46 protein-coding genes and 2 riboswitches (1 of these 48 running past the window's edge) are annotated in these 57,343 nt (G+C 49.0%); of the genes, 37 read left to right on the top strand and 9 right to left on the bottom strand.

The window, feature by feature from the left end; all coding sequences use genetic code 11:
• Nucleotides 1–153 precede the first annotated feature (153 nt).
• Entirely contained in the window at nucleotides 154–675 is a 522-nt protein-coding gene (locus tag ACIFQM_RS21435) for a PRC-barrel domain-containing protein (RefSeq protein ID WP_430037507.1), read from the top strand.
• A gap of 10 nt (nucleotides 676–685) precedes the next feature.
• Complete coding sequence (locus ACIFQM_RS21430; RefSeq protein WP_013311529.1) at nucleotides 686–898, top strand: hypothetical protein; 213 nt, start codon at nucleotides 686–688, stop codon at nucleotides 896–898.
• A 170-nt stretch (nucleotides 899–1,068) separates the two neighbouring features.
• Here the strand turns inward: ACIFQM_RS21430 and ACIFQM_RS21425 are convergent, their stop codons facing one another.
• Nucleotides 1,069–3,042, bottom strand: coding sequence for a methyl-accepting chemotaxis protein (locus tag ACIFQM_RS21425; RefSeq protein WP_430037509.1), 1,974 nt, complete (start codon nucleotides 3,040–3,042; stop codon nucleotides 1,069–1,071).
• 209 nt (nucleotides 3,043–3,251) lie between these two features.
• Here ACIFQM_RS21425 and ACIFQM_RS21420 point away from each other — a divergent pair, with 209 nt between their 5' ends.
• The 12 genes from ACIFQM_RS21420 to ACIFQM_RS21365 all read left to right on the top strand — a co-directional run bounded on the left by ACIFQM_RS21420 (nucleotide 3,252) and on the right by ACIFQM_RS21365 (nucleotide 17,073).
• Nucleotides 3,252–4,319, top strand: a complete 1,068-nt coding sequence (locus tag ACIFQM_RS21420) for an AI-2E family transporter (protein WP_430037511.1) — start codon at nucleotides 3,252–3,254, stop codon at nucleotides 4,317–4,319.
• Nucleotides 4,320–4,663: 344 nt separating this feature from the next.
• Complete coding sequence (gene alaS / locus ACIFQM_RS21415; RefSeq protein ID WP_430046599.1) at nucleotides 4,664–7,297, top strand: alanine--tRNA ligase; 2,634 nt, start codon at nucleotides 4,664–4,666, stop codon at nucleotides 7,295–7,297.
• A gap of 136 nt (nucleotides 7,298–7,433) precedes the next feature.
• Complete coding sequence (locus tag ACIFQM_RS21410) at nucleotides 7,434–7,694, top strand: IreB family regulatory phosphoprotein (protein WP_007431624.1); 261 nt, start codon at nucleotides 7,434–7,436, stop codon at nucleotides 7,692–7,694.
• 9 nt (nucleotides 7,695–7,703) lie between these two features.
• On the top strand, nucleotides 7,704–8,120 hold the full coding sequence (gene ruvX, locus ACIFQM_RS21405) for a Holliday junction resolvase RuvX (RefSeq protein ID WP_430037516.1): 417 nt from the start codon (nucleotides 7,704–7,706) through the stop codon (nucleotides 8,118–8,120).
• Between the two features lie 13 nt (nucleotides 8,121–8,133).
• Complete coding sequence (locus ACIFQM_RS21400) at nucleotides 8,134–8,436, top strand: DUF1292 domain-containing protein (RefSeq protein ID WP_430037519.1); 303 nt, start codon at nucleotides 8,134–8,136, stop codon at nucleotides 8,434–8,436.
• Complete coding sequence (locus ACIFQM_RS21395; protein WP_430037521.1) at nucleotides 8,433–8,738, top strand: DUF1292 domain-containing protein; 306 nt, start codon at nucleotides 8,433–8,435, stop codon at nucleotides 8,736–8,738. Before ACIFQM_RS21400 ends, ACIFQM_RS21395 begins: the two co-directional genes overlap by 4 nt.
• 95 nt (nucleotides 8,739–8,833) lie before the next feature.
• Complete coding sequence (mltG, locus tag ACIFQM_RS21390) at nucleotides 8,834–9,862, top strand: endolytic transglycosylase MltG (protein ID WP_430037609.1); 1,029 nt, start codon at nucleotides 8,834–8,836, stop codon at nucleotides 9,860–9,862.
• An 11-nt stretch (nucleotides 9,863–9,873) separates the two neighbouring features.
• Nucleotides 9,874–10,803, top strand: coding sequence for a peptidase U32 family protein (locus tag ACIFQM_RS21385; protein ID WP_430037524.1), 930 nt, complete (start codon nucleotides 9,874–9,876; stop codon nucleotides 10,801–10,803).
• A 33-nt stretch (nucleotides 10,804–10,836) separates the two neighbouring features.
• Nucleotides 10,837–12,168: a peptidase U32 family protein gene (locus tag ACIFQM_RS21380; protein ID WP_430037526.1), complete on the top strand. Its 1,332-nt coding sequence runs from the start codon at nucleotides 10,837–10,839 to the stop codon at nucleotides 12,166–12,168.
• Nucleotides 12,169–12,391: 223 nt separating this feature from the next.
• Nucleotides 12,392–14,641, top strand: a complete 2,250-nt coding sequence (locus ACIFQM_RS21375; RefSeq protein WP_430037528.1) for a methyl-accepting chemotaxis protein — start codon at nucleotides 12,392–12,394, stop codon at nucleotides 14,639–14,641.
• A 395-nt stretch (nucleotides 14,642–15,036) separates the two neighbouring features.
• A complete protein-coding gene (locus ACIFQM_RS21370) occupies nucleotides 15,037–15,111 on the top strand; it encodes a YjcZ family sporulation protein (RefSeq protein ID WP_430066099.1) in 75 nt (24 codons plus the stop codon).
• Between the two features lie 153 nt (nucleotides 15,112–15,264).
• A complete protein-coding gene (locus ACIFQM_RS21365; protein ID WP_430037531.1) occupies nucleotides 15,265–17,073 on the top strand; it encodes a peptidoglycan D,D-transpeptidase FtsI family protein in 1,809 nt (602 codons plus the stop codon).
• On the opposite strand, the gene ACIFQM_RS21360 is transcribed toward ACIFQM_RS21365, so the two are convergent.
• Entirely contained in the window at nucleotides 17,028–18,182 is a 1,155-nt protein-coding gene (locus tag ACIFQM_RS21360; protein ID WP_430037534.1) for an AI-2E family transporter, read from the bottom strand. The two genes, ACIFQM_RS21365 and ACIFQM_RS21360, sit on opposite strands and share 46 nt — an antisense overlap.
• Before the next feature lie 202 nt (nucleotides 18,183–18,384).
• Between ACIFQM_RS21360 and ACIFQM_RS21355 the strand changes: the two genes are divergently transcribed.
• On the top strand, nucleotides 18,385–19,782 hold the full coding sequence (locus ACIFQM_RS21355) for a polysaccharide deacetylase family protein (protein WP_430066097.1): 1,398 nt from the start codon (nucleotides 18,385–18,387) through the stop codon (nucleotides 19,780–19,782).
• A gap of 88 nt (nucleotides 19,783–19,870) precedes the next feature.
• On the opposite strand, the gene ilvD is transcribed toward ACIFQM_RS21355, so the two are convergent.
• The 3 genes from ilvD to ACIFQM_RS21340 all read right to left on the bottom strand — a co-directional run bounded on the left by ilvD (nucleotide 19,871) and on the right by ACIFQM_RS21340 (nucleotide 23,255).
• Nucleotides 19,871–21,559, bottom strand: coding sequence for a dihydroxy-acid dehydratase (ilvD, locus tag ACIFQM_RS21350; RefSeq protein WP_044648168.1), 1,689 nt, complete (start codon nucleotides 21,557–21,559; stop codon nucleotides 19,871–19,873).
• A gap of 237 nt (nucleotides 21,560–21,796) precedes the next feature.
• On the bottom strand, nucleotides 21,797–22,045 hold the full coding sequence (locus ACIFQM_RS21345; protein ID WP_014282920.1) for a KGG domain-containing protein: 249 nt from the start codon (nucleotides 22,043–22,045) through the stop codon (nucleotides 21,797–21,799).
• A gap of 175 nt (nucleotides 22,046–22,220) precedes the next feature.
• Nucleotides 22,221–23,255 (bottom strand): acyltransferase family protein, encoded by a 1,035-nt coding sequence (locus ACIFQM_RS21340; protein ID WP_430066095.1) that lies wholly within the window; start codon nucleotides 23,253–23,255, stop codon nucleotides 22,221–22,223.
• Between the two features lie 317 nt (nucleotides 23,256–23,572).
• On the opposite strand from ACIFQM_RS21340, the gene ACIFQM_RS21335 reads away from it, so the two are divergent.
• The 4 genes from ACIFQM_RS21335 (at nucleotide 23,573) to mgrA (ending at nucleotide 27,008) form a co-directional block, all read left to right on the top strand.
• Nucleotides 23,573–24,379, top strand: a complete 807-nt coding sequence (locus ACIFQM_RS21335; protein ID WP_430037542.1) for an alpha/beta fold hydrolase — start codon at nucleotides 23,573–23,575, stop codon at nucleotides 24,377–24,379.
• A 15-nt stretch (nucleotides 24,380–24,394) separates the two neighbouring features.
• Nucleotides 24,395–25,174, top strand: coding sequence for an HAD family hydrolase (locus ACIFQM_RS21330; protein ID WP_430037545.1), 780 nt, complete (start codon nucleotides 24,395–24,397; stop codon nucleotides 25,172–25,174).
• A complete protein-coding gene (locus ACIFQM_RS21325; protein ID WP_430037547.1) occupies nucleotides 25,162–25,905 on the top strand; it encodes an NAD-dependent protein deacylase in 744 nt (247 codons plus the stop codon). Before ACIFQM_RS21330 ends, ACIFQM_RS21325 begins: the two co-directional genes overlap by 13 nt.
• A gap of 83 nt (nucleotides 25,906–25,988) precedes the next feature.
• On the top strand, nucleotides 25,989–27,008 hold the full coding sequence (gene mgrA / locus ACIFQM_RS21320) for an L-glyceraldehyde 3-phosphate reductase (protein WP_430037549.1): 1,020 nt from the start codon (nucleotides 25,989–25,991) through the stop codon (nucleotides 27,006–27,008).
• Nucleotides 27,009–27,157: 149 nt separating this feature from the next.
• Here mgrA and ACIFQM_RS21315 read toward each other — a convergent pair whose 3' ends face one another.
• Complete coding sequence (locus tag ACIFQM_RS21315; protein WP_430037552.1) at nucleotides 27,158–28,039, bottom strand: helix-turn-helix domain-containing protein; 882 nt, start codon at nucleotides 28,037–28,039, stop codon at nucleotides 27,158–27,160.
• Nucleotides 28,040–28,257: 218 nt separating this feature from the next.
• On the opposite strand from ACIFQM_RS21315, the gene ACIFQM_RS21310 reads away from it, so the two are divergent.
• The 10 genes from ACIFQM_RS21310 (at nucleotide 28,258) to ptsP (ending at nucleotide 41,176) form a co-directional block, all read left to right on the top strand.
• Nucleotides 28,258–29,436: a galactokinase gene (locus ACIFQM_RS21310; protein WP_430037554.1), complete on the top strand. Its 1,179-nt coding sequence runs from the start codon at nucleotides 28,258–28,260 to the stop codon at nucleotides 29,434–29,436.
• A gap of 1 nt (nucleotide 29,437) precedes the next feature.
• Nucleotides 29,438–30,427 (top strand): UDP-glucose 4-epimerase GalE, encoded by a 990-nt coding sequence (gene galE / locus ACIFQM_RS21305; RefSeq protein ID WP_137063992.1) that lies wholly within the window; start codon nucleotides 29,438–29,440, stop codon nucleotides 30,425–30,427.
• A gap of 18 nt (nucleotides 30,428–30,445) precedes the next feature.
• A complete protein-coding gene (locus tag ACIFQM_RS21300) occupies nucleotides 30,446–32,089 on the top strand; it encodes a UDP-glucose--hexose-1-phosphate uridylyltransferase (protein WP_430037612.1) in 1,644 nt (547 codons plus the stop codon).
• A 187-nt stretch (nucleotides 32,090–32,276) separates the two neighbouring features.
• The gene (locus ACIFQM_RS21295) at nucleotides 32,277–33,440 is read left to right on the top strand and encodes an iron-containing alcohol dehydrogenase (protein ID WP_430037556.1); all 1,164 of its coding nucleotides are present in this window, start codon (nucleotides 32,277–32,279) and stop codon (nucleotides 33,438–33,440) included.
• A gap of 182 nt (nucleotides 33,441–33,622) precedes the next feature.
• Nucleotides 33,623–34,138, top strand: a complete 516-nt coding sequence (locus ACIFQM_RS21290) for a protease (protein WP_430037558.1) — start codon at nucleotides 33,623–33,625, stop codon at nucleotides 34,136–34,138.
• Between the two features lie 48 nt (nucleotides 34,139–34,186).
• A complete protein-coding gene (locus ACIFQM_RS21285; RefSeq protein ID WP_430037615.1) occupies nucleotides 34,187–35,722 on the top strand; it encodes an SPFH domain-containing protein in 1,536 nt (511 codons plus the stop codon).
• A gap of 193 nt (nucleotides 35,723–35,915) precedes the next feature.
• A complete protein-coding gene (gene glcT, locus ACIFQM_RS21280) occupies nucleotides 35,916–36,758 on the top strand; it encodes a glucose PTS transporter transcription antiterminator GlcT (RefSeq protein ID WP_430046580.1) in 843 nt (280 codons plus the stop codon).
• A gap of 271 nt (nucleotides 36,759–37,029) precedes the next feature.
• Nucleotides 37,030–39,075: a glucose-specific PTS transporter subunit IIBC gene (gene ptsG / locus ACIFQM_RS21275; RefSeq protein WP_430037563.1), complete on the top strand. Its 2,046-nt coding sequence runs from the start codon at nucleotides 37,030–37,032 to the stop codon at nucleotides 39,073–39,075.
• A 120-nt stretch (nucleotides 39,076–39,195) separates the two neighbouring features.
• Entirely contained in the window at nucleotides 39,196–39,471 is a 276-nt protein-coding gene (locus tag ACIFQM_RS21270; protein ID WP_430037565.1) for an HPr family phosphocarrier protein, read from the top strand.
• Entirely contained in the window at nucleotides 39,464–41,176 is a 1,713-nt protein-coding gene (gene ptsP, locus ACIFQM_RS21265) for a phosphoenolpyruvate--protein phosphotransferase (RefSeq protein ID WP_430066093.1), read from the top strand. Before ACIFQM_RS21270 ends, ptsP begins: the two co-directional genes overlap by 8 nt.
• A gap of 117 nt (nucleotides 41,177–41,293) precedes the next feature.
• Here the strand turns inward: ptsP and gcvPB are convergent, their stop codons facing one another.
• The 3 genes from gcvPB to gcvT all read right to left on the bottom strand — a co-directional run bounded on the left by gcvPB (nucleotide 41,294) and on the right by gcvT (nucleotide 45,335).
• Nucleotides 41,294–42,763 carry an aminomethyl-transferring glycine dehydrogenase subunit GcvPB gene (gcvPB, locus tag ACIFQM_RS21260; RefSeq protein WP_430066091.1) on the bottom strand — a complete coding sequence of 490 codons (1,470 nt, stop codon included), beginning with the start codon at nucleotides 42,761–42,763 and terminating at the stop codon, nucleotides 41,294–41,296.
• Nucleotides 42,760–44,115 (bottom strand): aminomethyl-transferring glycine dehydrogenase subunit GcvPA, encoded by a 1,356-nt coding sequence (gene gcvPA, locus ACIFQM_RS21255; RefSeq protein ID WP_430037571.1) that lies wholly within the window; start codon nucleotides 44,113–44,115, stop codon nucleotides 42,760–42,762. Before gcvPA ends, gcvPB begins: the two co-directional genes overlap by 4 nt.
• Nucleotides 44,116–44,234: 119 nt before the next feature.
• The gene (gcvT, locus tag ACIFQM_RS21250; RefSeq protein ID WP_430066089.1) at nucleotides 44,235–45,335 is read right to left on the bottom strand and encodes a glycine cleavage system aminomethyltransferase GcvT; all 1,101 of its coding nucleotides are present in this window, start codon (nucleotides 45,333–45,335) and stop codon (nucleotides 44,235–44,237) included.
• Between the two features lie 80 nt (nucleotides 45,336–45,415).
• Nucleotides 45,416–45,512, bottom strand: a riboswitch (glycine riboswitch).
• Nucleotides 45,513–45,700, bottom strand: a riboswitch (glycine riboswitch). It abuts the riboswitch before it with no gap.
• A 300-nt stretch (nucleotides 45,701–46,000) separates the two neighbouring features.
• Here gcvT and gcvH point away from each other — a divergent pair.
• The 8 genes from gcvH to pulA all read left to right on the top strand — a co-directional run.
• Complete coding sequence (gene gcvH / locus ACIFQM_RS21245) at nucleotides 46,001–46,396, top strand: glycine cleavage system protein GcvH (RefSeq protein WP_430037576.1); 396 nt, start codon at nucleotides 46,001–46,003, stop codon at nucleotides 46,394–46,396.
• Between the two features lie 394 nt (nucleotides 46,397–46,790).
• Complete coding sequence (locus tag ACIFQM_RS21240) at nucleotides 46,791–48,269, top strand: PTS mannitol transporter subunit IICB (RefSeq protein ID WP_430037579.1); 1,479 nt, start codon at nucleotides 46,791–46,793, stop codon at nucleotides 48,267–48,269.
• Between the two features lie 82 nt (nucleotides 48,270–48,351).
• Complete coding sequence (locus ACIFQM_RS21235) at nucleotides 48,352–50,436, top strand: BglG family transcription antiterminator (RefSeq protein WP_430037582.1); 2,085 nt, start codon at nucleotides 48,352–48,354, stop codon at nucleotides 50,434–50,436.
• Nucleotides 50,433–50,867 carry a PTS sugar transporter subunit IIA gene (locus tag ACIFQM_RS21230; protein WP_430037585.1) on the top strand — a complete coding sequence of 145 codons (435 nt, stop codon included), beginning with the start codon at nucleotides 50,433–50,435 and terminating at the stop codon, nucleotides 50,865–50,867. Before ACIFQM_RS21235 ends, ACIFQM_RS21230 begins: the two co-directional genes overlap by 4 nt.
• On the top strand, nucleotides 50,864–52,009 hold the full coding sequence (locus ACIFQM_RS21225) for a mannitol-1-phosphate 5-dehydrogenase (RefSeq protein ID WP_430037588.1): 1,146 nt from the start codon (nucleotides 50,864–50,866) through the stop codon (nucleotides 52,007–52,009). Before ACIFQM_RS21230 ends, ACIFQM_RS21225 begins: the two co-directional genes overlap by 4 nt.
• 217 nt (nucleotides 52,010–52,226) lie before the next feature.
• The gene (locus ACIFQM_RS21220; RefSeq protein WP_430037591.1) at nucleotides 52,227–54,392 is read left to right on the top strand and encodes a DUF454 family protein; all 2,166 of its coding nucleotides are present in this window, start codon (nucleotides 52,227–52,229) and stop codon (nucleotides 54,390–54,392) included.
• Entirely contained in the window at nucleotides 54,385–56,040 is a 1,656-nt protein-coding gene (locus tag ACIFQM_RS21215) for an amino acid ABC transporter ATP-binding/permease protein (RefSeq protein WP_430066087.1), read from the top strand. The genes ACIFQM_RS21220 and ACIFQM_RS21215 overlap by 8 nt, the downstream gene beginning before the upstream one ends.
• A 291-nt stretch (nucleotides 56,041–56,331) precedes the next feature.
• A protein-coding gene (pulA, locus tag ACIFQM_RS21210; RefSeq protein WP_430037597.1) for a type I pullulanase crosses the window boundary here: on the top strand, nucleotides 56,332–57,343 show its 5' end (the start). Its footprint extends 1,493 nt past the window's final position; the window shows 1,012 of its 2,505 coding nt (coding positions 1–1,012); its start codon is at nucleotides 56,332–56,334; its stop codon lies off the right edge, out of view.

The following is a 57,343-nucleotide window of genomic DNA, read 5'->3' as shown; positions in this document are numbered from 1 at the left end:
TAAAGACTGATGCTGTACTAGGGATTTCTCCGCACTTTAATAAGAAGGGAGGGCGGTTTTCCATTTCATGGCATGAACGGAACCAAGGTCTGACACGCATGAAGGAAAGGACCGCACCTCCGTTCGAATTGCAGAATGAGGAGGTACCCTATTATGAAGCTTCAGGATATGATCGGACTTGCCGTTTTCGATGTAGAGGACGGGAAGCAGATTGGTAAAATACACGATTTTATGGTGACGGCTGATTGGAAAATTACAGGGATCGAGTTGGAGGGCAAAGGCCTTTTTTCATCTCAAGTGAAAATGGTGGCTTGGGATGACATCGTTGCTTATGGCGAAGATGCGATTATGATTCGCAATCAGCAAGCTGTCCGTAAAACGGAGGCCAATGATATACAACATACGTATTTGCTTGGACCCGGTAAATTGAAGGATTTATCCGTGCTTACAGAGGAAGGACTTATGCTCGGACACATTTCGGATGTTTATTTTGACCAGGGAATGGGCAATAACATAATAGGCTTGGAAATCAGCGATGGTTTTGTATCGGATATTATTGAAGGGCGGAAATGGCTGCCCTGCACCGAAGAAATGTCCATCGGGGAGAATGCCGTTATGGTGCCCCCGTTAAGCGAGCAGCGTTTGGAAAAAGCCATATATTCTGTTAATGGATAGGGTGAGTTTATTGAGATGTCCGAATTGTAATTCCAAAGATATCGGCAAAATCGGCTCCCATCAATTTTATTGCTGGGGATGCTTCATCGAACTTCAGGTGAATGGTGAAAAAATGTCCGTCTACCAAGTGGAAGAGGACGGTACGCTCAGTTCGCTGGACGACCTGTTCTTTGGAGATGAAATGGCACAACAGGACCTGCCGCAGATCCACGCTTCTTCCTAAATTAAGCGGGGACAGGCTGTCCATCTATATGAGGTGTGACTATATCGTTCAACATAGGGACAGATCATAGATTGGACCATGCTTGATGAATAACGAAGAGGGTGATTCCCGTTGGCTGCAATAGCCTGGGAGTCACCCTCTTTTTCATGTAGATTCCTGTCTGGATGGATTTACAGCTTAAAGCGTTTAACCTCTTCCAGTAGCAGGTCTGCGTGCGAGTCAAGCTTGGCGGAAAGCTGGGCAATATTGCTCATGGAATGCCCTTGCTCCTGCACGGAGGAAGCCACTTCCTCCGTGGAAGCTGCGCTTTGCTCAGAAACGGCGACCACGCTGGAAATGACATCGGAAATATGTCCGGCGTTTGTACGGAGATGGTCAGCCGCAGCGGATACGTCCTCAATCTGGGTAAGCATATGCTGAGAAGCTCCCCGTATGGACTCGAACGCCAGTCTCGTAGCGGTAGCCGCATGCTCCTGTTCTACTGTTACAGCGAGAGCCTTCTTCATTTCCTCTGCGCTCCGTAGTCCCGCAACCTTGATTTCCTCCAGCTTGTGCATAATGCTGTCACTGGAGCTTCCTGCTTGTTCAGCCAGCTTGCGTACTTCCCCGGCAACGACGGCAAAGCCGCGTCCGTGTTCCCCGGCACGGGCTGCTTCAATGGAAGCATTCAGCGCCAGCAGATTGGTTTGGGCTGCGATATCATGAATGGCCCCGGCCAGCCGTTCAATATCCTGTGTTTTCAACGTGAGCGAGTCTACAGCTTCACCTACAGCGGTTGTTGTTTGTCTGGACTCGGCTGCAAGCTTCGCTTGACGCTCGGCTGTTTCATACCCGGCTAGCACGGCAGCGTCTGTTTCCAGCACGGCGGTTTGGGTTCGCTTGACGCTTTGGCCAATTTGGTCGATGGAGCCCGTCATATGCGATAGCTTTTCAGAGCCAGAATATACAGCCTCGGCCTGATCACTTGCTCCTTGGGCAAGCTCCTGAACGGCACTGGAGATTTGTGATGCGATGGTCCCGGTATCCTTGGCGTGCTGGTGCATGTCATGAGAAGCAGAGCTGACCTCGCCAGCCGTATCAGCCACTTTGCGCAGTAAGTGAGAAAGATGTTCCGACATGATATTAAAATCCGTACCCAAGCTGGCAATTTCATCTTTGCCCTTAATATCCACACGTGCTGTCATATCCCCTTCAGCAATCCGCTTGACGTTCGCTTGAAGCCTCCGAATCGGCTTGATAAAGCTGTTCGCCGCCCAGACCGCCAAAAGCATGGCAACAACAAAAATAATAGCTACAGTAATCAACAGTTGGTTACGAGTAGAGTAGTACTCCTGAAAAGCAATTTCTTTTGAGATAGACAAGCCTACGATCCAGCCTGTGCTGGGCATTTTCTTAAAATAAAGCTGGCGATCACTGCCATTGTAGTTGTAGTCGGCTTTTCCCGAAGGGGCGCTGAGCAGGGCCGCCGTTGATGAACCCAACTCGGGCGTATCCTTGAGATTTTTACCAGCCAGCTTGCTGTCTGGATGCGCGACGACGACTCCATTCTGGTCAATCAGAAATGCGTAGCCTAATCCGTTCAGGTTTATGTTTTTAATGATTTTTGTCATGTCGTTTAACATAATATCTTCACTGATCACCCCAGTGATAGAGCCATTGGAGTCCTTGAGAGGCTTTGCAATGGAAATGGTGAAGTCCTGGCTTCCTGCATCAATGTACGGTGAGGAATAATACAATTCCCCCTTGGTTTTGGCATCCTTGTACCACGGACGTGTGCGAGGATCGTAGCCCGCATCAGACCAGCCGGAGCCATCCCAGTAGGTTCCATCCTCAAATCCTGCATAAATGTTAGCGATACTTTGATTCTTATAGTTTTGAAAGGCGGCCATCAGGGAAGCTACTTTTGCATCCGAAGGGATATCACCGGATTGTAATCCCGCAGCCAGTGTTTCAATAATTTTGGCGTTTCCGCGTGTCCATCCGTCGAGTTGGTTGACGGTCTCGGAGGCTTTGCTGTTCATAAGCTCTTGGATATCACGGTTGGCCTGATTTTTAATGCTTGTCATGCTAATGACGGACAAAGGCCCAGCTGCAACGATAACAATACAGGTGAAAAAGAGAATAAGTTTCATTTTTAAGTTCATGTAACGACCCCCGATGATTCAGAAATGTGAAAGCTCAAATAGTTCTTTGTACTTATATCGTCAGATAGAATGACTTTGTTAATCAATTTCAATTGTTTTCATTCTTTCTTCATAAACCTTATTTAAGGCGCCTCCACAGTTAGGTGAAGGATTAAAGTAAAGGTACAGGCATATACTTAAAAGAGGCTAGTCCGGTAAGGGGGCACGGTATGGAGCAATTAACGAAAAGCAGGCTGTTCCGATACGGAATATGGACGCTGCTGGGACTTGTCATTCTATATTTTATCTGGCTGCTGCGGCCTTTGTTTTTGCATCTGTATGATTTTCTAAAAACGATTATTGCGCCATTTGCGGTGGCGATGATTATTTCCTATGTGCTTAATCCTGTGGTCAATATGCTGGGCGGACGCAAGGTACCTCGAAGCATAGCCGTCCTGCTCATTTATGCTGTATTTTTGGGCAGCCTTGTCGTTATTCTGATGCACCTGATTCCGATGTTTATGGATCAACTGGATGAACTGAATGAGCATCTGCCAGAGCTGACCATGCATGCCCAGGGACTAATGACGAATATGGACGGAAGTATTTTACCCCAAGGGGTACGCTCGGGTATGAATCAGTGGTTTTTTCAACTCGAAAATCGGATGGCTACAGGCATTGCTGCTTTTATGGACAACATCGGCGGGATGATCAATATGTTGTTCAATGTGTTCATTGTGCCGTTTCTCATTTTTTATATTTTAAAGGATTTCGATGTGTTCGAACGGGCTATTGTGTCTTATCTGCCTCGATCCCGCCGCAAGGCTATTGTAACGGTGCTCAAGGAAATTGATCAGGCGCTCGGTAACTATGTGCGCGGACAACTGTTGGTGTGCGTCATTATCGGGGTGATGGCCTATATCGGATATATGCTGATTGGGATGCCTTATGCGCTGCTGCTGGCAGGAGTGGTGGCTGTATTCAATATTGTGCCGTATTTAGGCCCGTTTTTGGGGGCAGCTCCAGCGGTCGTTATGGCTTCTACAGTTTCCTTTAAAATGGTACTGCTGGTCATAGTCGTCAACACCTGTATTCAAGTGCTGGAAAGTAACGTCATTTCTCCCCAGGTAGTTGGACGAACCTTGCATTTGCATCCGATTGCTATCATTTTCGCACTGCTGGTGGGCGGGGAAATAGCGGGAATAACCGGGTTAATTTTGGCGGTTCCGGTGATGGCGGTTTTGAAGGTGGCGCTTCAGCATTTTTTTGCTTATTATGTGAAGCGTAAAACGATCTGATTTCGTCCATATCCCCGTCTGAAATCGCGTTGACACGGCTAAATGACACGGATATACTGAATTGAGTATGTTTAAATGTGTTTATCCAGTAGGGAAAGCTCATTTCGGAGTGCGGGCTGAACCCGCCGGGATGCTCCCGTTACCAGTGAAAACAAGGCGATCGCTCGTCCGTTAAGCAGATGTTGGGTGTGCAGCTTGCACATGTAGCATTTCGTACAGAGGGGGCGGCGATAACCAGGGTGGTACCGCGATACAATCGTCCCTGATCCGTTCAGGGGCGTTTTTCTGTTTTTTTATGGCCTGTGCCAAGTACAAGTGACACCATAATTAGGAGGCTACTTAATATGAAAGCTAGTGAAATCCGCTCCAAATGGCTGGAGTTTTTTGAAAGCAAGGGACATGTGATTGAACCAAGCGCACCGCTTGTTCCGCATAAAGATCCTTCCCTGCTGTGGATTAATGCGGGGATGGCACCGCTTAAGCCTTATTTTGACGGACGTGTGAAGCCTGAGAATCCGCGTATCGCTAATTCGCAAAAATGTATTCGCACCAATGACATTGAAAATGTCGGCAAAACGCGCCGTCACCACACTTTTTTCGAAATGCTCGGTAATTTTTCGATTGGCGACTATTTTAAGGAAGAAGTCATTGTGTGGGCATGGGAGTTTCTGACTGATCCGAAGTGGATCGGCTTTGACCCGGAGCGTCTGGCTGTAACCGTATATCCTGAGGATGAAGAGGCGTACAAGCTGTGGAACGAAAAGGTAGGGCTTCCTGCTGAACGTATTATCAAACTGGAAGATAACTTCTGGGATATCGGTGAAGGCCCTTGTGGACCTTGTACGGAAATTTTTTATGATCGCGGCGAAGCTTACGGCAGCGACATGACGGACCCTGAAATGTATCCGGGCGGGGAAAACGAGCGTTATCTGGAAGTATGGAACCTCGTATTTTCACAATTCAACCATAACAAGGATGGCAGCTACACGCCGCTTCCGAACAAAAATATTGATACAGGCGCCGGATTGGAGCGTTTTGCATCCATTTTGCAAAATGTGGATTCCAACTTCGATACGGATATTTTCCAACCTATTATTCAGAAAACAGCCGCTATGGCAGGAGTCAAATATAACGAAAATGTGGACAGCGATGTGGCTCTAAAAGTGATTGCTGACCATGTCCGCACCGTAGCTTTTGCGATTGGTGACGGTGTGCTGCCTTCCAACGAAGGCCGTGGTTATGTTATCCGTCGTTTGCTGCGCCGTGCTGTGCGTTACGGAAAAATGCTGGGTATGAACCGTCCATTTATGTTTGAACTGGTGGAAACGGTGGGGGATGTCATGGGCGTGTACTACCCTGAGGTGGTGGACAAGCGTGATTTCATCATCAAGGTGATCAAAACAGAAGAGGAACGCTTCCACGAGACATTGACAGACGGATTGGCTATTTTGGCTGATATCAGTGCTCAGGCGAAAGCGAAAGGTCGCAATGTCATCAGTGGAGCAGACGCATTCAAACTGTATGATACGTATGGTTTCCCATTCGATCTCACCGAGGATTATGCGGACGAGCAAGGCTTAAAAGTAGACCGTGAAGGCTTTGATGAAGCGATGCAGGAGCAACGGCAACGTGCGCGTGACGCTCATCAGGACAATGCCAGCATGAAGATTCAGGGTGGAGCCTTGTCTGACCTGGCGGTTAAAAGCGATTTTGTTGGATATAATGACCTCGTAACCGAATCCAAAATTGTGGCTATTGTATATGAAGATGTGTTGGTGGACAGTGTTAGTGAGGGACAGACTTGTCAGGTTGTGCTGGACGTGACTCCTTTTTATGCTGAAAGCGGCGGACAGGTCAGTGACCATGGCTTGCTGCGTGGAGGTACAGTAACGGCGAAGGTCGAAGGGCTGTTCAAGGCACCTCAAGGCCAGCATGTGCATCAGGTTGTCGTGGAAGCCGGTGAGCTGAACGTTGGCGATACGGTGAAAGCAGAAGTGGATCAGGCATCCCGTGGTGAAATCGAAAAAAATCATACGGCTACGCATTTGCTTCACAAAGCGCTTAAAGAAGTGCTGGGCGACCATGTGAATCAGGCAGGTTCCCTGGTGGAGCCTGGGCGTCTGCGTTTTGACTTTTCCCATTTTGGCAGCATTACGTCGGAAGAGCTGGCGGACATTGAGTTACGGGTAAATCGCGCCATTTGGAGCCAGCTGGATGTAAATGTTGAACTGAAACCGATTGATGAAGCCAAGGCACTCGGAGCGATGGCTCTGTTCGGTGAAAAATATGGAGATATCGTACGGGTTGTCAAGGTAGGCGATTATAGCATTGAGCTGTGCGGCGGCTGTCATGTGAGCAACACCTCACAAATCGGACTGTTCAAGCTTGTCAGCGAGAGCGGCATCGGATCGGGAGTTCGCCGGATTGAAGCGGTGACCGGACGCTTTGGCTTTGAATATATGGAAGGCCAGTTGGAGCTGCTAAAAGTATCGGCAGGTCTGGTAAAATCCAAGCTGTCCGAGGTGCCAAAACGCATCGAATCCTTGCAACAGCAAATTAAGGACCTCAGTCGTGAAAATGAATCGCTGCAAAGCAAGCTGAGCGTTATTGAAGCGGGTCAGTTGACCGATCAGGTCGTGCAAGCTGGCGGAGTACAGCTGTTGGCTGCACGTGTACAGGCTTCCAGTATGGATGCACTGCGTGCAATTGCCGATGAGCTGAAAGGCAAGCTTCCAGCTGCTGTGCTGGTACTGGGGGCTGCAATGGATGACAAAGTTAATTTTGTCGTAGCTGTACCGGCAGAGCACACCAAGGCCGGGCTTCATGCAGGCAAGCTTGTGAAGGAAATTGCTGCGGTATGCGGCGGCGGTGGTGGTGGCCGTCCGGATATGGCGCAAGCCGGAGGCAAGGATGCCAGCAAGCTGGACGAAGCGCTCGTATGTGCCCGTGAATTGGTAGTGGCGGCTACTCAAGGATAAAGTTCGATAATTTTTGCGGGATTTTGGAAAAAACCGAACTTAGACATTTCCTTGAAGGGCTCTGCTTATGGTATGATGTATAAGAATAAGCTGGCATAAACATGTACACATGTTTTGTGGAAGCGAGGTGTCAACAGTGGATTCCATGGACAAAACGGTCAAATTTAATGTCAAGGCGGATGAGAAGGAAGCTTCTGCTCAGGAGATTTTGTTGACCGTATATGATGCTTTGGTGGAAAAAGAATACAATCCGATCAATCAGATTGTCGGGTATTTGTTGTCAGGTGATCCGGCTTATGTGCCACGGCATAATAATGCCAGAAGCCTGGTACGCAAAAAAGAACGCGATGAATTGATTGAAGAGTTGGTTCGTTTTTATCTGGCCAAGCACCGTTAGGAGACAGGCATGAAAGTAATGGGATTGGATTACGGGGACCGCCGAATCGGGGTCGCTGTAAGTGATGCCTTCGGCTGGACCGCCCAAGGATTGGAAGTCATAGAACGACGCGGTAACGACAGCGAGTTTGGTAAGATTGCAAATCTGGTCCGTGACAATGAGGTCGGCGAGGTTGTAGTAGGCTTGCCGAAAAACATGAACGGTACCGTGGGTCCACGCGGTGAAATTTGCATTGAGTTTGCGAACCGACTCAAGGAGTTACTGGGTTTACCCGTTCACCTTTGGGATGAACGGCTGACGACGCGTTCGGCAGAGCGTACGCTCCTGGAGGCCGACGTCAGCCGAAAAAAACGCAAGCAGGTGGTAGACAAACTGGCCGCAAGCCTGATCTTGCAAAACTATTTGGACGCACACAGTACAAGGTGAGGGGGATTTCGTAATGGCTGAAAATCAAGTGGGTATGGAAGAAGAGCCGGAAATTATTTACATTACCGATGACGAGGGCAACGAGGAAGAGTTCGAGGTCATTATGAAGTTTGAGGTAGACGGTTCCGAAGCGAAGTACATGATGGTTGCGCCAGTGGACCCTGAAGCCGACGAGTCCGATGTGTACGCCTTCCGTTACGAGGAAGAGGGCGATGATATTAAATTGTTTGTGATCCAAGACGATGCCGAATGGGAAATCGTTGAAGAGACCTTTAATACATTTGTGGAAGAAGAGGACGAGGAAGACGGGAAATGACGAACTATTCACGTGAAGACCTGAGCTGGACCTCTGATTTGAAGGAAGCGTTCGGCGGCGATGTAGAGCTACAGGATGAACAGGGCCGTGCAGTACGCATGGAACTGGAAGCAGAGTTCAAGGTAGGAGAGCAACGGTACGCCGTATTGCGCAAGCCCGGAACTGCTGAAGGCGAGCATGAGCTGTATCATGTGAGCCCATCCCCGGAAGGCGATATTTCCATCACCACGATTGAGGATGACGATGAGTGGGAAGATATTTCCGAGCTGTATGATGAATGCACGCTGCCGGAAGAGCTGTAAGGTCTGGATAACGAGGAGATCAAACCTGAAAGGGCGGACCAGTCCGCCCTTTTTGGCTGTGAAGGAGTTGGGTGGAAGTGAAGCGAAGGATGACGTTGGTTACGTTGCTTCTGATGATTGTGATCATAGCAGGCGGAGCAACTCTCTATATTTGGAATGCCATGCAGCCTGTTCAGGCGAAAACGCAGCCGGTTGTATTTACAGTAGTGAAGGGAACGGGCACGTCCGCTATAGCAGATACACTGGAGCAAAAGGGACTCATACGTAATGCGCTCGTGTTTAAGGCTTACCTTAAATTCAAACAGCAAGGCAGCGCGTTTATGGCTGGAAAATATGAGGCTCAGCCCGGTGCTACCTTCGATCAGTTGATTGCCAAGCTCTCAGCAGGGGACGTTGTGAAAGAGGAAATGATCCGTTTTACGATACCGGAAGGATTTACGATCAGACAGATGGCTGATAAGCTGCAAAAGGAAGGACTGGCGGACCAGAAGCAATTTTTGCAGCTGGCCAACGATCCGTCCGCTTTTGACGTCGCGCTGGTGCGGGACATTCCAAAGCAGGCGGGGCTTCGCTATGCGCTGGAAGGCTATCTTTTCCCGGAAACCTATGAGCTGAAAAAGGGCAGTACGACCAAAGATATTATACAGGCGATGCTGGAACAGATGCAAAAACGTCTGGAGACCGTTCCCGATATGGACGCCATGCTGAAACAGCGGGGGGAAACGCTACATCAACTGCTGACGGTTGCTTCTCTGGTGGAGCGTGAGGTCGTTGTGGATGAGGAACGGCCTGTCGTAGCTAGTGTCATTTATAACCGGCTCAAGCAGGATAAGAAGCTGGAAATTGATGCTACCGTTCAATATATGCTGGACAAGCAAAAGGAACGGCTGTACTACAAGGATTTGGCTGTAGAAAGCCCATATAATACGTATTTGCATCAGGGACTTCCACCGGGGCCGATTGCAAGCCCCAGCCTGAAATCAGTGGTGGCAGCTTTGCAGCCAGATGCTACGGATTATTTATTTTATGTGACCAAAAAAGACGGAACGCAAGGACATTTGTTTGCCAAGACATATAAAGAACATTTGCATAATATTCAGGTAAGCAACCGTAAGACAAATTAGGAGGTGAGCCTATGGCTTACAAACCCGAACTATTGGTAACTGCCAGCTCTCCGGAGGATGCCCGTCAAATGCTGGAGGCTGGAGCGAGTGCATTGCTTATTGGAGATGACCGCTTTGGGATGCGATTACCGGGACATTTTTCACCGGACCAAATCCGTGAGGTTGTGGAAGAAGCTCGAAAGCATACGGCCCAGGTATATGTATCCATGACCAACTTGATGACGAACGAGCTATTGCCATTCCTTCCCGAATACGTGCAGTCGCTTGCCGGATGCGGTGTAGATGCCATTGAGTTTAATGATCCGGCCGTATTGATGGCGGTAAAGGAATATGCTCCTCATGTGAAGTTGTTCTGGAACGGTGAAATGATTTCCACCAACTTCGCAACCGCCAACTATTGGGGAGAGAAGGGCGCTTCGCGCGTCATTTTGGCCCGTGAGCTGAGTATGGACGAAATTACGGAAATGGTGCCAAGGCTGAACATGGAGGCGCAGGTTCAGGTGCATGGCATGACTAATATTTATCATTCCAAGCGCAAGCTTGTACAAAGCTATATGCTGCATCAGGGACGCCCGGTGGAAGGTGATCTGGGCAGAGAGCGCGGCTTGTTTTTGATTGAAGCAGAGCGGCAGGAAGAGAAGTTTCCGATTTATGAGGATATCAACGGAACGCATATTATGAGTTCGGATGATTTTTGCATTATGGAGGACCTGCATATTTTGATGGAGGCAGGTGTGCATAGCTTTAAGATTGAGGGCATGTTGAAGCCTACGGCTTATAACGCGGCGGTCGTTCGTGCTTATCGCATAGCGTTGGATACCTTTACAGCCGATCCTGACGCTTATGTTTATGATGAAAGCTGGCTGGATGAGGTTCGCCGTCTTCAAGATCCTGAACGGGAACTGTCCTTCGGATTTTTCTATAAAGAACAGGTTTATTAATTCTAAAAATGAGTACACAGAGGGGGGAACGTCATGGGAACGATGACCACTACGAGAAAATATACGGGTAAGCGGAATCGTCTGGATAAGCCGGAGCTGCTGGCTCCTGCCGGAAATTTGGAAAAGCTGAAGTTTGCTATTCACTATGGTGCGGATGCCGTGTATATTGGTGGACAGAAATACGGTCTGCGCTCCAATGCCGATAATTTCAGCTTTGAGGAAATGCGGGAAGGCGTAGAGTTTGCGAAAAAATATGGCGCCAAAGTTATTGTTGCTACCAATATTTATGCGCACAATGAGGATATTGCAGGGATTGAAGAATACCTGCGTAATTTGCACAAGGCGGGTATTCATGCTGTCATCGTTGCTGATCCTGCGATTGTATCTGTGGCATTGCGTACGGTGCCGGAGCTGGAAGTGCATTTGAGCACCCAGCAATCGACGCTGAACTGGCAGGCGGTAAAGTTCTGGAAGAATGAAGGTTTACCGCGTGTGGTACTGGGCCGTGAGACCAGCTTGGAGGAAATTGAAGAAATTAAAAAGCATGTGGACATCGAAATCGAAGCCTTTGTTCATGGTGCGATGTGCTCTTCATTTTCCGGTCGCTGCGTGCTGTCTAATCACTTTACGGACCGGGATTCCAATCGTGGGGGCTGCTGTCAGTCCTGCCGCTGGAAATACGATTTGTTTGAGGATGCCCGTCAAGACGAGGTGTGGATATCAGAGGAAGAGGCGCAGGATAGCAATGTGCTGAAGCAATTCCAGCTTGGTGTTAATCAGCTTCCACTGTTTGAGGAAAATGATAATGCTTTTTCTATGGGCTCTAAGGATCTGTGCATGATTGAAAATGTCCCTGATCTGATTGATGTCGGTGTGGATAGCTTCAAGGTAGAGGGACGTATGAAGTCCATTCACTATGTGGCTACGGTTGTAAATGTCTACCGTCAAGCGATTGACTCGTATATGGCTGATCCTGAAAATTATGTGCTCAAGCCGGAATGGATTGATGAAATAAACAAGGCGGCTAATCGTCCGCTGAACACTGGCTTTTTCTACGATACACCGGATCACGAAGATCATATTTATGAGCCGGAAGAAAAGGCTGCACCTTATGATTTTGCCGGACTGGTTATGGACTATGATGCGGCGAATGGTATAGCTACCATTCAACAGCGTAACCATTTTAAACCGGGATATGAAATTGAATTTTTTGGTCCGAACGGAACGTTCTTTAAACAAACGGTTGGAACAATCTGGGATGAAGAAGGCAACGAACTGGATGCTGCCCGTCACCCGCTGCAACGGATCAAAATGAAGGTAGATCAGCCTGTATCTTATTTTGACATGATGCGTAAAAAGAAGTAATTAAGTCTTAAGTCTCGGATAAAAAGATTCAAAAGCCTCTCCTATCGGTTGGAGGGGCTTTTTTTTGAATACTTTTCTAGGAAAAAAGTTTCACAAAATTTAGTGGTTGTTGAAAGGAAAGCTACATTCCTTGTCGAATAGTTCCGATAGATATGATATAGATAATAGATACATAACGGATACGTGGATCAGGAAACTAATTATAGGGTGGTAGGTGAGAGAAATGGTTTTTTGGAAAAAAGAGGGGAATACAACGAAGAAGCAGCCAAAAAAAACGTCTCTAATTAAAGGATTGAAGGGCAGCAAGGCGACAACGGCTAAAGGAGACAAAACAGTGGGGGGGTCTTCGAAGGTCGCTCCCTGGTTGTCTAAGGCTACTCGTGTAGGCGCATACAATTTAAAGCGCTTACTCAAGCCGGAAAAATACAGTAAGGATTTTATGCATTTGGTTAAAAATTATAATCCGGTCCGTTCCGTTGGCATGAAGCTGTTTTTGATCTTTTTTGCAGCGATTATGCTGTTTGTGATCAGTCTGGGAATGATTTCATACTTTAAAGCAAAAAATACAATTGAGCAAAATGCCGCTACGGCTTATCAGCAAACGGTTCAACAAACCGCAGAGAAGCTGGATCTCATTTTGGAACGCTTTCAGGATACGTCGACACAGGTATTCTTCGATACTGAATTAAGTGATCAGCTACAAAAGGCGGCAAAGCAGGAGAAAAATTCGTTTGATTCCTTTGTTGCTATGGGGGAAGTAAACAAGAAGTTAACGAACATTGCATTTACAAATAAGGAAATTGATTCTCTTTATCTGTATCCGGAACAAACAAATCTGGCTGCTATGGGCACAGGAACACAAAAAGATGTGCGGCAGGAAGCATGGTTCAAGGATATTTTGAAAAATAAAGGGATTGTCTGGTTGCCTACACAGGTAAATGAAAACGGCAGTAAGACGTTTCGTCTGGCTCGTTCCATGAACAGCATGTCGGGCTTGGGCGGGACTTACGTCTTGGTCATGGATTTGAAGTCCAGTGCTGTGGATGATCAGTTGAAAAGTATTGATTTGGGCGCGGGCAGCATGATTAGCCTGATTACACAGGATGGCGTTTTTATAGGCTCCAACATTGATGCTCTGGCAGGAGGGAAACAAAAGCTGGATTACGTTTCACAGCTCCAGGGTGTTGAAGGAAATCAAATTTTGGAGCAGTCCGCAAACGGGAAAGTCCAAAATGTGCTGGCGGTGCATAATACACTGGGCACCTCGAAGTGGATTCTCCTGGGTGTCGTACCTGTATCCGTGCTTGTTAAAGATGCCGAAGGGATTTTAACGGCGACCTGGATTTTTGCTGCGGTGGCGGCACTGATCGCGTTGTTCATCGGTTTGTGGATAGTGCGCCTTGTAGCTCTCCCTTTAACGCATTTAAAGGATCTGATGCTGGAAGGAGCCAAAGGCAATCTGCAGGTTCGTACCAACTACAACGCGCAGGATGAAATCGGACAGTTGTCTGTAAGCTTTGATACGATGATGGAGCAGATTACTTTGCTGGTAGAGCAGACGAATGTTTCAGCTCAAGAAGTGCTGGATACAGCGACGGAACTCAGCAATGCCTCGAAGAAAACAGCTATCTCAGCTAAGGAAATTGCAGCGGCTACTGAGGAGATTGCTCACGGATCTGCCAGTTTGGCGACAGAGGCTGAACGTGGCAGCGGACTGACTGGAAACATATCACAGCAAATGGATACGGTCGTAGCTTCCAACCAAGAAATGAGCAAGGTTGCACACGAAGTCGAGCAATCCAGTGAACGAGGAACGGTCCAGTTGAAAAACCTTCTGGGTAAGACCAAGGTTACGGAGGAAACAACACATGCGCTTGTGGGCAAAGTAGACAAGTTGAAGGAGACGACTTCCGATGTCTTCAAGGTGTTGGGCGTGCTACAAGATATTGCGAAGCAAACGAATATTTTATCATTGAATGCTACGATTGAAGCGGCAAGGGCCGGAACGGCAGGACGTGGATTTATGGTGGTGGCCAATGAGGTTCGGCAACTGGCTGAACAATCACGTCAAGCCATTCGCACGGCGACGGGAATTATTAATAACATCGTCGGTGAGATGAATGAGACGGTTCAGGCGTTATCGGAGGTGTACCCACTGTTCCGACAGCAGATGGGAGCGGTACAGGAGACGACGGACATTTTCCAATCGGTACAGCAGCAAATGGGAGAATTTGCACTTCGCTTGGGTACGGTTACCTCATCCATTCAGGAGCTGAGTGAATCACAGGCGATCTTGTCGGAGGCGATGACCAATGTGAGTGCGGTAGCCGAGCAGTCCTCCGCCACTTCGCAGGAAGTCGCTTCTCTCAGCACCGAGCAGGCGAATATCGGGAATCAACTGGTAGGATTGTCTGATAAGCTGGAAGGGGTATCGGTCAATTTGAAGGAGCAGCTTTCACGGTTTACAGTGTAAGGGTGTAAGTATCCTTAAATTGTTGAGCTTGCTGGTGTTTGAGAATTATTGTGTTATATGAATTTATTGTTTACCCAGAAGCCCTTTCCTTAGCCAATGCTTTGCATAGCCTATACAGTACGCTAAAAACAAAGGAGGCGTTCTTATGGGAGAAATGGAAAGAGGCTTCGGAGGAGTGTGGACATCAATAGCCGCTATCCTGACACTGTTTATTTTGCTAGTGATCATCTTGAAAACATTTCTCTTATAACATTGTGGGCTCTACTGCATCGTACTGGTAGAGCCTTATTTGTTTGCCTGAATGCCCTGCCCTTGATTAATCTCCTACATATGCTGAAGTGTACTACACATCAAAGGAGGGATCGAGCCATGGGGGATTTGAAGGTGGTTGCGGCGTGTGGACTTCTACGGGTGCAATTTTGGTACTCTTTATTCTGTTGGTTATCATCACTAAAGCCTGTTGGGTTTAATTTGTAAATAATCGTGAAGGCAATGTTCAATAACTAACCACTCGGCTTCTCAAGCTGGGTGGTTTTGCTTTTCAATAAAACGATATGCCATATAGCATACAGATTGGAAAAAACATTTACAGGACATACTACTGGAAAAAAGATGAAAGGAGGATGCATGTGCCGAGGCGTGGCAGCAGTTTTATTCGAAAATGTCGCATTGCATATATGGCTGTGGGCATTACGGCTTTGCTACTCATTTTGCTGTTGCGGCTGGCCTGGATACAGGGGACGGCGGGTATCCACATGTCCGCTTACGGAGGTCATTCGCTCAAGGAAATGTCTGTACGCCAGCGGCAGGAGGGCATTGCAATCGACTCGGGGCGGGGGCAATTTACGGATCGGTACGGACGTTCGTTAACTGGGGGCGTGGTATGGGCGCCAGTGCTTTTTCCTGATGTAGACGGTAAAACAGCCCTGCACGGAGAACAGCTTTCCAAGCTGCTGCGGACAGACAAGAAAAAGCTGCTGTCTCAATGGAAGGGGCTGCAATCCCCGCTGTTATGGCGAGATGGTCGTGGAGAACCCCTGCAAATCAAGCCGGATGAAGCGGACCAGCTGCTTAGCCTTGCACCTTCTCTGGTAGAGCTTGTACCGTATTCGAAACGCTACAACAAAGTACCCAATGGCAAGCAATGGCTCGGATTTCTGTACGAACGACCAGATCGACCGGGGCAATTACCAATCGGGGCAGCCGGGCTGGAAAGAACGCTGGAGCCACTCCTGAGTGGTGTGGGTGAAACCTTCGTTTCTCGATTTGTCGATGCGCAGCGCCGTCCGCTGACTCATGTGCCGTTACGTGTAAGTGCCCCATCCAATGGCCACTATCCTCTACAGGTCCAGACGACCATTGATCTCCCCTTACAGCAGCAGCTTGAAAAGCTGACGGAAACGAATCATCTGGCAGAAGGGGCGGTGGTTGTGCTGGATGCGGGGAACGCCGATGTGCTGGCGATGGTGTCTCGTCCTTTTTATAACCCTGGTCGCGTCGATCCACACCAGACCACAGGTTGGGCTAACCGTGCGCTCAAGGCAGTGACACCCGGTTCAATTTTTAAGCTGGTTACGGCGGCGGCTGCGCTTGAATCAGGGGCAGTCCAACCGAAGGAGCAATTCCATTGTCATGGGACCTATGGGAAGTATGGTTTGGCTTGCTGGAAAAAAGAAGGACACGGTAGCCTGAACCTGGAGGAGGGGCTCGCCGTATCCTGTAATATCGTGTTCGCTCATCTGGGTGAACGGCTGAGCCCTGCCCAAATTCAGGCGACAGCCTCTGCGCTCGGCTTGAGCCGGACCGTCGGCTGGCAGGAGCGGAATCTTGCGGGCATAGCCCAGTTCAGTCCGTTGGATCACGAAGAAAAGGGAGCCGTATTCGGCTCCCATACAGATGCGATTGATCCGGGTGTGCGTGTCCAGACAGCTATCGGTCAGCGAGACGTACGGGTCACGCCCCTCCAAGCCGCCAATCTTATCGTGACATTGCTGCATGATGGTCAGGTGCATGCTCCACGGCTGGTGAAGCACATCGGCTACGCAGACGGAGGCACATTGCTGGATCTGCCAGCTCACGCTTCTCCATCCCCCGAAGGAAGCCGTCCGATTCACGCTTCCACGGCCCGCACGCTTCGCGAAGCGATGGAGAAGGTTGTAGCCCACGGCACAGGTGCATCCTTGCGTGGCAAGTCTTGGAATCTGGCTGGAAAATCGGGCACAGCCCAAGCTCTAAAGGACGGGCAACCCGTGAATCACCAATGGTTTATCGGTTATGGACCGGTGGAGCATCCTCGTTATGCCGTTGCTGTCTTGGTACAAAATGCGCCCCAGCATTCTGCAAATCAGGCAACAGCACTGTTCAGTCAAGTAATGGATCTGTTGGCTCAATTTTCCTCGGTTCCACTAGGAGCTACACGATCTTCCTCCTGAATTTTGACAATAAAGGGAGGCTCCTCGAATTCTTCTGTCGGAAATCGGATCCATTGCTGCAAATAGCCTTGCTGCCATAATTCCTTCAGTAAAATGATCAGGATTGGAGACAGGATCAAACCTGCCAATCCGAAGATCGACAGTGAGATGATGGCAAAGGAAAGCATCAGATAAGCGGATGAAACACCGATGGAATTACCAGTGATTTTAGGCTCTGCCAGCTGGCGGACAATTACCGTAACAGCCATGACAATAAGCAGTCCTACAGCCAGGCTGGAGTTGCCTGTGATGAACAAATAGACGGCCCACGGAATAAAAATAACAGGTACACCCAGTAAGGGCAAAATATCGAACAAAGCCGCCACAAGAGCCAACGACAGAGCATTATCCACTTGCAAAATGAGTAAACCTATAAATACGAGAACAAAGGTAATGCTTACCAGCATAGCTTGTGCCTTTAAAAAGGCCGAAATGGCTTTGAGTACATGATTTTTCAGAAAAAGATAAGCGGTTTTAAGCGTTTTGGGTGTTTTACTACGGGCAATGCCTTTCCAAAGATTGATCTCCATACTTAAAAAGAAAGCTAAAATAATGGCAACTGCAAAGTTGCCCATAAAGACAGTGAAGGAGCTGAGAAGCTGTATAAAAAAGGATAGCCCCAGTTGCGCCCATTTGGTGGCAATAGCAGTCGCAGTTTCAAAATAATCGTTAACACGTTCAGTAATCCCCGGCGGCAAAGCGGCAATTTTATCTTGGGAAAGATGAAGATACCGTGTGAATTCCGTTTGGATAATCTGGGTATACTGTGGGAGATTTTGCGCCACTTTCGTAAATTGCGTAACCAGAATCAGACCTAATCCAAAAAAAATAGCGAGTAAAAGGATGATAAACAGCAAAACAGAGAGTGCGGAAGCGAAGGGCTTCTTCATACCTTTACGGTGGAAATAACGGGCCACAGGTTCAATGCACCAAAACACAACGAACGACAGGAATACAGGGGCCGCGAGCTGATACAGCTTACTGGATACGAACATAATTAAATACACAGTTAATACAATCAGGCCGATATCAAAAACGGTCCGCCAATATTTTTTGTACAATGGAAGCATATGTATACAACGACTCCTTTAAGATTTTTACCTATTGTACACTAAATTGGATCGCTATGCTGCTTACACAGTGCTAAAATACAGAATCAAAACCAGCAGCAAAATCTCGGCAACCTTACGTCTTTGTGATAACATAAAAGTAAGTGAGTTTTCCTCAGGAGGCCTGCTTGGTAGTCCAGAAATAGAAAAGTGGGGATAAAACGTGCAGACTTTACTGTTATGGATGTTTTACATTTCAACTTTTTATGCTTTTATTCCGGCGCTGGTCAGTCGAATGTTTGGATTCCGGGTGTTTCGGCGGGGCAAAAGTGAGCAAGAGTATGCGCTCACCTTCGATGATGGTCCTGATCCAGTGTATACGCCGCAGTTGCTTGATTTGCTGAAGCGTTTTGAGGCCAAGGCTACTTTTTTTGTCGTAGGCGTACATGCGGAAAAACACCCGGAGCTTTTGAAACGCATGCATGACGAAGGTCACTTGATCGGTATTCATAATTATGTGCACAAATCGAATTGGCTTATGCGGCCCGTCACGGTCAGAAGACAAATTGCCCGGACAGAGGCTGTTATTCGGCGGGTAACCGGGGAAGGAACGACCTTTTATCGCCCACCATGGGGAATTGTGAATTTCTTTGATATTTCCAACTCGAATGGTCGCCGAATCGTATTATGGTCCTCCATGTTTGGGGATTGGAAGGCAAGCATCGGAGCAAAACAGTTGGCTGAGCGGATGCTCAAAAAGCTGAGGGGTGGCGAGGTGATGCTGCTCCATGACTGTGGTACAACACTGGGGGCAGACGCAGGCGCTCCGCAAAACATGCTGATTGCGCTGGAGAAGCTGTTGGTGGTTGCCCAAGAACGGAAGCTACGCAGCATACGTGTCGATACCTTATTTTGTCGTGAGTCCCCCAGCAGACCTACTACTACCGAAACATCCAATACGAGTTGGTTTAAAAGAACATTAGTATTCGGATGGTTGCTGTATGAGCAGCTATTTCACGTTCTGTTCCGTCTACGTCCAGTGCGTGAGGAGGACACGATCTTTTATTACAAGCGTAGTACCTACCACGGGCCAAATGTGAACATGGAAAACGGCAGGTGGCTGGAAAAAGGGGACGCCGTGGTTGAGCTGCATTTTGATAATAAAATGCTGTTTCAGTTAGGCACAACCGCCAAGTCTATGGTGCATTTGGCCATTCAACTGATTCGGATTGTAAAACGACAGCTTCCTGATCTCGCCTATCGAATTGCGGATGACCCCAAAATGAACGGCATTAAGGCCATCTATGCAGTGAGTATGATTAATCGGGGACCGGAGAAGCTGGGTTTTCAGATACGAGAGCTTCCCAAGGGACTGTTTAGGATAGCATCAACCTTATATTTAAAGCTGTTATTTAGTGTTATCCATCCTTCCGGCCCAGAGCGGTTGAATGAAAAAAGGGACGAGATGGTGCCGAAGATGATTGTGATGCCGATTGATACTCTGTTTGACCGCTTCTGGCTGGGGGATTCATACCCTACAGATCAAGGTCAAAGCAAAACAGATCCTATTCAGGAAACAGTTAGAGCCTCGCAAGCAGCAGATACAAGATCAAGTAGTTGAATTTACGCTACAAAAGCCTCCCAACCCCTGTGACCAGGGTGTTCGGGAGGCTTTTGTTTATTCATTTTTAAACACATCATGATAGGGATTAGATTTTCATAATACCGCCGTTGCTTGCATTGGTCACCAGCTTGGAGTAACGTGCCAGGTAACCTGTTTTAACCTTCGGCTCGAAGCCTTTCCAGTTTGCGCGACGACGTTCAAATTCTTCATCACTAATTTGCAGCTCAATCGTACGATTGTTCAGATCCAGCTCGATAATATCGCCGTCCTCAACAAAAGCGATAGGGCCGCCTTCTGCTGCTTCGGGGGAAATGTGACCGATGGAGATACCACGGGATGCGCCTGAGAAGCGTCCGTCTGTAATCAGGCCGACCTTGGCACCAAGTCCCATACCGACGATTTGCGAAGTTGGAGCGAGCATTTCAGGCATACCCGGTCCACCCTTAGGACCTTCATAACGGATAACAACAACGTGGCCTTCTGCGATTTTACCATTGGCAATACCAGCCAGCGCATCTTCCTGTGAATCAAAGCAGATGGCAGGGCCTTTGTGATAACCACCAACAGACGGATCAACTGCACCGACTTTAATGATGGAGCCTTGCGGTGCCAGATTACCGAATAATACAGCCAAACCGCCGCGTTCGGAATAAGGGTTGTCCAGCTTATGGATAACGTTGGTATCCAGAATTTCCTGACCCTCTACGTTTTCACGGATCGTTTTTCCGGTTACGGTAATACAATCACCATGCAGTGCGCCCGGCTTCTTCAACAATTCATTCAGCACTGCGCTTACGCCGCCTGCATTATGAACATCCTCGATATGATAGTCGGAAGCAGGTGCCAATTTGGACAAATGAGGTACGCGGTTCGCCACTTCATTGATCCGTTCGATAGGGTAGTCTACTTCAGCTTCATGAGCCAGTGCCAATGTGTGCAATACCGTATTGGTGGAACCACCCATGGCCATATCCAGCGCAAATGCGTTATCAATAGCTTCTTTAGTCACGATATCACGTGGTTTCAGGTCCAGCTTGATCAATTCCATCAATTGACGTGCAGATTGTTTGACAAATTCTTTACGTTCTTCCGCTACTGCGAGAATGGTGCCGTTACCAGGCATAGCCAGACCCATTGCTTCAGCGAGACAGTTCATGGAGTTCGCTGTGAACATACCTGAGCAAGAGCCACAAGTGGGACAGCCGTATTGTTCTAATTCCAGCAGGCTTTGATCATCGATTTTACCAGCCTGATATGCACCTACGCCTTCGAAGACGGAGGTCAGGGAGATGGAGCGCCCGTTCTTGTCTTTACCAGCTTTCATGGGGCCACCGCTGACGAAAATAGTCGGGATGTTCACGCGCAATGCGCCCATCATCATGCCGGGTGTGATTTTATCACAGTTTGGAATGCAGACCATGCCGTCAAACCAGTGAGCGGAAACGACAGTTTCCAGGGAGTCGGCAATAATTTCGCGACTTGGCAGAGAATAACGCATACCAATGTGTCCCATGGCAATGCCGTCGTCTACACCAATGGTGTTAAACTCAAAAGGTACGCCGCCTGCCTCACGAATGGCTTGCTTGACAATTTTGCCGAATTCCTGCAAATGGACGTGGCCCGGTACGATGTCGATATACGAGTTACACACCGCAATAAATGGTTTGTCAAAATCTTCTTCTTTAACGCCCGCTGCGCGCAGCAAGCTGCGGTGAGGAGCGCGGTCAAAGCCTTTTTTAATCATATCGGAACGCATTTTCGTCTTAGCTGTCATGATGCTGGTTTCCCCCCAAAGTAAAAAAATAGTATGGCGTTCGAATGACGCCGAATTAGCGCAGATGTTTTCTAAAGAGTCTATCATACCTGTGCGCATATTTCTACATATATAGAAAGTAATCGTTTGGATTTTTGTGATGTTGGTAAAATATGAAAAAGCCCACTCCGCAATAAAGCAGGATGGGCTTGAGCTTGCTTTTATAGTTACGAAGGGTGTTTTATGTGGTACTGCACATTAATTTCTGCCGCCTTTGCGTCCAATGTCCCTGTAGAAATCTTTGTCATGGGACTCAGCCGTAGCATCGCCGCCACGTTTACCAATTTCCTGATAAAATTCTTTATCGTGGGAGTTAGCGGTAGCTTGCCCGCCTTTTTTACCAATCTCCTGATAAAATTCCTTGTTGTGCTTCTTGGATGTAGCTTCTCCACCCATACGACCTGCCTCTTCGCGACTCATTTTGCCTTGATCCTGATTACGTGCCATTACAAATCACTCCTTTATGAAAAGTTGTTTTTTGTTGCGCGCATCCATTACTTACCACATCACTCCTTGATGAAACAGGCCCCTTGCTAAGTAAAGAGGGTCAGGGTCCGCCTGATTTTTCTTCTGATAGCGGATTGTCGCGTGCAGATACTTGAATCAGAATGGACATAAAAAGTTATGCTGATCGTTTAAAAAGATACGGAGACGGTTTAAGCATCCAGTCAACCCGTGGCTCGATGAAAGGATGTGTTGCATTCCGCACCCAAGGCAGAGTCAGCAGACAGCACAGACCCGCAGCACACGCTACAATCAGCATCACTTCCACCGGAGTGTCTATATAATCGTAAATCCCCTTGGCAGCAGCGGTACGGACAATCAGACCATGGAGCAAAAAGACGTATAATGTCCGCCGCCCCATTTCAGTTATACGTCCAGTGACGGCTGGAACAAAGCTCAGAAACGCGGTAGCCGCTATGAACTGCACTCCGTAAATGCCAATGCGGTAAATCCCCGCATACCATTCGGTATGGCCCAGCTCACCATAAGTCAGGCTGCCATACAGCCAGCCCGCAGGAATGCCGTAATACGACGTTCCCGCCAGTACCATAAGCAGAAGGGACACTACGCCTGCGATCACACGAACTGGAGTCGTGAAGAAGCGGCGAACATCTGCATAATGCAGATGATACCCTGCTATAAAAAAGGGCAAATAAACAAAGGTTCTGCTTATGCTGAGCCAGACGCCATCCACCGGGAGATACCCCACAAGGATACCCAGCAGCACGGAGATACCTAGTTGGACAACTGGCGGCATTCCCTGGAAAGCAAGCATCAGCAGTCTCCAGCAGATATGGCTGGCGAGGAACCAGAGCAGCAGATAAGGTGCAAAAAAAGAATGATGAATATGGGAAACATGGAAGAGTGCAGCATCCAATATCGAATAGAGGGTCTGGAAAATAAAATATTGCATACCGATCTGAAGCAAGACTTTCCGGCCCGCGTACCCAGCTAACGATGTTTTGGCAAAGTACCCTGTAACGAGCACGAACAACGGCATATGAAACATGAATATCCAGCTAAACCATTGTTGGGCGATGTGAAGCGAGCCGACCAAGGGCTCCAGAGCATTGCCTGCAAATACGCATATGATCAACATAAAGCGTAAATTGAGAAAGAAGCTTTCTCCTTGTATGTCATGGCTTGTCGTCATGTAATTCCCTCCGAACGGCACTTAGCCGAGTAAACTCTGTATAAAATAATCCTTACAAGGAACAAGGTACGATACTCTGAGCTTTACCATTGTGATTTTATTCACAATTGTAAGCGCTATCATGTCCTTATAATGTGGCGGAAGCTTGAACAGGGGGAAAAGACCGGGCTAATGTCTGGAAATGTCTTCTTATTTGACCCTGTGTGCGCAACGATGGTACCCTAACTAGGCTATAGATAAGCTGATTTGCGCAGCAAAAAGATTTCATACACCAATCATGAATCATGAGGTACGAATTACGAAAGGAACCTTTAATAATGAGAAGAAGAACGAGAAGATCATACAGCTCATATGGAACACGCGGTCCCTGGAAAATATGGAAAATCCTTTTGGGAATCCTGATCGTCATTGTGCTTATCGCAGGCTGGGGAGCATGGAAGGTATTTACGCCCTATCAGCCTGACAGCACAGCTACTGCCGCATTAACAGAAGTAGCCGATGCTGTGAAGGTGAACGAACAACAGCATTGGGTTGGTTTTGAGCCTGTAAAAAGAAATGGTATCGGAGTTATTTTGTACCCGGGTGCGTTGGTGAAGCCCGAAAGCTACGCTCCTTTGGCCCGCCGTCTGGCGGAAAAGGGTCATCATGTGATCATTGCAAAAATGCCGCTGAACCTTGCATTGACTTCCCCGGATTTGGCGGGTGAGGTGTTGAAGGCATATCCGAAAGAAACTTTTGTGATTGGAGGCCATTCGTTAGGTGGTGTTATAGCTGCCCGCTATGCGGCTGCACATCCCGATCAGGTCAAGGGCGTATTTTTCCTTGCTTCCTACCCGGACAGTAAGGGGAATTTGAAGGATAAAAATCTGCCGGTCATTTCCCTGCTTGGAAGTGATGATGGAGTTATTAAAATGGATAGTGTTCAAAGTGGAAGGGCTTATCTACCAGCCAATACGCTGTATTTTACAGTTGAGGGCGGCAATCATGCCCAATTTGGCAGCTACGGAGCCCAAAAGGGAGATAACCCTGCTAAAATTAGCCCGGCCGAGCAATGGAATCAAACGGTTTCAGCTTTGCAGGACTGGATGAAAGAGAGTGTAGATTCAGCTCCAAAAAACCAGTAAAAGGAGGCGGGCTGCATGTCTGAGTTAGTCGTGCAGGGACAGCGGTTTCCATGCCGTGGCATTTTATTGGACAAGGATGGCACACTGCTGGATTTTATTCAGTTGTGGGGTCCCTGGGCCCGTTCTATACTGGATATGCTGGAACAGCATCTTGCCGTGGCAGGTACAGATTTTACGGTGGAAAAAGGCAGCATTCTGGGTACCATCCACGACCCTGAGGGGCGCGTGATCGGCTATGATCCTTCCGGCCCGCTGGCGATGGGGACAGTGGATGAAAGTACGGGCGTACTGGCTTGGCAGCTTTATACTGCCGGTGTACCATGGAATGAAGCAGTGAGGCTGGTTCGGGATTTTAACAAAACGGCGATGGCTGATGTGCGGCGACATCGGGCCGCGAAGGTGTTTCCGGGCTTACGGACGCTACTGGAGCAAAGCCGCCGTGCCGGATTGAAGCTGGCGGTCGTGACCTCTGACAGTACAGAGGCTGCGCAGGAGCATCTGGAGTGGATGGGGCTGACGTCCTATTTTGACGAGGTCATCGGACACGACAGAGTTACATACGGCAAGCCGGACCCGGAAATGGCTGAAAAAGCCTGCGATTTGCTAGGACTGTCGCCAGCGGATGTAGCTGTCATCGGAGACAGCAACGGGGATATGCAGATGGGCAAGCGTGCCGGGGTGCGGCTGGCCATCGGATTTGCGCCAGAGCCGGAACGTTCCGGTCATTTGCTGGATGCGGACATCATCGTCCGCGGATATGAAGAGCTGGAGGTGCGTGAAACATGGACAAAGTAAAAACGTTGGCTGAATGGATACAGCAATCACAAAATATTGTTTTTTTCGGCGGGGCGGGTACGTCGACGGAGAGCGGTATCCCGGATTTTCGTTCGGCGGCTGGTCTGTATCAGAGTGAGGAAAAATTGCCTTATCCTCCGGAGGTTATGCTTAGCCGTTCTTTTTTTGTAAAGCATCCTGAAGTGTTTTTTGGCTTCTATCGCAGCAAAATGCTGCATCCGGATGCGGAGCCGAATGGCTGCCATCGTTTCCTTGCAGCACTGGAACAGCAAGGGCGACTCAAAGCGGTCGTGACGCAAAACATTGACAGCCTGCATCAGGCCGCAGGCAGTGTGAATGTGCTTGAGCTTCACGGCTCGGTGCATCGCAACCATTGTATGGAATGCGGGCGCTTTTACAGTCTGAACGAAGTGATAGACAGCACCGAGGTGGTGCCCAAATGTCCAGTAGACGGGGGAATTATCAAACCGGATGTCGTTTTATACGAGGAAGAGCTGGATCAGGATACGCTTGTCCGATCCATTCAGGCTATCTCGCAGGCCGATCTGCTATTAATTGGAGGAACCTCACTGACGGTGCATCCTGCGGCGGGGCTGATTACTTATTTTCATGGTAAACATACGGTACTGCTTAATACAGACCCCACTTCATATGATCACAAGGCGGATCTCCTGATTACCAATCCCATCGGCAGGGTTATGGGAGAACTCGGCAGCCAATTGAGTTTGTAATCGTTTTCTTGTCAACGGCTGGATAAAAGCGCTATGATGTTGTTGAATGGACATAACAATGTTTCGAGAGAGGCTGGGATAGCATGGTTTATTTGGCTAGCGATGATCGTTATGAAAATATGAAATACAACCGCACAGGGAGATCAGGCCTTAAGCTTCCTGCCATTTCACTGGGCTTGTGGCACAATTTTGGCGGGATCAATAATGCGGAGAACGGCCGTAACATGGTTACTCGTTCCTTTGATCTGGGGATTACGCATTTTGATCTAGCTAATAACTATGGTCCTCCAGCGGGTTCAGCAGAGGAATTTTTCGGACAAGTGTTGGCTAGTGATTTGAAGCCATACCGGGATGAGATGGTCATTTCGACCAAGGCGGGCTACTATATGTGGCCAGGACCTTATGGTGATTGGGGCTCACGCAAGTATCTGATATCCAGTCTGGATCAGAGCTTGAAGCGGTTGGGACTGGATTACGTCGACATATTTTACTCCCACCGTTTTGATCCTGATACGCCGCTGGAAGAAACAATGCAGGCTCTGGATCATATCGTACGTTCCGGCAAAGCGTTATATGTGGGCGTGTCTAATTATAGTGCGGAGCAAACGGTAGAAGCCGCTCGTATTTTGAAGGAGCTGGGAACACCGCTGCTGATTCATCAGCCCAAATATTCTCTGCTCGACCGCTGGATTGAAAACGGGTTGCAGGATGTACTGGACGAAAACGGGATCGGCAGCATTGCCTTTTGCCCCTTGGCTCAGGGACTGTTGACCAACAAATATTTGAACGGAATTCCCGAGGATTCACGTGCGGCGAGTGCATCTGTCTTCTTGAATGAGAACAATGTGACACCTGAAACACTTCGTAAGGTGCGTGCTCTGAATCAGATGGCGGCTGCACGTGGACAAAGCTTGGCTCAATTCTCGTTGGCTTGGGCTCTGCGTGGTGAACGTCTGACCTCCGTCTTGATTGGCGCCAGCCGTGTGAGCCAAATTGAAGAAAACGTTGCTGCCTTGTCCAATCTGGACTTTTCACAGGAAGAGCTGGATCGGATTGATTCGATTCTGAATGCCGGGAACTTACAGGACGGTGGTACAGCCTAAAGCCCAAAAGCTATTCCATCATCATCGGTATAACGTGCAATTTCTCATACCCAGTATACACGCGACAGCCCGCATCGTTGAAGGATGCGGGTTGTTTGCCGTTTTCCAAACTATACCAGATTGGTCGCTGCTCATGCTGGAACTGAGGATCAATCATCAGACGAAACAGGATGCGGATATTGCTGAATCTTGCTTCGATACTGGGTTGGCGACTGACCGCAGAAGCGCTTGAATTGACGCGAGAAATACAAAGCGTCTGTCAATCCCACCGAAGCGGCCACCTGCTCCACCGAAAGCTCGGGACGCTCGCGTAGCAGTTGACGAGACTTGTCAATTCGCAGCTTGAGCAGATAGGTAACAGGAGAGACGCCCGTTTCCTTCTTGAATATACGTGACAAATACGCACGGTTATAACCAAGTCCTTCGGACATTTGTTCAATAGAAACGGGATGCGCATATTGAGTGGACATATATTGGACCATCTGCTTGACCGTCCGCCGAATTTGCGAATCCGCCCCGGTCGGGTCAGACCAGTCGCTTAAATGATTACCCGCTTCCCCCATGATCAGATACAGGTAGCCGAGGGCTGCAAGATGAGAGCTGGATTTTCGGCTGTAAAAGGCCAACTGCATCTGCTCCAAATAGCCGGGGATCAGGCTTTCACTGGAAGCGTGGAAAACAGGCTGGTGCACGCGCAGTCCTGCTTCCTGCACCATGGTTTCGGTATGCTGTCCTGTAAACGCTGACCAGCGATACCGCCACGGCTCCTCCTCATCGGAGGTATAGCTTACGAGCTGACCGGGATGGATCAGGAAAAAATCGTTTTTTTCAAGCTGATATGAGTGCTGCTCTGTTCGGAAGATACCTTTTCCAGATTCTACAAAATGAAGTAGATAGTAATCATAGAGCTTCGGCCCGACGGCATGACCGGATTTGGTTTGGCTCTCGCCGGCAAAAAGCACGTGCAGCGGGCTATTTTCATAAAACACCGGATTGGAGGTCACAGCATAGCTATATGAATGCGTTTGCAAACAGGGTCATCCTTCCTAGATTTGTGAATGGTTTATTAGATACGATATACTTACATTGTACATATCCAAGTCACATTTATCCATAGCTTTAACACATGGATGCATTACATTATTTAACGCTTTCATTTATACTGAGATCATAAGAAGCGCCAGCCTGATTAAGTTTGTAACAGGGAAGTCAGGGGGCCTTAACTAACGGTGATGAGGTGGATGTGGATATGAACACTACTGAAATAAAGAAACGTTTTATCGACAAATATGGTGAAAGCAGCCATGAACTGCGAATATTTCATGCTCCTGGGCGTGTTAACCTGATTGGGGAGCATATCGACTACAACGGTGGTTATGTACTCCCGGCTGCACTGGAATTCGGTACGACGCTGATTCTTCGTGCGCGTAATGATGATGAAATTCATTTTGCTTCGACAAACCTTTCGTATGAAGTATCTATCCCACGCGGAGAAATAGGTAAAAGTAAAACGGATGAGTGGGTGGACTATCCAGTCGGTGTGCTGGTGGAGCTGGCTGAAAAGGGAGTTTATCCGTCTAGCGGATACGACCTGCTCTATCATGGAGAAATACCGAACGGTGCCGGATTATCCTCCTCTGCCTCGATTGAGGTTGTAACGGGATACGCGTTCCTCACTACCGAAAAACAGGAAACGAATACAGTCGAAATTGCTTTATTGTCCCAGCGGGCAGAAAACAATTACGTTGGTGTCAATTGCGGTATTATGGATCAGTTCGCTGTAGCGAACGGTGCGGCTGATCATGCCATTCTGCTGATGTGTGATACGCTGGAATACCGTAAGGTGTCATTCCGTACCGGTGCCTATAAGCTGGTGATCGGCAACACGAATAAGCGCCGCGGGCTGGTGGATTCAGCCTATAACGAGCGCCGTAGCCAATGTGCCGAAGCACTGTCCATTTTGCAGCAGCAGGAGCCGACGCTGGAATACCTCGCTCAGCTGGATGAGGCCCGTTTCGGTGAGCTCCAGCATTATATTGCGGATGAAACGGTACGTAGCCGGGCACAGCATGTGGTAGAGGAAAACGCTCGTGTGCTGGCCTCTGTCGATGCTCTTGCTGCGAATGATCTCGAAGCTTTTGGGCAATTGATGAACGCTTCGCATGATTCATTGCGTGATTTGTATGAGGTTAGCTGCACGGAGCTGGATGTGATGGTCGAGGAAGCACGGCGCATTCCTGGCACGCTGGGTGCGCGTATGACGGGAGCCGGATTTGGGGGCTGTACGGTTTCACTTGTCCATGAGGACGATGTGGAACGGTTTGTGAAGGAAGTCGGCGAAGCTTATCAGACCCGGACAGGGCTGGAAGCCAGCTTTTATGTATGTAAGGCGGGAGACGGAGTTAAAGAACAGAAGGAGGACGAATAACATGGCTATTTTAGTAACAGGCGGAGCTGGATATATTGGTTCACATACGGTAGCAGAGCTGTTGGATCGGGGAGAAGAAGTTGTGGTGCTGGACAATTTGCAGACCGGGCACAAGGCAGCACTGCTCGGAGGCAAGCTGTATGAAGGTGATCTGAGGGATAAAGAACTGCTGTCCAGACTGTTTTCCGAAAACAGTATCGACGCAGTTATCCATTTTGCAGCCAACTCGCTGGTCGGGGAAAGTATGCAAAATCCGGGTAAATATTATGACAACAACGTATTCGGCACGCTGAGCTTACTGGAGGCCATGAAGGATGCCGGTGTACGCAGGATCGTATTTTCCTCCACTGCGGCTACCTATGGTGAACCGGAAAAGGTGCCGATTGAAGAGGGCGACCGTACGGAGCCAACAAATGTGTATGGTGAAACAAAGCTGATGATGGAGCGTATGATGTCGTGGTTTGATAAAGTATTGGGCATCAAATATGTGTCCCTGCGGTACTTTAATGCGGCCGGTGCGCATGAGAGCGGTAAAATCGGTGAGGATCATCGTCCGGAAAGCCATCTGATTCCGCTGGTACTCCAGACTGCACTGAAACAGCGCCCGCACATTGCGGTGTTTGGTGAGGACTACGCTACACCTGACGGAACGTGCATCCGGGATTACATTCATGTGAGCGATCTGGCAGATGCTCATGTGCGTGCAGTGAATTATTTGCGCGAAGGCCATGATAGCAACGTGTTTAATCTGGGCAACGGACAGGGCTTCTCGGTGAAGGAAGTGATCGAGACGGCACGCAAGGTCACTGGACTCGACATTCCGGTCGTTACAGAGCCGAGGCGCTCGGGTGATCCGGCAGTATTGGTTGCCTCTTCTGAAAAGGCACGTTCGGTGCTGGGCTGGAGTCCGGCGCGTACCCAACTGGAGGACATTATTAGCGGAGCTTGGGGCTGGCATCAGTCGCACCCTCAGGGCTACGGCGACGAATAGACGGGAGACGATGACATGATGAGTAAGAGTCAATCCGCAGATAGAGGTCAAGGCCGGGAGCATTCCGGGGATGAGTCCCATGACATCAATGAAACTGTACAGCAAGCCGCTCTGTATGCGATTGAGCAGCTGGTTGCATTCGCACAAAACCGGGGATTGATCGGTCTGCAAGATACAGATTACAGCCGTAATCTGCTGCTGGAGCAGTTCGGGTTTTCGGAGCCTTATTCCGGGGAGGAGGCAGGGGGCATCACAGCCCCCGAGATTCTCCAGCCTGTGCTTAATGTATTGATTGATTATGGGTATGCGATTGGACTTATATCGGAAAACACAGATACGTACCGTGATTTGCTGGATTCCAAAATCATGGGCCTGCTAATGGCAAGACCGTCTGAAGTCATCCGTGACTTTCGCCAAACAGAGGCCGAACAAGGCATTGAGGCAGCGACAGATGCTTTTTATCAACTGTCCATCGACTCGAATTACATCCGAATGGACCGCATTGCCAGCAATGTGTACTGGAATCAACCGACACCTTACGGAGATATGGAAATCACAATTAATCTGTCCAAGCCTGAGAAAAGTCCGAAGGAAATCGCAATGGCGAAGCTTCTTCCGCCGCCAGTTTATCCCAAATGTCAATTATGCCGTGAAAACGTTGGATATGCCGGAAGGGTGAATCATCCGTCTCGCCAAAACCTGCGCATCATTCCGTTGGAATTGAACGGGGAACCATGGTTTTTTCAATATTCGCCCTATGTGTACTACAACGAGCATTGTATTGTGTTCCATCACGATCATGTGCCAATGAAGCTTACCAAGGATACGCTGCGGCGGCTGCTGGCATTTACGAAAGCATTCCCGCACTATTTTATCGGTTCCAATGCTGATCTGCCGATTGTCGGAGGATCTATTCTGACTCACGATCATTTTCAAGGTGGACGTCATACGTTCCCGATTGAAAAAGCGGGTGTGGACTTCTTGTACCGCAATGAAGTCTTTCCGCAGGTCACAGCAGGGATTGTGGACTGGCCAATGTCGGTGATTCGCTTTACATCAACGGATGCCGAAGCGTTGCTGGAGGCGGGGAATGCCGTTTTTGAAGCCTGGAAGGCTTACAGCGATCCCGCAGCCGATGTTCTCTCTCATACGGAGCAGGACGGAGAAGCAGTGCCGCATAATACGGTGACACCGATTGTTCGCCGGGATGCGGAAGGAAGGTACCAGATGGATCTGGTGCTGCGCAACAACCGGACGAGTGATGAGTTCCCGGAAGGTATTTTTCATCCTCATCGCGAGATGCATCATATCAAGAAGGAAAATATCGGTCTGATCGAGGTTATGGGACTTGCGATTTTGCCGGGGCGGCTTAAGGATGAACTGGATGGTATTGCAGATATTTTATGCGGTAACGACGAGTTGGCTGTAGCTATGCAGCAGGAAGGGCATCCGCTATACAAGCATGCGAGCTGGATTTACCAGTTGAACACCCGATTCGGTCGCCTGTCTGACAAGGAGATGGCTGTTCGCACGGTACAAAATGAAGTTGGACTGAAGTTCAGTGAAATTTTGGAGCATGCAGGAGTGTACAAGCGTGATTCGGAAGGTCAGCAAGCGTTTGGACGTTTTATAAAGCAACTGGGTTATACAACAGGGGAATAAAATAAATGTAGACAGCGCATAATACTATGCGAGAACCCTCCCAAGATATGACATGGAACCATGCTCTTTAAGGAGCGTGGTTTTTTTTCTGAAAAGAAGCAAATTTGTTTCCTGTAACTGAGAAGGTTATAATAGAGTAGTTTCTTAACCATAAATTTTAAAAAAATATTGGAGGCGAACGTTTGCGATGAAAGCATTTGAATTTTATAATCCTACTCAATTGATCTTCGGTAAAGGGCAATTAGAGGCTCTCAAGCGTGAAGTTCCTAAATACGGTAAACGTGTACTGCTTGTATATGGAGGCGGCAGTATTAAGCGCAGCGGCTTGTATGATAATGTAATCAGTCTGCTTCAAGAGATTGGAGCAGAGGTAACGGAACTGGCTGGTGTAGAACCCAATCCTCGCTTGTCCACCGTACATAAGGGCGTGGAATTGTGTAAAACACATCAAATCGACCTCGTACTGGCTGTTGGCGGCGGTAGTGTGCTGGATTGCTCCAAAGCGATTGCTGTCGGGGCGAAATATGATGGCGACATGTGGGATTTTGCAGAGCGTAAAGCGGCTCCACAGGGAGCATTGCCTTTAGGTACAGTTCTGACAATGGCAGCTACCGGTTCGGAAATGAACGCAGGTTCTGTCATTACGAACGAAGAAACACAGGAAAAACTGGGCTGGGGCAGCGTATTTGCGTTCCCTGCGTTTTCCATTCTTGATCCGGTGAACACGTATTCTCTGCCACAAAATCAAACGGTGTACGGAATCGTGGATATGATGTCACATACGCTGGAGCATTACTTCCATCTGGAATCTAACACTCCGGTTCAGCTTGGCTGGTGTGAAACGATTTTGCGTACAGTTATGGATGCGGCTCCGGGCCTGGTCAACGATCTGGAAAACTACGAGCTGCGTGAAACGATGATGTACTGTGGTACGATGGCGCTGAACGGCTTCCTGAACATGGGGCTGACAGGTGACTGGGCAACTCATAATATTGAGCACGCGGTGTCTGCTGTTTATGATATTCCACATGGCGGAGGACTGGCGATTTTGTTCCCGAACTGGATGAAGCATAATCTGCATGTGAAGCCTGAACGCTTCAAGCAGCTGGCTGTGAATGTGTTCCATGTAAACCCGGAAGGCAAGAGTGATGAAGAAGTAGCGCTGGAAGGTATTCAGGCGTTGCGTGATTTCTGGAACTCGATTGGTGCGCCAAGCCGTCTGGCTGATTACGACATTGATGATTCCAAAATCGACGTTATGGCAGATAAAGCTGTGAAATTCGGTTCTTTTGGTGGCTTTAACAAGCTGAATCGCGAAGATGTATTGGAAATTTACAAAGTATCTCTGTAATCCAGTCATGTAGTCCTTGGATAATTGCAAGCACGTTTGTACGTCATTAGACGTATGGACGTGCTTTTTTGGGCTTGATTTGGAATTTTAGAGGAAAATTTTGAAACTTTTTAAGGTTGAATACGTAAACATAGTTATAGGCTGGAAACCAGACTGAACAGGGACATGGAAGGAGGAGCCGCATGGAAACTATATTTTGGTGGTTATTGGCAGGGGGAGCTATCTTTACCGTGGTCAGTGTGTTGATCGGGGATGTACTCGGGGGTTGGCTGGATGGATTGGAGATGCCTAGCCTTGATTGGTTCAGACCCGTCGTTTTACTTGGAGCGATGACCGCTTTTGGCGGGGCGGGTGTGTTGCTGACGAAATATACCGGGTTGAGCATGAGCCGGGTTGTTCTGCTTGCCCTTGCGATTGCGTTTGTGGTTGGAGTGCTCGTGTTTTTCGCGTTTATCAAGCCAGTAGCGAACTCTGAGGTATCCAGCGGCTTCTCGATGCGTGAGCTGACTGGCAAAATCGGTGAGGTCACCGTTCCGGTACCTGAGGTTGGTTACGGGGAGGTTATGATCCGCTTGGGTGCAGGCAACACCATACATACAGCATCGAGCTTTGATCACAAACCGCTGGCTGCGGGAACCCGTATCGTCGTGGTTGAGGTCGCAGAGGGCGTCGTCCACGTAGCGTATCTGGACACATAGACGACGCATTCGCTAAACTTGAAGGGAGCGTGAACGGGAGTGTCAAGTTTGCAGGATATTGTGTTGGTTCCGGGGATTGTCGTCATCGTTATCGTCATATTAGGGATCGCTTTTTGGGCCCGTTACAAAACGGTAGGACCGGATGAAGGGATGATCGTGACGGGTTCATTTTTGGGAAATAAAAATATTTCCGAGGATGATTCCGGTCGCAAAATCAAAATTGTGCGCGGCGGTGGCGCCTTTATATGGCCTATTTTTCAGCAGTCCGAATTTATTTCTTTATTGTCCCACAAGCTGGATGTAACAACACCGGAAGTGTATACGGAGCAAGGAGTTCCCGTGATAGCGGACGGTGTGGCAATCATCAAGGTAGGCAGCTCCATTGAGGATATAGCAACAGCAGCGGAGCAGTTCATCGGGAAGCCGCTGGAGGCCCTTAGGGGAGAGGCTCAGGAAGTGCTGGAGGGCCATTTGCGTGCGATCCTCGGCTCGATGACGGTGGAGGAAGTATACCGTAATCGGGATCGGTTTGCACAGGAAGTACAGGGCGTGGCGGCTCGCGATCTGAAAAAGATGGGGCTGCAAATTGTCTCGTTCACGATTAAAGATGTGCGTGATAAGCACGGATATCTGGATGCGCTCGGTAAGCCGAGAATTGCCGCTGTGAAACGGGATGCAGAAATTGCCGAAGCTGAGGCGGTAAGGGATGCCCGGATTCAAAAGGCGCGTGCGGAACAGGAGGGACAGAAGGCTGAACTTTTGCGTGATACAAACATTGCCGAGGCAGCCAAGGAGAAGGAACTGAAAGTGGCTTCGTTTAAAAAGGAGCAGGATACAGCCAAGGCGGAAGCCGATCAGGCTTATCACATTCAGGAGGCTCGTGCCAAGCAGACTGCTGTCGAAGAGCAGATGAAGGTCGAACTGGTGCGCAAGGAGCGGGAAATTGATCTTCAAACCAAGGAAATTCAGGTGCGTGAAAAGCAATATGATGCGGAAGTAAAGAAGAAGGCAGAAGCGGATCGGTATGCGGTAGAGCAAGCCGCGGAGGCGGATAAATCGCGTAAAATGCGTGAGGCAGAATCACTGCAATACTCGATTGAGACACAGGCTAAAGCGTCAGCTGAACAAAAACGGCTGAATGGGCAAGCGGAAGCGGATGCGGAACGCGCAAAAGGTACGGCGGATGCTGATGTCATCCGTTTACGTGGTCTGGCGGAGGCCGAGGCCAAGGAAAAGCTGGCGGAGGCGTTCCAGAAATTTGGTGAGGCAGCCGTACTCGATATTATCGTGAAAATGCTGCCTGAGCTGGCCGGAAGGATAGCCGAGCCGATTGCGTCCATTGATAAATTAACGGTTGTGGATACAGGCAAGGGAGAAGGAGCAGCGCGTGTCAGTAATTATGTCACAGAGCTAATGGCTACGGCTCCAGAGATGCTCAAGAGTGTGTCCGGTATTGATGTGGAGCAGTTAATTAAGGGGCTGACCACGGGGAAAAAGGGCCTTCATTCCGTACCGTCCTCCGGTGAAACGGATAGGCTGCACATTCATGCCCCGGTTGAGGCTGCGCCGCGGGATAAAGAATAGCCGCAGGGCTTTCAGGGGCAGATACCCCTTAACAGAAAGAACGCTTTTCATCACAGCTTTTCCCGTCTATTGTGATGAAAAGCGTTTTCTTTTTATTGACCTTTAGCGGAATATTTGGTACTTTAACGTGGATTCCTCTGAGCTTCATGCTCTAATTCTTAGGATCAAGGTTCAGATAAAAAGAGGTGCGGATGTGAGCAGCCTACAAGTGGCGAAAGCGCTGAATAACAATGTGATTATCGGGATGCATCCCGAGCATGACGAGGTTGTTGTGATTGGAAAAGGAATCGGTTTCAATCGCAAAAACGGCGATCTTATACCGTTGGATTCAGTTGAAAAATTATTTATATTAAAAAGCCATGAGGAGCAGGAGCAGTACAAGCGATTGCTTCCCGAGCTGGATGAAAAGCTTATTGAGGTCATTGGTGAGGTGCTTCACCATGTTCAGCTTCAAGCGAAGAAGCCTCTGAATGAGCACATATTGATTGCTTTAACCGATCACATCGCCTTTTCCATTAATCGTCATAAACAGGGCATTACGATCCATAATCCGTTTTTGTATGAAACGAGAGAAATTTACCCTCAGGAATACAAGATGGCTGAACAGGCAGTCTCTTTGATCAAGGACAAGATGGGTGTGGATCTGGGAGAAGATGAAATCGGATTCGTAGCTTTGCATATTTACAGTGCGATGACGAATCAGCATATTTCCGAGGTCAGGAAGGATTCCCGATTGATTGCTGATATGGTACAGGTCGTAGAGACTACGCTGGATTATCGCATTCCTCTCCAATCCCTGGATTACTCACGTTTGCTGACTCATCTGAGGTTTGCGATTGAACGTGTACGTCGGGGGGAAATTGTGCAGGAGATTTACCGATTGGACAAGCTTTTGAATGAAGAGTATCCGGAAATGTATATGTTAGCCTGGAAGCTCACGAAGATTATGGAGAAAAGGCTTCGCAAATCCGTATATCCGGCTGAGGTTAGCTATTTGACGATGCATCTACAGCGGTTGTCCCAACGCAAGGAGTAGGGAGAGCAACGTTAGAACAGCTAGAATCGAAAAAAGTATTGCCTCACTTTTGGCAGAATGCTATAATAAATTTCGTAATGAGCAAGACAACAAATGAATATCTAACGTGTTACTGATTCGATCAGGCATGAGTTGTTTTAAGTTATGATTGTTTACAGCCTACCGGGGTAAGCTATATCCCAAGGTTGTGTTCAAACATACTTAATTCGGCTCATGCCTTTTTTGTTGTTTTGCCTCTGTATTCTAATTTTCAGAGAAGGAAGTGGAACGTATGTTTAAAAAGCTTTTCGGCGTTTTACAGCGTGTCGGCAAAGCTTTAATGCTTCCTGTAGCCATTTTGCCGGCTGCGGGACTATTATTGGGAATCGGCAACATGCTAGTCAATCCCGATTTTCTCCAGTACATTCCGGCATTGAATGCGGGCTGGGTTCAATCGGTAGCGACGATCATGATGAATGCCGGACAAATTGTTTTCGATAATCTGGCACTGTTGTTTGCAGTCGGCGTAGCCGTCGGTCTGGCAGGCGGTGAAGGCGTAGCGGGTTTGGCTGCTATCATCGGTTATCTCGTTATGAATATAACTTTGGGTACAGCTGTAGGTGTTACACCGGGTCTGATTGCTCAAAAAATACCGGGCTATGCGAACGTGTTGGGAATTCCAACGCTGCAAACCGGGGTGTTCGGTGGGATTATCATCGGTATACTGGCCGCAGCCATGTACAATCGATTTTTCAAAATCGAGCTTCCTTCGTATCTGGGCTTTTTCGCGGGTAAGCGCTTCGTTCCGATTGTAACAGCAGTATCTTCGTTGTTGATTGGACTATTGCTGGTTATTGTATGGCCTCCCGTACAATCTGGATTGAACGTCGTGTCTCACTTCATGGTTGATTCCAATCCGACACTGGCCGCTTTCATTTTTGGAGTCATTGAACGCTCACTTATTCCTTTCGGCTTGCATCACATTTGGTATTCACCGTTCTGGTTTGAGTTCGGCGAGTATGTGAACAAGGCAGGTCAAACGATTCATGGTGACCAGCAAATCTTCTTTAACCAGCTTCGTGATGGAGTTACATTGACAGCAAGTACATTCCAAGTGGGTAAATTCCCGTTCATGATGTTCGGTTTGCCAGCCGCAGCGCTCGCAATGTATCATGAAGCAAGACCGGAACACAAAAAATATGTAGCAGGTATTATGGGTTCAGCAGCTTTGACCTCGTTCTTGACAGGGATCACGGAGCCACTGGAATTTTCCTTCCTGTTCGTAGCTCCACTGCTGTTCGCGGTGCATGCTGTGTTTGCAGGGCTGTCGTTTATGACCATGCAAATTTTGAATGTTAAAATAGGTATGACCTTCTCCGGTGGATTTATCGACTTCCTGATCTTCGGGATTATTCCGAATCGTACGTCTTGGTGGTACGTCATCATCGTCGGTCTGATTTTGGCGGTTATTTACTACTTCGGATTCCGATTCATCATACGGAAGTTTAACCTGAAAACACCAGGGCGTGAAGAAGCCACAGAAAATGTTGAAGGAGCCGCAGTCGGTACCACAGACGAGCTTCCAGGCAATATTTTGGCAGCTTTCGGCGGGGCGTCCAATATCAAGCATTTGGATGCTTGTATCACACGTCTTCGTATTGAAGTTAACGAGAAGTCCAACGTTGACAAGGCTCGCCTCAAACAGCTTGGCGCAGCGGGTGTACTCGAAGTCGGCAACAACGTACAAGCCATTTTCGGTACACGTTCCGACACGATTAAAACGCAAATGGCTGATATTATGGCGGGACGCACACTTGTTCCGGACCCGGCTCAACCTGCTCCGCAAGAAGAGAAGGAAGCTGGTGAAGAAAAACAGACCATCATTGTTGAAGATATCGTGATGCCTGTTAACGGAGAATTGGTTGATATTTCGACTGTTCCCGATCAGGTATTTGCAGAACGTATGACAGGAGACGGCTTTGCTGTCGTGCCAAATGATGGAACGATTGTGTCACCTGTATATGGTAAAGTATTCAATGTATTCCCAAGCAAGCATGCCATTGGTATCCAATCTGATGGCGGTAAGGAAGTGCTTGTTCATATCGGGGTAAACACAGTAAAGCTTAAAGGTCAAGGATTTGACGTTTTGGTGAACGAAGGCGATCTTGTGTCAGCCGGTCAGCCTATTATGAAAGTAGACCTGGAATACGTGAAGCTTAATGCAAAATCCATCATCTCACCCGTCATTTTTACCAACCTCCCAGAAGGCTCTTCGGTAACTTTAAACAAAACTGGAGTATTGAAGGCTGGCGAAGATGGTATAATTACGATAAAATAAACTCTATGTGTTTCGGAATCGTGATGAGGCGGCTCAGGTCGCCTCACATCGACCCGGTTTCACTACACGTATACTGCGTGTAAATAAATATTATCCATTAGGAAAGTGGGAGGAACAATTATGCAAACAACTTTTAGAATTACAGATGAAGACGGTATCCATGCACGTCCTGCAACTGCGCTGGTAAATACAGCTAACAAATTCAGCGGTGCTGAATCTTTTGCCGAAGCTAACGGTAAAAAAGTAACTCTGAAATCCATTCTGGGTGTATTGTCTCTTGGTCTGGAACAAGGTGATACCCTCAACATTATCTGTGAAGGCGCTGAAGCTGCTGACGCACTGAAAGCTCTTGAAAATGTAATAGTTAACGAAGGGCTGGGCGAAGTTCATGCTTAAAATTTCCGGGATTGCCGCTTCGGCAGGCATCGCTATTGCCCGGGCGTTTATCTTGGAGCATCCGAATTACGCTGTAGAGAGACGCGCGGTTGGTGATGCTGAAGCTGAAATTGCAAGATTGAATGCGGCTTTAGTAGAATCTCAAAGCGAATTGGAAGCGATTAAGGAAAAAACTTTACAGGAACTGGGCGAGAAAAAAGCAGGAATTTTTGCTTCTCACCTGTTGATTCTGAATGATCCTGAACTGATCGATCCAGTTAAAGCCAAGATCAGAGACGAGCAGCTTAATGCTGACTATGCTCTGAACGAAGTAGCTTCACAGTTTATTTCCATGTTCGAAAACATGAAAAGTGCTTATTTACAAGAACGCGCATCGGACATGCGGGATGTAACCAAGCGGATCCTGAATCACCTGCTTGGTGTTCATTTTGTCAGTCCTGCAGAAATTGCCGAAGAAACGATTGTACTTGCAGAGGATTTGACACCTTCCGACACGGCTCAGCTGAATCGCGAATTTGTTAAAGGCTTTGCAACCAACATCGGCGGACGTACTTCGCACTCGGCTATTATGGCTCGTTCACTTGAAATTCCTGCGGTTGTAGGAACGAAAAATATATTGTCCCAAGCTAAAAGCGGCGATTTGATTATCGTCGACGGTCTGGACGGTCACGTATTTGTGAACCCTTCCGAAGAGATCGTTGCGGAATACCAAGCAAAACAGGTGGCATACGACAAGCAACGCGAAGAGTGGCGCAAGCTGCGCGGCGAAGCTACGGTTTCCGTCGATGGTGTGCACGTCGAGCTGGCAGCTAATATCGGTACGCCTAACGATGTAGCTGGTGTACTGGATAATGGTGGCGAAGGAGTCGGCTTGTATCGTACTGAATTCTTGTACATGGGACGCGATAAGCTTCCATCCGAAGAAGTACAGTACACAGCATACAAAACCGTTCTGGAAAGAATGGAAGGCAAACCGGTTGTAGTCCGCACGTTGGACATCGGTGGCGACAAAGAGCTTCCTTATCTGGATCTGCCGAAAGAAATGAATCCGTTCCTCGGATTCCGTGCTATTCGTCTGTGTCTGGATCGTCAGGATATTTTCCGTACTCAATTGCGTGCTTTGCTGCGGGCAAGTGTACATGGTAACCTGCGGATCATGTTCCCGATGATTGCTACGCTGAATGAATTCCGTGAATCCAAAGCTGTGTTGCTGGAGGAAAAGGAAAAGCTGGTAGCCGAGGGTGTAGCCGTATCTGAAGAAATTCAGTTGGGCATCATGGTAGAAATTCCTTCTACAGCGGTATTGGCTGACCAATTCGCAAAAGAAGTTGATTTCTTCAGTATCGGTACGAACGATCTGATTCAGTACACGATGGCAGCGGATCGCATGAACGAACGGGTATCTTATTTGTATCAACCATATAACCCATCCATTCTGCGTCTAGTGAAAATGGTTATTGATGCCGCTCACCGTGAAGGACGCTGGGTTGGTATGTGCGGTGAAATGGCAGGGGATACAACAGCAATTCCATTGCTGTTGGGTCTGGGACTCGATGAGTTCAGCATGAGTGCCACTTCCATTCTGCCAGCACGCAGTCAAATTTCGAAATTGTCCCGCGCGGACATGGAGAAACTGGCTGCAAAAGCTTTGGACATGCAAACAGCCGAGCAGGTTGTTGAATTGGTTCAAAGCATTGAAGGCTAAGGAAGGGTATCACCTTTTCAAGGTATATCTTTTTCCAACAAAAATGGCTGTCTACATACAGCGGCCGGTATCTAACAGATACCGGCTTTTTTGTATGCCCAAAATTGGAGTTTGCTTTTAGCTGCATGAGCAATTCAATATTGGCTTGCGAGCTGCAGTTGCTTCGTCCAGTCGCGTGACTGGAGTGGTATATGGAGCATTCAGCACCAATTCAGGCGTTTCCTCCGCTTCCCGCGCAATTTGGATCATGGTGTCAATGAAGGCATCAAGCGTCTCCTTGCTTTCCGTTTCTGTCGGCTCGATCATGATACATTCCTCTACATTCAGCGGGAAATAAATCGTAGGCGGATGGTAGCCGAAATCGAGCAATCGCTTGGCAACATCAAGTGTACGCACTCCGAATTTCTTTAAGGCGCGCCCGGACATCACAAATTCGTGCTTGCAATATCCCGGATAAGGGATGTCAAAATACGGAGCCAGCCGATGCATCATATAATTGGCATTAAGTACGGCACATTCGGATACCCGCTTCAAGCCGTCAGGACCATAGCTGCGGATATAGGCATAGGCACGGACGAGAATGCCGAAATTGCCGTAAAAGGCTTTGACCCGTCCGATAGAATCTCCCTGTTCTAGGTCCCAATGGTACATTCCCTGTGGATCACGCACAACAAGCGGCTTGGGCAAATACGGAATGAGCCGCTGCTTTACCCCGACAGGTCCCGCGCCAGGCCCGCCTCCGCCATGTGGGGTACTCATCGTTTTGTGCAAATTGAGATGCACCACGTCAAAGCCCATATCCCCGGGGCGGGTGATCCCCATAATGGCGTTGGAGTTCGCGCCGTCATAGTAGAGCAGGCCACCCGCTTCATGCACAATCGCGGCAATGTCAGCGATTTGCTTCTCGAACAGCCCGAGCGTGTTCGGGTTGGTCAGCATAAGCGCAGCGGTGTCGTTGCCTACGGCTTGACGCAGCGCGTCCAGATCCACCAGCCCCTGCGGTGTGGAGGGGAGGGTGACCGTTTCGAAGCCTGCCACAGTGGCGCTGGCGGGGTTCGTTCCGTGCGAGGAATCCGGCACGAGCACCTTGGTACGCCGCTCACCACGCGCTTCGTGGTAGGAGCGGATCATCATTAGCCCGGTCCATTCGCCATGGGCGCCCGCGGCGGGCTGAAGGGTGACGGCATCCATGCCGGTTAACGCGGCCAGATCGTTTTGAAGCGTATGGAGCAGCGCCATGGCGCCCTGGATGCTGTCCTCCAGCTGGTACGGATGGATTTTGGCGAAGCCTGCATAACGGGCGACATCCTCGTTCACCTTGGGGTTGTATTTCATCGTACAGGAGCCGAGGGGATAAAATCCGTTGTCCACGCCAAAATTACGCCGTGACAGTGCTGTATAATGTCGAATAACGTCTACTTCGTATACCTCGGGCAATGCCGCAGGCTCGCTGCGCTGCGCATAATCCGGCAAAAGCTCTGCCACCGGACGCCGGGGAACATCGCATTCAGGCAGTGAATAGGCGATACGGCCGGGTCTGCTCAATTCCAAAATGAGCGCCTGATCTTGTCCTGTAGTATGCGTCATAGCAATCCCCCCAAGATGTGTACGAATTGATCGATCTCTTCCTTTGTTCGTTGCTCTGTCACGGCAATCAGGATGTGACCCGCATATTCCTCATAATTCTGGCCCAAATCGTAGCCGCCGATAAATCCGGCGGCAAGCAATTCGGCTTGCAGTTTATTTATATCCGTACTCTCAGGTAACCGCAGGGCAAACTCGTTAAAGGTGGGTGCGGTAAAGGAGGCGGTTATGCCCTTCAATCCAAGTAATTGCTCCAATGCGTAGCGGCTTTTGTGCAGGTTTAGCGCGGCTACTTCCGCGATGCCCTGTCTACCCATGACGGACAAATACACTGAGGCAGATAAAGCGAGCAGTGCCTGATTGGAGCATATATTAGAGGTGGCCTTTTCCCGGCGGATATGCTGTTCCCGTGCCTGCAAGGTCAGCACGAAGCCACGTTTGCCGTTACGGTCTGTGGTCTGGCCCACAATACGGCCGGGGATACGGCGCATATGAGCCTGAGAAACGGCAAAGTAGCCGCAGGTCGGGCCGCCGAGGGAGGAGGAGATGCCAAGCGGCTGCGCGTCTCCTACGACAATATCCGCACCCTGCTTGTCGGGTGCTTCCAGCAGGCCTAACGCCAGCGGATTGGCGCTGACGACCATAAGACCCTTGTGCGCATGGATCAGGTCAGCCATCGGCTTCAGATTTTCTACGGCCCCGAAAAAATTAGGGCTTTGGACCAAAACAGCCGCCGTCTGTTCCGATATGGCTGTCGCTAATGCTTTCATGTCGGTTACACCATCTGCACAGCCGATTTCCACGATATCCAAATCCAGCCCGCGCGCATAGGCGGCTAGCACCTGGCGTGCCTCTGGATGGACGGTCCGCGATACGATGAGCTGCTTGCGGCGGGTGGCAGCGGCGGCCAATGAGCCTGCTTCTGCCAGCGCAGTCGCTCCATCATACATACTGGCATTGGCTACAGCCATGCCTGTTAATTCGCATATATACGATTGGAATTCGAAGATGGCTTGCAGCTCGCCCTGGCTTACCTCCGGTTGATAGGGAGTGTAGGCCGTATAAAATTCCGAGCGTGAAGTGATATGCTGGATAACGGATGGAATATGATGATCGTAAATCCCTGCGCCGAGAAAGCTGGCGTGCGTGTCTGTATTGGCATTTTGCCCGGCCAGTCCTGATAAGTGGCGGGTTAAGGCTCTTTCGTCTAACCGAGAAGACAGGGGCAGCTCCCCCTTATACCGGATCGCCTCAGGAATATCGCTGAATAAATCGTCGATAGACGATGCGCCGACCGCGCGTAGCATTTCGGCTTGATCCTGTTCAGTCATGGGAAGATAGCGATGCTGTTTCATTGGGTCTGGCTCCTTTCAACCAACAAAATCGTAAAAACGTAGAACGATTAACAAATGATTAATAAACGATTGCGAACGGGGCAGCGTTAGTAATGGATCACGATAGTTATAGTATTAAATCAGCGTGGACGTTTATAAAAGGGCGCTGCTACCACCTCGGCGCGCAGGCGCTTGCCACGAATCTCGACCTCCAACGGTGTGGATAGGGAACTGAAACGACTGTCCACTAGAGCCAAACCCAGATTACGCTTTAAGGTGGGCGACTGGGTTCCCGTTGTGACCTCGCCAATGTGCTGTCCTTCCGCAAAAACGGGATAATGGGCACGTGGGATGCCGCGGTCGAGCATTTCCAGTCCGATCAGCTTGCGTGGAATACCTTGTTCTTTCTGACGTTGCAGGGCCTCTCTCCCGATAAAACCCCCCTTATTCAGCTTGACGAAGAAGCCTAAACCAGCTTCCAGTGGGGAAATGGTAGCGGACAACTCCTGTCCGTACAGCGGCAGCCGTGCCTCGAAGCGCAGCGTATCCCTGGCCCCAAGTCCGGCGGGAACCAGACCATGCGGCTCACCGATGCGAAGCAATCCGTCCCACACTGCCGGTGCATCCACAGCGGGCACATAAAATTCAAAACCGTCTTCACCCGTGTACCCGGTGCGGGAGACGAGCGCTTTTGCCCCGAACAATTGCACATCCTCACGGAATCGGAAGGATGCCAGATTCGTAATGTCCACGTCTGTCACGGCTGCGGTAATACGAGCAGCTTCAGGTCCTTGCAACGCCAGCAGTGCTAACGCATCTGATACGTTTTCCAGATGAACGGATGCAGGAGCATGGCGAAGCAGCCAATCCCAATCCTTGTCGATATTGGAGGCATTCACAACGAGCATGTAACGCTCCGACCCTTTACAGTAAACAAGCAGGTCGTCTACTACACCTCCATCCGGGTAACACAGGAGAGAGTATTGGGCCTGACCTGGCTCCAACTGACTGACATCGTTCGTCGTCACCTGTTGCAGAAATGCTTCGGCTTCCTGGCCTTCGACCAAGAATTCACCCATATGCGATACATCGAACATTCCCGCACGTTGTCGGACGGCCTCATGCTCCTTTTGAATGCCACTGAACTGTACAGGCAGCTCCCAGCCGCCAAAATCAATGCAACGAACCCCCGGCAGCGTGCCGTAGGAGGAATACAGCGGCGTTTTTCGCAAGTTAGTCATTTTTTCACTCCTATCCAGTGTGATCAGCTAAACAAAAAAGACAGGCCGAAAAAAACGTATGGACGGCAGTCCACACACTTTTTTTCAGCTCTGTCCTTGATACCTGAGAGTTACCCCGGTGCGTACCAGGTTTCCCCTTGGGTGATCCGCCTGTATGGCGAATGCTCTCCAGAGATGCGTCCGGCAGAGGTCCTTTTGCCTGAGAGATTCACCTGCGGTGCAGGTTTACTCCTTCGGCGCTGCCCTTGGATCAGCTAAACGTCATCCGGCCCTGCCGGTAACAGCTTGATTCCACTCGCTGGCTACCTTGTTTTCACAGGCGGCAACAGCTAGCGAGTTTTGGCAGTCTCTCCCTCCACGTTCATCCGCGTTTACAGTTATCGGGTATTTCCAAAAGCACTTGTTATAACCCATTAATACGCAAATTTATTCGAAATGTCAACAAAAATGTCATGAAAAACATTATTAAAAACATTTTATTCATAAATAAGGTTATGTAAGCGTTTGTTATATCCTGTCGTATTTTTAGTTAGAACGATATATGGAGAAATGTGAAATATTTTTGTTAGTATTATTGACATGAGAGTTCTTGTTGTCATAATCTTAACCTGTCACAGACGGGTAGGCGAAACGATGTAATCCATATGGAAGCGAGGCGGAGCAGGATGAGTGAAGTGAAGCAGCAATTGTGGTACACAGAGGAACACGAGTGGGTTCAGCGCACAGAGGATGGAACGGTACGAATCGGTATTACGGACTTTGCACAGCATCAACTGGGGGATATCGTTTTTGTGGAGCTGCCTGGGGAGGGAGCAACGATTGAGCAGGGGGCAGAGATTGGTACTATTGAATCGGTAAAGACAGTATCCGACCTGTTCGCTCCGGTGACGGGAACGGTGTTGAAGGTGAATGAAGCGCTGGAAAGCACGCCTGAGCTGGTGAACGAGTCTCCCTATGAAAAAGGCTGGATGATCGAAGTGGAGCTTGGAGAAGATGTAGAGAAAGCACTAAGCAAGCTGCTGTCTGCGGATCAGTACGAGCAATTGACTGCCAATGAGTAATAATGGGGCAAATTAGGTTGGATAACTGAATAAGAGTGGCGTTTGTCCGCTCTGTTTTGTATAAAAATAGTCGCGATGATTGGGCATAGCGGCTATTTTTTGCTGTCTTTTTTGGAAAGCGTAATTACGTTCTTTTATCTTTTTTAGAGGATAGATCTCATACATAAATTGTACTGATGACAGGATGGTTTTTCGACTAAACACTCATGTTACAGGCCATATTAAGAGGAATTATGCAGAAGGATTTCGCGCCTGTTTACCTTAAATTTAAATGTTGTCATCAATGTTCATGACGAAAGTACGTTTTCATTTCGTTGATGAAGATAGCGTTGTCATTTAGTATGAATTTTAAGAAAAGGTAGTGATGCTTTTTACCTATAAGGAGGATATGAATATGAGCACAGTGGACGCAAAGTCCAATTCAAACGGAGGCGCGCGCGTTGCCGTACAGCGTTTTGGCCGTTTTCTCAGTGGTATGGTTATGCCCAATATGGGGGCCTTTATCGCGTGGGGATTGATCACGGCACTCTTTATTCCGACCGGATGGTTTCCGAATGAGGGTTTTGCACAACTGGTTGATCCGATGAAAAATTATTTGCTGCCACTGCTGATCGGTTATACGGGTGGCACCATGATTCACGGACAGCGCGGAGGTGTGATCGGGGCCATTATGACGATGGGTGTCATTGTCGGGGCGGACATTCCGATGTTCCTCGGCGCGATGGTAGCGGGTCCGCTGGCTGCATGGATATTGAAGAAATTCGACAAAGCGATTGACGGCAAAGTTAAATCAGGGTTTGAAATGCTGGTCAATAACTTCTCAGCAGGGATTATCGGGGCGATTTTAGCGTTGCTTGCCCATGTGGCAATCGGACCGTTTGTACAAATTATCAGTCAAGTGTTGTCAGCAGGGGTACAGTTCCTCGTGAACGCAGGGCTTTTGCCGCTCGTCAACCTCATTATTGAGCCCGGAAAAGTGTTATTTCTAAACAACGCACTGAACCACGGAGTATTGAGTCCGATTGCGCTGGAGGAGGCTTCAAGAACAGGCAAATCCGTTTTGTTCATGCTTGAATCCAACCCTGGACCGGGGCTCGGTATTTTGCTGGCCTATTGCCTGTTTGGTAAAGGTTCTGCGAAGTCGTCGGCTCCCGGCGCGGTCATCATTCACTTTTTCGGCGGGATTCATGAAATTTATTTCCCTTATATTTTGATGAAGCCGATTCTGATTCTTGCTGCTATAGCAGGGGGCATGGTGGGAACGTTCTGTTTCATGCTGACAGGTGCCGGACTGGTTGCAGCTCCTTCACCGGGTAGTATCATCGCTTATTTCCTGATGACGCCAAAAGGCGGATATTTGCCAATGCTGAGCGGTGTGATTGCTGCTGCGGTCGTATCGTTTGCTGTGGCTGCGGTATTACTCAAGACAGGTAAGCAAAAAGGAGAGGGGCTTGAGGAAGCGGCATCCCGTATGAAGGATATGAAGACTCAAAGCAAAGGTGCAAGCGAAAACGCCGCTGTAACGGAAGATAACCGCGAAGCTGATCTTGCTGCCAAGATTGCCGAAGTTCAAACGGTCAAGGATAAATCAGATGTCAACAAGATCGTCTTTTCCTGTGATGCAGGTATGGGCTCAAGCGCTATGGGCGCCTCGATTTTACGCAAAAAAATGAAGCAGGCGGGTGTGGATGTTACGGTAACAAACACGGCAATCAGTGAGATTCCGCAGGATACGGATATTGTCATTACGCAAAAAACGTTGACAGACCGGGCTAAAACGGTAGCTCCCAATGCTGAGCACATTTCTATTGACAATTTCCTGAAAAGTCCTGAATACGAAGCGCTGGTGGAACGTCTGAAATCCGATTCTTAATCCCCTGTAGTAGTCAGGCCGCCTGTGTGCAGTAGGTATGTTCTGCGGAAGGGATGAGCTTGGGAAGGAACGGTATGCGTTTATGAATATTACGAAACGACAACGTGACATCGTGGAATATCTTCTGGAGCAGTCCCAAGAGGTAACAGCCGGGGAAATTGCCACGAAGATTAATGTCAGCACAAGGACGGTTCACCGGGAGCTCAGTGCAGTCGAGCATTGGTTAGCGGCTCATGCGGTAAAGCTGGAGAAAAAATCAGGGATTGGTATCTATGTGGATGCCGACCCGGCTCAGCTTGTATGTCTGCGGGAGCAATTGATGCATACGAAGTCGGACGAATATTCGGCTGAGGAAAGAAAGATCGTGGTTCTCTGTATGCTGCTGGATACACAGGAGCCGATCAAGCTGCTGGCGCTGGCTGCTGATTTGAAGGTCGCAGTAACTACGGTCAGTCATGATCTGGACGAATTGCAAGGCTGGATCGTGGAACGGGGACTCGTGCTTGTGCGCAGACGCGGGTACGGCGTCGAGATTACAGGCCGGGAGACGGACAAAAGACGGGCGATTTCCGAGCTGGCTCTAGAGTATTTGGATGAATCGGATCTGTTTTCCAGCCGGGAGGAGCTTCGTCCTGTGACACGTGTCGCTGACAAGTTGCTGGAGATGATTGGCAGAGAGAACCTGCTGACCGTGGAAAATTCCCTCTGGCAGCCCCATGAGAAATGGCTGAAAAACAGGGTGGAAAGCAAATATATGGAGCTGTTGATTCAAATTTGCGTTTCGCTGGCACGTCTGCGGCTCGGATACGTTGTGGATCATCGTCTCTCGTATTCCAAAACAGATTCGGATGAGAATATCATGCTGCGCACAGCTATGGTGGAACGCATATGCACGGAATTGTCAGAGGCGCTGGATATTGATTTTCCAGAGCCGGAACGATCTTATTTCAGACTGCTGTTCCGTGATGCCGAGGATCATTCTACCCGGCTGCTGCCGCTGGATGATCTCGTACTGCTGGAGTCGGTTCATGAGTTGATTCGTCGTGTAGAGGAAGAGACAGACACGCCATTGGCAGAGGATCGTGTTCTGCGTGAAGGACTGATTGCCCATATGGCTCCGGTACTCAAACGTTTGAAGGAAGGCAGATCCATCCGTAATCCCCTGCTCCAGCAAATCCGCAAGGATTACGGCAGCTTGTTCGACTCGGTGAAGAAGGCTGCGGCGGACATGACAGAAATGGAAGTGCCGGATGAAGAGATCGGATTTCTCGTCATGCATTTCGGCGCTTCGCTGGAGCGGCTGCGACAATTGCGGCGGGAGGTGCGGGCCATCGTCGTCTGCACGAGCGGCATTGGATCATCCAGGCTGCTGGCAACAAGGCTCGCCAAGGAGCTGCCACAGATCAAAATCGTGGATAGGGCCTCATGGTACGAGGCGGCGCGGATTCCTAAAGAGGATTATGATCTGATCATTTCGACGGTGGAGCTACCGCTGGAACCAGATCGCTATCTCAAGATCAGCCCGCTGCTGACGCAGGAGGAGAGTGACCGTCTGCGACATTTTATCCAGCATATTACACTCAAGGATCCCAATGATCAGCAGCAGGAGCAGGCCGTCCAGCCCGGTCAGGGCATGGAGTGGCTCACCGGGCTGCGAAAAAGTCTCGAGGAAATTGTACACATTGTACAGCAATTTCAAGTGTATACGCTGGAAAATCAGGGGATGGATATGCAGGCTACCGTACAGGCTATCTGCATGCTGGAGGCGGGACAGGGGAACGTTACAGAGCCTTCTGCCATTGCTGCACAGCTCATGGAAAGAGAACGCCAGGGGAGTCAGGTTATTCCTGATACCTCCATTGCTTTGTTTCATACGCGTAGCCACTATATTCGCCAGCCTTCGCCTTCGCTTACGCTGTATAAGCTGGCAGAGCCGCTGCTGGCGGATGCAGGCGAACAGGTAGATTGCGTGCTGCTTATGTTGGGACCTCGCGAGCTGCTGAGAGAAAGCTTGGAGGTATTGAGCGAGATTAGTGCATTACTACTTCGGGAAGACATGGTTACGCTACTGAAACACGGTAGCCGTGAGCATATCGCCAATTATATATCGAGTGAACTGGCTGAATTTTTTCACAGTAAATTAGGGACAGGGAGGAACCTACCGTGAGCATTATGACGATAGACAAAGTAAAAATGAACACAACCGCCAAAGACAAATACGAGGCGATTCGCATGGCCGGACAAATCCTGCTGGATGCCGGACATATTACAGGTGAGTACATTGACAAGATGCTGGAACGCGAGGAGATCGTGTCTACCTATATCGGGAACGGGTTGGCTATTCCACACGGCACGAAGGAATCCAAGACGTTCATTCAATCGACTGGCATCTCGATCATTCAGTTCCCGCAAGGTGTGGATTTTGGGGAAGAAAAAGCATACATGGTGATCGGCATCGCAGCACAAGGCGGCGATCATATGGAGATTTTGACGAGTATCGCTGTGGTGTGTGCCGAGGAAGAAAACATGGATAAACTTCGCAACGCGGTGACCCCTCAGGAAATTATCGATTTGTTTGAAAGTGAGATGGAGCTATGAGAGCCGTCCACTTTGGAGCAGGAAATATCGGTCGTGGCTTTATCGGATTGATTCTGTCGCGGGCAGGTTATGAGGTTGTCTTTTCGGATGTTAACGACACTCTTGTATCCGAGTTACGCCGGCGCAAGCAATACACTGTAGAGTTGGCGAATGATACCAAGGATATGGAGATGGTCACGAATGTAACCGCGATTGACGGCAAAGATGCAGGGGCTGTAGCGGATGCGGTAGACCAAGCTGATTTGGTAACGACCGCAGTGGGTGTCAGCATCCTCAAGCATATTGCAGCAGGCATTGCCGAGGGAATTAAGCGGCGGGTAGAACGCGGGGCAGCGCCGCTACATGTGATTGCCTGCGAAAATGCAATTGGAGGCAGCGCCCAACTGAAAGAGCATGTTTTTGCGCTATTGGATGAGGCGACTCGTGCCAAGGCGGAGGCTTCGGTTTATTTTCCGAATGCTGCGGTAGACCGGATTGTGCCGATCCAGCATCATGAGGACCCGTTGCATGTGCAGGTAGAGCCTTTTTACGAGTGGGTGGTGGATCGTTCGCAAATGGCTTCTGACCATAAAGAGATCGAAGGCATCCTTTACGTGCAGGAGCTGGAGCCTTACATTGAACGCAAGCTGTTCACGGTGAATACGGGGCATTGTGTGGCGGCCTATATTGGTTATAACGCGGGTTATGCTACCATTCAGGAAGCCATGAAGGATCACAAGGTGGTGGATTCGATACAAGGGGCACTGGAGGAAACAGGGGCAGTGCTTGTGAAGCGCTTCGGTTTGGATCAGGGGGAGCATAAGAAGTACATCTCCAAAATTTTGGATCGCTTCCGCAACCCTAATCTGACAGACGAGGTCACTCGGGTCGGACGTTCACCGTTGCGGAAGCTGTCTCCCAATGACCGTCTTGTACGTCCGGCACTGCAAGCGGAGGAGTATGGCATCTTAACGGATCATCTGGCGCTAGGAATGGCTGCTGCCTGTAAATTTGATATTGCGGAGGACCCTGAGGCAGTCGAGCTTCAGCAGGTGATCCGCAGCGAAGGACTGGGTGTGGCGCTGACACGCTATACATCCATACCCGCACACCACCCGCTACATCGGCAGGTATTGGAGCAATATGATATTATAAATTCATAAAACAACGTAATATCGCGCATTATTTTCCATAATCCTCTTGAAGCCAATACATCTACACCAACACCCACAAAAGCGTGTTCTGTAGAGATGTGCTTCAAGAGGATTTTGTCATGCGTGATTTACATCACATAACAACCTGTCTAAATTGTTTATATTGATAATGATTATCATTATCCATCAAATGGGTCATCATCATATCTTTTTAGGGAGGATTACAGTGAAACCGATCTATATTACCTTAGGGTTTCTATTTTTGGCGCTTGGAGTCATTGGCGTGGTGGTACCGTTGCTGCCGACTACGCCGTTTTTGCTGTTAGCAGCCTTTTTCTTTATGCGGGGGTCTGAACGGATTCACCAATGGTTTTCGAATACCCCTTTGTACCATAAGCATCTGGAAAGCTTTGTCCAAACGAGATCGTTGAAGCTGTCCACGAAAATCACGACTCTGGGATTGGCGTCAGCCATGCTCATTACCGGCTTTATTTTAACCCCACCTGTGTGGGCCAAGGTGATTATCGGGTTAGTCATCCTCTTCAAATATTATTACTTTATATTCAGGATCGGAACGGTGAGAGGCACTACAGCGGAAACTCCATCCCCAACTCCATCTGTAGCTGCACTTGCTGATACCACGAAGAAAAGGTCTAAAATGGTCGACAGCCGTCTGCTTGGTCTGGTGGAGCATTCCCGAAAGTATATCGTTCTGGGTGTGCTTGTGCAGTGGATCGGTCTTTTAGGCAGTATAGCCGCTGTTTTGTCCATGTCCTATGTTTTGCAGCAGGCATGGACGGGACAAGTTACCCGTAAGCTGATTCTATCTGTGACGGCCATTGTCATTGCTGCGATTGCAGTCCGATGCTTGTGCAATTATGCAGCCAGTATGCTGTCCTATCGGGCCTCCGTGAATGCCAAAAAAACGCTGCGCTCGCAAATTTACGGCAAGCTGCTGAAGCTGGGGCCAGCGTATACGGATCATACCTCCACGTCGGGGGTTATTCAGGTTGCTGTAGAAGGAGTGGAGCAGCTTGAAACCTATTTTGGCAGATACATGCCCCAGTTATTTTACAGTCTGCTTGCACCCGTAACGTTGTTCATCACCTTATCCTTTGTCAGCTTCAAGGCTGCCATTATTCTGTTGATCTGCGTTCCGCTGATTCCGGTGTCGATTATAGTCATTATGAGAATGGCTAAAAAGCTGTTTCGCAAATATTGGGGCAGCTATGTTAATCTGGGTCACAGCTTTTTGGAAAATGTACAGGGCCTGACCACGCTTAAAATATACGGGACAGACCAGGAGAAGCATCAGGAAATGAACACGGCGGCCGAGGATTTTCGCAAAATGACAATGAAAGTACTGACCATGCAGCTTAACTCGGTGGCAGTCATGGACCTTATTGCATTTGGCGGTGCCGCTGCGGGCGTTCTGGTCGCAGTGAGCGAATATTCCGCTGGTCATATCGGCTTGGCGGGAGCGCTGATCATTGTGCTGCTGTCGGCGGAGTTCTTCATTCCGCTGCGCCTGCTGGGCTCTTACTTTCATATCGCCATGAACGGGATGGCAGCGAGTGACAAAATATTTCAAATTCTGAGTACAGAGGAGCTAGTACAAGGAAAAAAAAGCATCGAGACTACCGATATTCGACTGGATCAGGTGAACTTTGCCTATGACGAAAGGGACACTCTACGAGATATATCTATGGATATTCCTCAGGGCAGCTTTGTTTCCATTGTCGGGGAATCAGGCTCTGGTAAAAGCACGGTAGCCGGATTAATCGTTGGACATCACGAGGGTTATCGGGGAAGCTTGATCGTTGGAGGAACCGAGCTTGCCGCCATTTCGGAAGAAAGCCGTATGCGTCATATGACCTGGATCGGCTTCAACAGCTATATTTTCAAGGGCACGGTCGAAGCTAATTTGAAAATGGGCAATGAGCATGCGAATGAGGAACAGATGCTGGAAGCGTTGCGGCAGGTAAAGCTGTATGACTTCATTCTCTCACAGGGAGGACTGGAAGTAGAGCTGGAGGAGCAGGGAACGAACCTGTCAGGGGGACAACGCCAACGGCTAGCGCTGGCAAGAGCGCTGCTGCATGATAGTGGCGTGTACATTTTTGACGAGGCTACCTCTAACATAGATAGTGAGAGCGAGGCAGGCATTATGGAGGTTATACATGCGCTGGCAGGCCACAAAACCGTTATTCTCATCTCACATAGACTGGAAAATGTTGTACAATCTGACCGCGTCTATGTGCTGCGAAACGGCCAAGTGGCAGAGTCTGGTACACATGCTGAGCTGTTAAGCCAGCAAGGGCATTATGCAGAGATGTATCTCAGTCAAAACCGGGTAGAGCAGTTTGTAAAAGGAGGTGCTGTATATGCGTAGACACGGAATGCGGATTATGGCCCGATTAATGGCGCTGGCGGGGCCTCTGTTACCCGTTCTGCTCATAACGATTGTTACGGGAGTGCTTGGATTTGCTTGTGCTATTGGCATTATTGTCTATGGAGCCCTTGCCCTGCTTACAGCAACGGGCATCACGACGGGCTACAGTATGACGTTCCTGCTCACGCTCATCGTGGTTTGTGCTGTATTGCGCGGCGTGTTCCGTTATGGTGAGCAAATGAGTGGTCATTACCTCGCCTTCAAGCTGCTGGCTGTACTGCGTGACAAGGTGCTTCAAGCCCTGCGCAGACTGGCGCCAGCTAAGCTCGAAGGCAAGGACAAAGGGAATCTGATCTCGCTGATTACGAGTGATATCGAGCTGCTGGAAGTGTTTTATGCACATACGATAGCGCCTATTATGATCGGCATCATCACTTCACTGCTAATGGTATTCTTTATCGGTTCATATGAGCCTCTATTAGGCTGGCTCGCTGCACTTGCTTACATCACAGTCGGTCTGTTCATTCCCTTGTTAACGTCGCGTATGGGCAGACGTCAGGGTATGGAATACCGGAGCAGCTTCGGCAAGCTGAGCAGTTATTTCCTGGACAGCCTGCGGGGTATGAAGGAAATTGTGCAATACGGGCGCGGAGAACAACGACTGGCGGAGATTAACCGTCGCACGGATCAATTGGATGCCAAGCAGAAGAGCTTGAAGCATCATGAAGGCATCACAAGAGCGATAACGGATGCTGCGGTCGTGGGTTTTTCAATTCTGATGCTGCTGGCTGGATTGTATGGCATGTCCAAGGGGCAAGTCAGCTTTACAGGGATGCTTATTTCCGTTATTGCCCTGTTTAGCTCGTTTGGCCCGGTAGTTGCGCTTAGCAATTTGTCCAACAATCTGCTGCAAACGCTGGCGAGCGGGGAACGTGTGCTGAGTCTGCTGGAGGAAACCCCGGAGGTCGAGGAAAATATCGAGGGAATGAGCGTTGCTTTTTCCGGGGCGAAGGTGGACAGGGTTACTTTTGCATATGAGGGTCAGACGGTGTTGGATGATGTAAGTCTCACGATACCGCACAAGCGGATTACAGGTATTCAGGGTAAAAGCGGCTCTGGCAAGTCCACCTTGCTCAAGCTGCTGATGCGGTTCAGGGACCCACAGCAGGGCGAGATATTGCTATCTGGACATGATTTAAAAGAAATCGGAACGAAGCATTTGAGAGGTCTGCAAAGTTATGTGGATCAGGATACGTTCCTGTTTGATGATACGATTGCAGCCAATATTAAAATTGGAAAACCTGATGCTACGCATAAGCAGGTTGTGGAAGCAGCCCGCAGGGCGTCGGTGCATGATTTTATTATGACCTTGCCTCAAGGATATGACAGCCGTGTTGGAGAATTGGGGGACAGGCTATCCGGTGGTGAACGTCAGCGGCTCGGGCTGGCCAGAGCCTTTGTTCATGATGCTCCGCTCCTGCTGCTCGATGAGCCTACCAGCAATTTGGACAGCCTGAACGAAGCGATCATTTTAAAATCGTTAAAGGAACAGCAGCAGGATAAAACGATTGTCCTTGTTTCCCACCGAAGCTCTACCATGCGGATTGTGGACGATATGTTTCAGATGGATAACCGCAGGATGTCCTGATTTTTTGGCGTTTTTAGCGTGTATGTGAAGGGATGAAGGGAATTATTTATGGTGCTTGAAGGGCTGCTGCTGTAGCCTGTTCATGGTTTTGTCATAAAATGGAGTGTGCGTGTGAAATGAAAGCAGCATCCGTATTTGAAATCATCCAACTTTTCAAGCTTGTCTTATTTTGATAGCCTAGTAGGTGAGGATTTTGCAAAATCCTGAGGTATACTGACAAGTCGAATACATCATAAATGATGGATGAACAGAGGCTAAAAGCCGATGTACAGAAATGGGTGGTGAACAGGAATGTCTGATTTCAATCAACTCAAGGAGCTTGAGTACACAACATATCCCACATATGAAGGCCATGATTTGGGTCTTACTTATACGCCTGCCGGCAGCATGTTTAAAGTATGGGCACCGACTGCGAAGCAGGTCCATGTAGCGCTGTATGACAACACTGGATTGTATGACCAGGAAGGTAACGTTCAGGACCATAGCGGTGGCTGGGAATTTCCGATGAGCCGTGATGAGTGTGGTGTATGGTCCGTAGAGCTGGAAGGCGACTGGAACAAGTATTATTACATGTACAGGCTGGAATGGGCAGATCGCACACTTCATTATGCAGCCGACCCTTATGCTACAGCGGTATCAGCCAATGGACAGCGCACGGCAATCGTTGATTTGGCTCAAACCCATCCGGACGGATGGAAAGAGGATGCTGGACCCACACTTGCCCGGGCTACGGATGCCATTATATATGAGCTTCATGTGCGTGATTTTTCAATGGATACACATTTTAATACTGGAGAAAAAGGCTTATCTGCCGCACAAGGACGGTTTGCAGCCTTTACGTATACGGGACTAAAAGATTTGGTGGGCAACAGTATCGGACTGGATCATTTGCTGGAGCTGGGCATTACACATGTTCATCTGCTTCCAGTAGCTGATTTCCATACGGTAAATGATTTTGCAGAACAGGGCACGGAATATAACTGGGGTTATGATCCCCAGCACTATAATGTGCCGGAGGGCTCTTATTCTTCCAATCCGGCTGACCCGGAGGCACGTATACGGGAGTTGAAGCTGCTGGTGCAATCCCTGCATGCTGCTGGCATCGGTGTCATTATGGACGTCGTGTACAACCATACTTTCTCGGTGGAAAAAGGGCCGTTCGAGCCTGTTGTACCGGGTTACTATTACCGTACGGATGAGCATGGACAGCCTTCCAACGGCTCGGGTGTGGGTAATGAGGTGGCAAGCGAACGCCCGATGGTTCGCAAGTATATCAAGGATTCGCTGCGCTATTGGGCAGAGG

Origin of the sequence: Paenibacillus sp. NRS-1782, from assembly GCF_050467685.1 — a bacterium.
GTDB lineage: Bacteria > Bacillota > Bacilli > Paenibacillales > Paenibacillaceae > Paenibacillus > Paenibacillus terrae_A.
Note: the sequence above shows the minus strand (reverse complement) of the source record. Positions and strands in the feature narration are given on the sequence as shown.

What these genes read in the sequence shown, in the direction of transcription:
- alaS (WP_430046599.1), top strand. Translation starts at nt 4,664, where the DNA reads ATGAAAGCTAGTGAAATCCGCTCCAAATGGCTGGAGTTTTTTGAAAGC.
- ACIFQM_RS21240 (WP_430037579.1), top strand. Translation starts at nt 46,791, where the DNA reads ATGAGCACAGTGGACGCAAAGTCCAATTCAAACGGAGGCGCGCGCGTT.
- ptsG (WP_430037563.1), top strand. Translation starts at nt 37,030, where the DNA reads ATGTTTAAAAAGCTTTTCGGCGTTTTACAGCGTGTCGGCAAAGCTTTA.
- ACIFQM_RS21325 (WP_430037547.1), top strand. Translation starts at nt 25,162, where the DNA reads ATGGACAAAGTAAAAACGTTGGCTGAATGGATACAGCAATCACAAAAT.
- ACIFQM_RS21395 (WP_430037521.1), top strand. Translation starts at nt 8,433, where the DNA reads ATGACGAACTATTCACGTGAAGACCTGAGCTGGACCTCTGATTTGAAG.
- ACIFQM_RS21310 (WP_430037554.1), top strand. Translation starts at nt 28,258, where the DNA reads ATGAACACTACTGAAATAAAGAAACGTTTTATCGACAAATATGGTGAA.
- ACIFQM_RS21330 (WP_430037545.1), top strand. Translation starts at nt 24,395, where the DNA reads ATGTCTGAGTTAGTCGTGCAGGGACAGCGGTTTCCATGCCGTGGCATT.
- ACIFQM_RS21335 (WP_430037542.1), top strand. Translation starts at nt 23,573, where the DNA reads ATGAGAAGAAGAACGAGAAGATCATACAGCTCATATGGAACACGCGGT.
- ACIFQM_RS21295 (WP_430037556.1), top strand. Translation starts at nt 32,277, where the DNA reads ATGAAAGCATTTGAATTTTATAATCCTACTCAATTGATCTTCGGTAAA.
- ACIFQM_RS21235 (WP_430037582.1), top strand. Translation starts at nt 48,352, where the DNA reads ATGAATATTACGAAACGACAACGTGACATCGTGGAATATCTTCTGGAG.
- mgrA (WP_430037549.1), top strand. Translation starts at nt 25,989, where the DNA reads ATGGTTTATTTGGCTAGCGATGATCGTTATGAAAATATGAAATACAAC.
- ptsP (WP_430066093.1), top strand. Translation starts at nt 39,464, where the DNA reads ATGCTTAAAATTTCCGGGATTGCCGCTTCGGCAGGCATCGCTATTGCC.
- ACIFQM_RS21420 (WP_430037511.1), top strand. Translation starts at nt 3,252, where the DNA reads ATGGAGCAATTAACGAAAAGCAGGCTGTTCCGATACGGAATATGGACG.
- ACIFQM_RS21380 (WP_430037526.1), top strand. Translation starts at nt 10,837, where the DNA reads ATGGGAACGATGACCACTACGAGAAAATATACGGGTAAGCGGAATCGT.
- ACIFQM_RS21300 (WP_430037612.1), top strand. Translation starts at nt 30,446, where the DNA reads ATGAGTAAGAGTCAATCCGCAGATAGAGGTCAAGGCCGGGAGCATTCC.
- gcvPA (WP_430037571.1), bottom strand. Translation starts at nt 44,115, where the DNA reads ATGAAACAGCATCGCTATCTTCCCATGACTGAACAGGATCAAGCCGAA.
- ACIFQM_RS21215 (WP_430066087.1), top strand. Translation starts at nt 54,385, where the DNA reads ATGCGTAGACACGGAATGCGGATTATGGCCCGATTAATGGCGCTGGCG.
- ACIFQM_RS21360 (WP_430037534.1), bottom strand. Translation starts at nt 18,182, where the DNA reads ATGCTTCCATTGTACAAAAAATATTGGCGGACCGTTTTTGATATCGGC.
- ACIFQM_RS21340 (WP_430066095.1), bottom strand. Translation starts at nt 23,255, where the DNA reads ATGACGACAAGCCATGACATACAAGGAGAAAGCTTCTTTCTCAATTTA.
- ACIFQM_RS21375 (WP_430037528.1), top strand. Translation starts at nt 12,392, where the DNA reads ATGGTTTTTTGGAAAAAAGAGGGGAATACAACGAAGAAGCAGCCAAAA.
- ACIFQM_RS21425 (WP_430037509.1), bottom strand. Translation starts at nt 3,042, where the DNA reads ATGAACTTAAAAATGAAACTTATTCTCTTTTTCACCTGTATTGTTATC.
- gcvH (WP_430037576.1), top strand. Translation starts at nt 46,001, where the DNA reads ATGAGTGAAGTGAAGCAGCAATTGTGGTACACAGAGGAACACGAGTGG.
- gcvT (WP_430066089.1), bottom strand. Translation starts at nt 45,335, where the DNA reads ATGACTAACTTGCGAAAAACGCCGCTGTATTCCTCCTACGGCACGCTG.
- ACIFQM_RS21270 (WP_430037565.1), top strand. Translation starts at nt 39,196, where the DNA reads ATGCAAACAACTTTTAGAATTACAGATGAAGACGGTATCCATGCACGT.
- ACIFQM_RS21290 (WP_430037558.1), top strand. Translation starts at nt 33,623, where the DNA reads ATGGAAACTATATTTTGGTGGTTATTGGCAGGGGGAGCTATCTTTACC.
- ACIFQM_RS21345 (WP_014282920.1), bottom strand. Translation starts at nt 22,045, where the DNA reads ATGGCACGTAATCAGGATCAAGGCAAAATGAGTCGCGAAGAGGCAGGT.
- gcvPB (WP_430066091.1), bottom strand. Translation starts at nt 42,763, where the DNA reads ATGACGCATACTACAGGACAAGATCAGGCGCTCATTTTGGAATTGAGC.
- ilvD (WP_044648168.1), bottom strand. Translation starts at nt 21,559, where the DNA reads ATGACAGCTAAGACGAAAATGCGTTCCGATATGATTAAAAAAGGCTTT.
- galE (WP_137063992.1), top strand. Translation starts at nt 29,438, where the DNA reads ATGGCTATTTTAGTAACAGGCGGAGCTGGATATATTGGTTCACATACG.
- ACIFQM_RS21400 (WP_430037519.1), top strand. Translation starts at nt 8,134, where the DNA reads ATGGCTGAAAATCAAGTGGGTATGGAAGAAGAGCCGGAAATTATTTAC.
- ruvX (WP_430037516.1), top strand. Translation starts at nt 7,704, where the DNA reads ATGAAAGTAATGGGATTGGATTACGGGGACCGCCGAATCGGGGTCGCT.
- ACIFQM_RS21225 (WP_430037588.1), top strand. Translation starts at nt 50,864, where the DNA reads ATGAGAGCCGTCCACTTTGGAGCAGGAAATATCGGTCGTGGCTTTATC.
- ACIFQM_RS21365 (WP_430037531.1), top strand. Translation starts at nt 15,265, where the DNA reads ATGCATGTGCCGAGGCGTGGCAGCAGTTTTATTCGAAAATGTCGCATT.
- ACIFQM_RS21435 (WP_430037507.1), top strand. Translation starts at nt 154, where the DNA reads ATGAAGCTTCAGGATATGATCGGACTTGCCGTTTTCGATGTAGAGGAC.
- ACIFQM_RS21385 (WP_430037524.1), top strand. Translation starts at nt 9,874, where the DNA reads ATGGCTTACAAACCCGAACTATTGGTAACTGCCAGCTCTCCGGAGGAT.